Consider the following 44,755-nt stretch of genomic DNA (forward strand, 5'->3'; position numbering starts at 1 on the left):
GATGATAACTCTCCTGATGGAACAGCAGGAATTGTAAAAGATATTATGAAAACAAATTCTAAAGTCCACCTTTTAGAGAGAGAAAAGAAGATGGGCTTAGGCAGTGCATATATTGCTGGATTCAAGTATGCCATACAGAATAAATATGATTATATTTTTGAAATGGATGCAGACTTTTCACATAATCCTGACAAATTACCCGAACTTCTTAATGCTATAAAGACCAATGACTTGGTAATCGGCTCAAGATATATAACTGGAGTAAATGTAATAAATTGGTCTCCACGTCGTTTAGTATTAAGTCTTATGGCATCAAAATATGTACGGATAATAACCAGAATGCCAATAAAAGACCCCACTGCAGGATTCAAATGCTTTCGCAGAGAAGTTTTAGAAGCAATAGATCTGGATAATGTTCTTTCTGATGGCTATTCATTTCAGATAGAAGTAAATTACAAAGTCTGGAAGAAGGGCTTTCGTATTAAAGAAGTCCCAATTATATTTGTTGAACGGCAAAGCGGAAAATCTAAAATGTCAAAAAAGATTGTAAAAGAAGCAATCTTTATTGTTTGGAAGTTAAGGATATTTCCAAAATATTGGGCAAAAAGACGAAGAAAACATTTAAAGAAAAGAAACGCTTAATGATAAAGTTTTTTTTCACAAATAGATATTTATAATATGAAAACAAAGATTAAGACAATAATTGATTACCTTTTTATCACTGCTGGAGCAATGATAATGAGCTTGTCATTAGTATCATTTCTTTCACCAAACAAGATAGCGGCTGGTGGAGTAAGTGGTTTGGCAATTGTATTTCATCATATTTTTAAAATACCTATTGGAATTACGATGTTAATTTTTAATATACCTCTTTTTCTAATTGGTATTAAGTATTTAGGAAAACGATTTGGAATTCGTACATTATTTGGGATGATAATTTTTTCATTATTTACAGATTTTTTTGATAAGATATTACACTTTCAGGCTATTACTGATGAACCATTACTTGCTTCACTTTATGGAGGGCTTCTAATAGGTGTTGGATTGGGGATTATCTTTAAAGTGCGAGGTTCAACAGGTGGTTCAGATATTGTGGCACAGATATTCAGCCATAAAGGGATAATGAGCGCAGGTAATACTTTCCTTTTAATTGATTTTATTGTTATCAGTTTTGCAGGTATATCATTTCAGGGAATTGAATATGCTCTCTGGGGTTTTATTGGACTCTATGTTTCAAGCAGAGTTATTGATGTGATTATTTCTGGTTTAGGTTATGCTAAAGCCTGTTATATAATTTCAAAGAAGTCTGAGGTAATTAAAGATGAAATTTTTGATAAAATGAATCGCGGAGTAACTTTTTTTAAAGGCAAAGGTGCATATCTACAAGAGGATAGGAATATTATCTTTTGCATTGTTACAAGAAGAGAGGTTGCGAAATTAAGAAATATAGTAAAAATAACTGATCCCGATGCTTTTGTGATAATTCAAAATGTCCATCAAGTGTTGGGAAGAGGATTTAAACCAAGAGAAAATATAGTTTGATTATTAGCGCAAGGATATTAAGATAGAAAGGTTGAACATTGAATGATGAATTAAGAATGTAATTAAAAAATTTTGTTTAAAAATGGAGGATTTATGCAACGATCTAAAATAATAGATGAATTAAAAAAATTACCTGAATCTGAGATATTAATGATTCTTGAAAAGACCTTGCATTTCATAAGAGAAGAATATAGACAGACAGAAAAGAAAAGATTTAAAATTAATAAACAACATCTAACAATAGCAGCTAAAGCTTTGTATAAAGATTATACCGCTGATGATGAACTTACAATATTCACAGATATTGATAGTGAGGATTTTCATGAATAGAGGAGAAATTTGGCTAATTAACTTAGAACCAACACTGGGAAAAGAAATTAAAAAAACAAGACCTACGGTGATTGTAAATGATGACGCTATCGGGATTCTTCCTTTAAGAGTAATTGTTCCTATTACTGAATGGAAAGAGCGGTATTCAATTGCTCCTTGGATGGTTAAACTTACTCCAGATTCTAAAAATAATCTTGAGAAAATTTCATCTGCGGATTGTTTTCAAGTGCGGTCAGTATCAAAGGAAAGATTTGTGAAAAAAATTGGAGCTTTATCTGCTGATATAATGAAGAAAATTACTAATGCATTAGCTTTGGTATTGGCTATTGAACAGTGAGCTAATATATATTATTAATGATAATATCTACATTTACAACCATACATAAACCAAAGAAATAATTCGGGCATTATCCTGATTTATTGGGGCCCACAAAGCAGGATTTTTCCGTGTTTATAGTTCTTTGTAGTTAAAAATATAGGAGCAAAAATGATAAAATTAGGCGTAAATATTGACCACATCGCAACGATTCGTCAGGCAAGAAAGACTACCGAGCCTGACCCTGTGGAAGCAGCGTTTATTGCAGAAAAGAATGGTGCCGACCAGATAACAATACATTTGCGTGAAGACAGACGGCACATTCAGGATAGAGACTTACGAATATTGAGAGAAACAATTCAAACGCGATTAAATTTGGAAATGGCACCGACAGATGAAATGGTTAGTATCGCTAAAGCTATTCATCCTGATTCCGTTACATTAGTTCCTGAAAAAAGAGAAGAAGTAACAACTGAAGGTGGTCTTAATGTTGATATTAAAGGACTTGAGAAAAAAATAGTTGAACTTAAATCTGCTAAAATAAAAGTAAACCTGTTTATTGACCCGGATGTTGAACTAATTAAAAAATCAAAAAAATTAGGTGCAGATACTGTTGAACTTCATACAGGATATTTTGCTAATTCTAAAACGAAGAAAGATATAAAAAATGAAGTTGAAAGAATTAAGGATGCAGCACATACTGCTAAAAAATTAGATTTATATGTTGCTGCTGGTCACGGAATAACTTATTTTAATATTCATCATTTGAAAGGTATCACTGAAATTGAAGAGTATAATATTGGACATACAATTATTTCAAGAGCAGTTTTTGTTGGACTCGGTCAAGCTATTAGAGAAATGAAAGCATTAATAGGCTAAAAGGTTTTAAAGTTTAAAGGTTTGAATACAAAGTAATGCTCATCCGTCAGTGGATTGGCCACTAATTATGCTTTTCTACAATTTTATTATCACACTATTATTTATACTTTTGGGACCATATTTTCTCATCCGATTAATTACAAAAAACAAAGATTGGAAATGGCGACTTGGTTTTGGAAAATATCCACAAACTAATAAGAAAAAAATCTGGATTCATGCTTCATCTGTTGGAGAGATAAACGGTTTAACTTCTTTGATAAATAAAATTTCCACCGAACAAAAGGACTGTTTTGTTTATCTATCTACAATGACATTAACAGGCCAGGAACGAGCAAAAAAGATAGCTTTGAAACATCATCAAAATATATTTCCATTTCTTTTTCCACTGGATATTCCCTGGATTATGATAATAATTTTGACTAAAATAAAACCAAAGTTACTTATTCTAACAGAAACAGAAATTTGGCCTGTTCTTATTTGTTATGCTAAAAAGATGGGATGTAAAGTCTTGTTGATAAATGCTCGTTTGTCTGAGAGGTCTGTGAAAAACTACAAAAAATTCCAGGTGCTTTTTGATGAGGTAATCAGTAAAATAGACCTTATCTCTGCTCAATCAAAAACGGATAAAGATAGATTTAGGAAGTTTGGAAATAGGAATGTTAAAATAAATGGCAATTTGAAATTTGCACTTTCTTTACCTGAATTTGACTTTGATAAAATTAAAGACAACTGGAAAATAAAATCTAATTTTGTAATTACTTTCGGAAGCAGCCGACCAAAAGAAGAGGAATTAGTTGTGGATTTGCATAAATTTCTAATCGCACAGGAAGTCAAACATCAAATTATTCTTGCTCCGCGTCATTTGAACAGATTACCTGAGGTTGAAAAACTATTAAAAGCCAATGATTTAAACTATGAAAAATTGTCTGAGATTAAAAGTAGATATGATATTCTTTTGATTGACAGAATGGGGGAGTTGACAAAAGCATATTCAATTTCAAATTTGGCAGTAATTGGTGGAAGTTTTTATGATTTTGGTGGTCATAATCCACTTGAAGCAGCTTATTTCAGCAAGCCGATTTTGATGGGAAAATTTCATCAGAGTTGTAGAAAAACAGTTGAAATATTATTGAGATATAACGCTATTGAGATTGTTGATAAAGATGATTTAAATCAAAAAATTATGTATTTATGTAAACATCCTGAAATAAGAAAGAAAATGGGAAACGCTGCTAAAATGGTAATGGAAAGAAACAAAGATTCATTAGAAAAAACATTAAAAGCAATTGAAAGATATTTATAAATAAAGAAGGTATAGATGAAAAAAGCATTATATTACAAAAAGTTAGATGATAACAAAGTCCAATGTGAGTTATGTCCACAAATGTGTGTAATTCCCGAAGGAAAAACAGGTATTTGCTTTGGAAGAAGAAATATTGGTGGTGAATTATTTGCAGAAAACTATGGACAAACTATTTCAATTTCTATGGACCCTATTGAGAAAAAGCCATTATATCATTTTTATCCTGGAAGAGACATTTTGTCAATCGGACCAAATGGATGCAATCTTCGTTGTATATTCTGCCAAAATTATCATATATCACAGCAGATTAGTCCAACAAAAAAAATCACACCAAAGGAGCTTCTAAAATATTGTAAACAAACAAATTCAATAGGAGTTGCATACACATACACTGAACCGATTATCTGGTATGAATTTATTTATGATTCTGCAAAATTATTACACGAAAATGGGAAAGTAGCTGTTTTAGTAACAAATGGCACAATAAATGAAAAGCCTTTGAAAGAAATACTTCCACTTATTGATGCGATGAACATTGACCTGAAAGCCTTTACTGATGAGTTCTACAAAAAATATTGTTCAGGATTTCTTGAAACGGTTAAGAATACAATTAGAATTTCATCTCAATGTATCGGGACTCATATTGAAATTACTGACCTTATAATTCCTGATTTGAATGATAGCAAAGAAGAGATTCAAAATTTAGTTGATTTCATTGCTGATATTGATAATGAAATTCCTTTACATTTTTCCAGATATTTTCCTGCATATAAGTTAAATAAACCTCTGACTCCTGCAAGCACTCTGCAATCTGCTTATGAGATTGCAAAAAAGAAGTTGAAATATGTATATGTGGGAAACATCAATCTAACAAATACCAGCGATACATTTTGTCCAAATTGCGGAGAACTTTTGATTAAAAGAGGTGGTTTTTATTCTGAGACTGTAAATGTGAATGATGAAAATCGTTGTAAAAATTGCAATTATTTAATAAAAGGAGTCCATCTTTTTGATTAATCAATCTCTAATTAAATCGTTTAATAAAGCTGATATTATATTAATAGTTATTCTTATTGTTTTGATATGTTTATCTTTTTTTGCTATTACGAAAAAAAATCAACAAACATCTTATGCACTTTGTGAAATTGATGGAAAAGTAGTAAAAAGGATATTATTAAGTAAAAGCCAGAGAGTAGATTTAAAAAATGGAATGGAATTGGAAATTAAAAACGGAAGAATACGGGTATCTAAATCGGATTGTCCCCAGCAAATCTGTGTTAAACACGGTTGGCTAAAATATAGCAGTGATATTATTGTGTGTGTGCCAAATAGATGCATAATTTATACTGAGAACAAGGAGGAGTTTGATTATATTTCTCAATAAAGAAGCAGTGGCAGTGGCAGTAGCAGGGGCAGTATTAGGTGCAGTAGCAGGAGCATTGACCGAGAAATAATTGGAGGAGAAAATGTCAGAAGGTTTTAGCAATTTAAAAGTTTATAAAATGTCTTATGATATGGCAATGGAAATCTTTAATATTACAAAATCATTTCCAAAAGAAGAAATTTATGCTTTAACCGACCAAATTCGACGATCTTCTCGCTCAGTATGTTCAAATATTGCTGAAGCATATCGAAAGCGAAGATATCCGAAACATTTTACTTCTAAAGTTTCCGATGCAGATGGTGAAGCCAGTGAGACAATGGTCTGGGTAAATTTCGCAAAAGACTGTAATTATATAAATAAAAATATTTATAACAATCTAATTAAAAAATATAAAGAAATCGGAAAAATGTTAGGTAGTATGGCAAACCATCCAGAACGCTTCATACCTAAAGAATAATGTCCATAAACTGCCCCTGCTCCTGCCGCTGCTCCTGCTTCTGCCGCTGCCTCCTGCTACCCAAAATTTAATTTATTAATTATGAAACATAATAAACCATTAATCTTGTCTGCATTCTCAATAATGGCAGTCCTATTTTTTGTTTTAGAGAATTTTCTGCCGAAACCTGTTCCATTTCTTAGAATTGGTTTAGCAAATGTGTTTGTATTACTTATTTTGATTAAAATGGATTTTTTTTCAGCTTTGATTGTATCATTATCAAAAGTAATTATTGGCAATCTTTTTTCAGGTTTAATTTTTACTCCAGTAATATTATTTTCATTATCAAGTAGTTTATTTGCACTTATAGTAATGTATTTATCAATAAAAAGCAGGATCGGTTTTAGTCTTATAGGAATCAGTATTATCGGTGCATTATTTCATAACTTGACTCAACTCGGGGTTGCTTATGGTTTGTTAATTAGAAACACAAGAATATTCACACTTTTTCCTATAATGGTTATGCTTAGTTTGATTACAGGAATTATAACCGGTTTTATTGCAATTTTACTAAACAATAAATTACAGTTTGACTCAATTTTACAAACTAATCACACATAAATAGAGTTAAATGAAAAAAGTAAAATTTTCAAGGGTATTTTTTGTAATCTGTTGCGTTATTGTGTTTTCCCTGGGTATAGGTTCAGCTATATTGTATTATTATAGCAAGGAGCTTCCACCGATTTCAAAGCTTGAAGAATATGAGCTGATGAGCGGGACCAAGGTTTACGATAAAACTGGAAGATTAGTAAAAATATTCGCAAGTGAGAATCGTAGAAGTATCAGACTTTCGGATGTTTCTGATACTTTGATAAATACAATTTTAGCCATTGAGGATAATAGTTTTTATAAGCATAATGGGATAGATATAATTGCAATACTTCGTGCTTTTTGGACAAATCTCACCACCGGCTCAATTCGCCAGGGAGCAAGCACAATCACTCAGCAATTAGCGCGGGATATGTTCCTAACCAGAGAACGGACCCTGATAAGAAAATTAAAAGAAATGATGCTTGCATTTAAGATAGAAAGAACATTTTCAAAAGATCAAATTTTGGAGATGTATCTAAACAAGACATATTTTGGTGCAGGAAATTATGGCATTGAGTCTGCTGCTCAGAATTTTTTAGGGAAATCAGCTATAGATTTGAATCTTGCAGAATCTGCTCTTATTGCTCGTTTACCACAAGCACCAAGCTATCTTAATCCTCTTAAAAACTATGACATTGCTGTATTAAGAAGTAAGCGGGTTCTTGATAGAATGTATGAATTAAATAAGATTACTCATAAACAGTATAAATTAGCATATAATGATACAATAATAATTCAGAAAAGAAAAAAGCAGAAAGAGCCTACAGATTATTTTCTTGAATATGTTCGCAAGTATGTTGAAAATAAATATGGTTCATCTTGCTTATATAATGGTGGATTAAGTGTGTATACAACAATGGATTGGGACCTGACAAATTATGCTGACTCTATACTAAATAGACATCTTCGTAAGTTTGAGGAGAAACAAGATTATGACATTAAATATGATGATTTTTCTCCTGACACTACAGATTTTGACACGAAATATATCCAGGGTGGGGTTTACGCAATTGAGCAAAATACAGGATATGTGAATATTATGATAGGAGGGAGAAATTTTAACCATAGCAAATTCAATAGAATGCTGCAAGCTAAACGCCAGCCCGGTTCCGCATTTAAGCCAATTTTATATACAGCTGCTTTAGCCAATGGATACTCTGCTGCCACAATGATAAATGACCTGCCTCTTGTATTTATGCAAAATGATACAGTTTTTTGGAAACCAACTAATTATTCAGAGAAATTCTATGGCTTAACCCGTCTGCGAACCGCCTTAAAGTATTCACGGAATATCCCTGCAGTAAGGATTATTTGTGATATTACTCCTCAAGAAGTTGTTAAATATGCAAAAAGGTTAGGAATTGAAAGTCCAGCATATCCTTATTTCTCTTTAGCACTTGGTTCTGCAGAGATCTATCCAGCAGAACTAATTTCAGTGTATTGTGTATTTGCAAATGGTGGTAAGCGTATTACACCAATTTATATTAAGAGAATTGAAGATGAATCTGGAAAGATACTTGAAGAGCATACTCCACATTCATCAAAAGTTATAAGCAAACAGTTAGCCTATATTATGACAAGTATTATGCAATCTGTTGTGGATGGTGGAACCGCTGCAGGAATTCGTTGGCGAGGCTTTTATCTTCCTGCGGCTGGTAAAACAGGAACAACTGATAATTTTCAGGATGCATGGTGTATTGCATATACAACAAGGTTGGTTCTGGGTATATGGGTAGGTTTTGATGATAATATTACTCTTGGGAAAGGACAGGCTGGTGCTTATGTTGCTGTTCCTCCCTGGCCCTATATTATGAATAAAGCTGTCTATAATAATTCTCCAAAAGACTCAACTGGAAAAGCGATTATTAATGAAGAGTTATATCAATTTTCAAAACCTGATGGTATTACAGCTGTACCTATTTGTGATACAACAGGTTTGCTTGCTCAACCGTTCTGCCAAAATGTCTATAAGGAGGTTTTTATTTCAGGAACAGAACCAACGATTATTTCTGATAGCTTAGGATATAACTTTGAACCAATAGGATATCAAGATTTAACTTTGGATACTCTTTTTATTAATCTGGATAATTATAAAAAAAATAAAAAGTAGCCCGAACCTCAGGTTCGGAAAATTGTTATTACGAAGCAGAGCTTCGTGCTTTTATATTATTATGAAAATTATAAATATTCTTTTTGTCTTAGTTTTTATTTATTATTGTTATTATTTAAGAATATTTTTCAAAGGGCTAGAACGAAAATACCTTAAGGCTGTTAATGAGCAACCATTTGTGTCTGTAATAGTTGCAGCTCGCAACGAAGAGCGAAATATCCCAAACCTTTTAACAACTTTATTAAATCAAGATTATCCACAAGAATCGTATGAAATAATCATTGCAAACGATCAATCAATTGACAGAACCGCTGAAATAGTTAAGGATTTCCAGAAAAAATTTGAGAATCTAAAACTAATTGATGTGAAAATTTCAGATAAGGTAATTTCTCGCAAAAAAAATGCATTATCACAGGGGATTGCAAAAAGTAAGGGAGAGATTATTCTTACTACAGATGCGGATTGCATTGTAAAGACAACATGGATTTCTGGCATGGTTCGTTACTTTGATAAAAATATTGGTATGGTTGCTGGTCTTTCCACACCAAATATATTGAATTGGAGACTGGCAAATTTTGTAGAAAAATATGAATATTTAGATACTATTGCGCTTTTTTCTGCGGGTGCAGGTTGTATTGGAAAAGACAAGCCTTTTTCTTGCAGTGGGCAAAATCTGGCTTATACACGAGAGGCGTATTCCTCTGTAGGTGGATTTGAAAAGATAAAGAAACATATATCCGGTGATGATATATTACTTATGCAACTCATAAGAAAAGCTGGATACAAAATCAGATTTGCATTTGGGGAAGAAACTTACACTCTAACTAAATCGGAGAAAAGTCTTGGGGGGTTCTTAAATCAAAGAATTCGTTGGGCTTCAAATGAAAAGGCACAAACCGCGATGAATCAAGAATTCTTCCTCTTTCTTGTTGATGTCTTTTTGCTGAATTTGATTATTATTATTACAATATTTTTTTCTCCTTTGATTTTTATTATTATGTTAATCATTAAAAGTCTTGTTGATTTTATTGTCACTAATAAAGGTATAAATAGGTTCAAATTAGATAAAAGGATTTCTAAATTTTTTCCCTTCTGGGCTTTAATTCAACCTTTTTACATTGTAGTTGCTGGTATTGGGAGCAGATTGGGTTTGTTTAGATGGAAAAAATAAAGCCCCATTCACTTAAAGGAATGAGGCTTTGGATGAAGTTAATACCAGATTTTATCTTAACAATAACAATTTCTTTGTAATAACTTTATTTTCGGCTTCTAATTTGTAAAAGTAGATTCCATTAGAAACCTTTTGATTATCATAATCAGTTCCATCCCAGATTATTGAAGATTTATCCTTAATGAGAGAAAGAGTTTTAACGAGTTGTCCTTTAAGATTGTAAACTTTGATTGTAGCATCTCGTGTATTCTTAGAGATTGAGAAAGAGATTATAGTTGAACTTCGCATTGGGTTCGGATAATTTTGTGAAAGTGATAACACTGTAATTGATTCATTAATATCATCAACACTCACTCCTGAGGTATATCTTGCAACGATTCCACCATTTCCCATAGCAACACCAAGATCGCTATTAGCAAAATCAACTCCCCATAAAGCAATGTGACAAGGAATTGTAACTTCTGTCCAACTAGTACCACCATCAGTTGTATGATATGCTCCATCGCCTACAGCCCATGCTTCATTCTGATCAATAGCTGATATTCTGGTAAAGTCATCGGTAGTGGTGCCTGTGTTTGTTAATGTCCAATTGGCTCCGGCATTTGTTGTGTATAAAATAATACCATTATACCCGGCTGCCCAGCCACAGAGTGTATCAACAAAGGAAACATCATAAATATTTTCAGTAGTATTAGAAGTCTGTTGTGTCCATGTTGTTCCACCATCATTTGTATAGATAATAATTCCATCTTTACCAACAGCCCACCCAATATCTTCAGATTGAAATTCAATACTTTTGAAATCTGCAGTAACACCACTGGTTTGTGGATTCCATGTAGTTCCCCCATCTATTGTATGAAGAATAATTCCATCTTTAGCAGCAGCAAAAACTTCTGTAGTACTAACTGCTGAAATTCCTACTACATCAACAGTGATACCTGTAGTCTGTTGTATCCATGTTTCTCCACCATCTACAGTAGCAAGAATAGGTCCGTCATCACCAGCTGCCCAGCCATGAAGGTTATCTGAAGCGAAAGTAATATCCCAGATCCAGTCATCAAAGCCAGAGTCTTTGCTTTCCCAAGTTAGTCCTGCATCACCAGAATGTATTATAAATCCCTTATATCCACAACCCCAGAAATTCTGATCATCAAGACACACAGTTCGTCTTAATCCGGAAGATGTTCCTGTTTGTTGAGTAATCCAGCTCGAACCTCCATCCGTTGTTTTGTAGACTGCGCCACCAGAACCTACAATCCAGCCAGTAGAGCTATCAGTGAAGTATGCATCCCAGAACCAATCAAGAGAGAAACTCTGTTCAGTCCATGTTGTACCACCATCGGTTGTAGTTAATATTTCACCATCTATACCTACTACACAGAGGTGATTGTTATCCCCCATTCCAATTCCATAGAGATTTTCATCAGCAGGATTTGCTTGTTCAACCCATGTTGCACCACCATTAACAGTATGAATTATTTTCTTGGATCCCGTAGCCCAGCCTTCATTAACATCAGAGAAAATAACTTCTTTCATTGATTTTGTAGTAGGATTAGTCTGGGCAACCCAGGTTGCCCCTCCATCAGTCGTGTGAATAATCCTATCACTAGAAGCAACTGCCCAGCCGTTGAGCAAATCCACAAAGTAGATGGAGTAGATTTTGCTTGTGAATCCTGTTGTCTGTAGATTCCATGTTGCACCACCATCGGTAGTATGAATAATTTTCCCGGAACTTCCGGCTGCCCATCCATTAAGAGCATCAACAAAGTAAATTGATTGAAGACCTGATGTAATAGTACTGGTTTGTGCTGTCCAGGTTGCTCCACCATCTGTGGTATGGAATATTAGACCCCCATTTCCAGCTACCCAACCTGTTAGATTATCAACAAAGCTAACTCCATAAATTCTTTCTGTTGTTCCGGTTTCCTGGTATTCCCATGTTACTCCACCATCAGATGTATGCAATACACGACCTTCACTTAATGAAGCCCATCCATCATTTCCAATAAACTGAACATTTGATATGTATCCACCAGCTACATATTCCCAATCTGCATGTAAGAGACATACTCCAACCATAAAGATACTAATTAAGGAAATGCACACAATTACTTTTAATTTTTTCATTTTTTACTCCTTTGATTATCTTGTTTTTTAAATTTTTAAACGGTTTGCATAATAATTTTACTATGTGATTTTACTTAATCACATTTACCTATTAAATGACATCAATATAATATCGTCAGCACCGATGATAAGAAGCTGACTATGAGTATCTCTATTAAAAGGGTCAGAATACTCTCCTATTTTATAAATTAACACTTTATATGAATCCATTTCGTACAATTATAAAATTGAATATAATCAATTTATCGCTCTCAGCTATCATTTTGTTACTTTCTAATAAGAATTTGTTTATTATTTTACTAAATTAAGTATCAATTAAAATATGCTGTCAAGAAAAAAATTATTTTTTAATTAAGCCAGATAATTAGTAAAAACCAATTTTAATTTCATAATATTTTATTTTAGGAAAATTAAACATAACCTTTTACTCTGTTAGATAATGAACTTAATGAAATATTCGCTGTCTAATGATATAATCCACTTTAGATAAAGTATTATATTAAAAGTGCCAACTTTATTAGATATATTTCATTTATTTAACTGAGTAAATATCTAACAGGGTTGACAAAGAAAATTAATGTGAGAAATAAATACACTCTAAAGTATTAAATAGAATAGTGAGGATTTAAGATATGAGATTCAAAGCACCTAAACGTAAACATGAGATTAAAGAAGACAAATTTATTACTGCCGCATTCGTTATTTCAGAATTTTTTAAAAACCATTGGAAAAAATTGCTTGCTGTACTAGCTGGAATATTAGTAGTTATAATAATTGTTTTATCAATAAGTACTCATCAGAAAAGTGTAAAAAAACAGGTATTGCGCCAGTTTGATGTTGCTATGTCATATTATTCAAATAATGATTTTGAACAGGCAGAGAAAGAATTCAATACTTTGATAGAAAATTATTCATCAATAAAAGAGCACAAATTAGCATATTTGTATTTAGCAAAGATATGTTTAGAAAAAGATTCGGTTAATTATACGCAAGCTAAAAAATATTTTGAGAAAGCAGCCTATAAAATTAAGAATGACATTTTAAGACAAGCTGCAATGATAGGTATTGCGAAATGTTATCTTGGACAAAATAATGAAGAAAAATATTGTTCATATTTAGAAAAGGCAGCAAAAGAGTTTCCACATTCCTTCCAGACACCACAACTTCTTTTTGAAATAGCTGAATATTATTTTGAAAAAAATAATATGGAAAGTGCCAAAGGCTTTTATAATCAGATAGTTGAAAAGTATGAGACTTCTTCTGTTTTTAATAAGGCAAAAAGACGATTAGATGAGATTTAGGGGGTGGAATAATATAAAATGTACAATGACAGCTCTAATTTTGTTTAATAACAATTAATTATGTTTTCACTTTTCTCAGTGTATCATAATTCTACTCTATTCCCTAACCTGGACAAGCCCGTTATCCGTAGTACTACGAAGGATGAACCAGAACCAAAAAGTAAAATATTAATTTGTGATAAACTTTAGAATCTATAAATCCTAATTTCTAATGTCAAATAAAATTTCAAAGCCCAAATGTCCAATCATATCATCCCCTCGTCCGCGTGGGCAGATTCTTCATCAATCATTCTTTTTATATTTGTTATTTGATATTTAGAATTTTATTTGAAATTAGAAATTTGTAATTAGTCATTTAAATATCATTTATAAAAGGGTTTCCAGACATAATAAAAATTTCTTGCCAAAAATTACACGAATATTATTGATAAGATACTAAAGTGGAATAATATAAATCTATGCAGAATAAATTTGCAAGGTGCGAAACTTCAAAATTAACAAGAACATACCGATGTGTCAGCATTCTATTACACCTCTAAATAAGAAGATCATAGGATGGGTTAGTTATGATTTTGCGAATTCATCATTCACTACCGTAATCGTTACTGTTATTTATAGCGTGTATTTTAAGAATGTTGTTGTAGGGAAAGAGGGTTTAGGCAGTTCCTTATGGGGATTAGCTGTTAGCATTTCTATGCTTTTGGTTGCATTATCTTCTCCGATACTTGGTGCTATTTCTGATTTCACAAGGTCAAAAAAAAAGTTTCTGTTTGTGTTCTGTTATACTTCTGTTGTATTTACTGCTTTACTTTTTTTTGTGAGACAAGGTACAATCTTTTTGGGGGTGCTACTTTTCATTATTGCAAATATTGGGTTTGAGGGAAGTCTTGTATTTTATAATGCCTTTTTACCAGAAATAACAGAGAAAAAAAATATTGGAAAGGTTTCCGGTTTAGGCTGGGGTATTGGTTATTTGGGTGGGCTTGCAGCATTAGGGCTTGCATATCTACTTGTTCATAAAAGCGTAACTCTGATTTTCCCTGTTACAGCTTTATTTTTTGGTTGTTTTGCTATTCCAATATTCTTGTTTGTTCCAGAAAAAGCGAGTTTACAAAAAGAGAGAAATCATAGTTATATTAAAATTGGATATAAAAGGTTGACACAAACTTTTAAAAATATCAAAAAATTTAAAGAATTAACCAAATTTCTTTTGTCCTTTTTTCTGTATAATGATGGAATCAAGACAGTAATAGTATTTGCTGCAATTTATGGTGCTTATAGATTTGGTATGAATGAGGGGCAACTCATAACTTATTTTGTTTTCGCTAATATTGCATCTTTTATTGGAAGCATTATTTTTGGTTTTATTGTGGATAAAATTGGAGCAAAGAAGACAATATCAATATCTTTGATAATTTGGCTTGGTGTTGTAATATGGGCTTTCTTTTGTCCTGATATTATGCAATTTTATGGGGTTGGCATCTTAGCTGGTTTGGCCATTGGGTCCAGCCAGTCTGCAAGCAGAAGTATGTTATCATTATTTACGCCAGAAGATAAACATGCTGAGTTTTTCGGTTTTTATGCTGTGAGCGGAAAGGCTGCTGCAATTCTGGGACCTTTAATTTATGGCTTTCTTGTACTTCTTTTCAAAAGTCAGAGATATGCAATTCTTAGTATAGCTTTCTTCTTTGTTATAGGTCTAATAATATTACAAAATGTAGATGAGCTATCAGGAATGAAAGCAGCCAATTCAATCTATAGAAAGGAATAAATATGTGTGGAATTGTTGGATATATTGGCAAAAAGCAAGCATTGCCAATTATAATTGAAGGTATTAAAAGATTAGAATATCGTGGATATGATTCATCAGGAATTGCAGTCATAAATAACGACACTGAATTGATAATACATAAGAAAGAAGGGAAAATAATTGACCTTGAACGGTCAATTCCAAATGATAAAAACTTTGTTTCGCATCTCGGAATTGCTCACACTCGGTGGGCAACTCATGGGCTACCTACAACAACAAATGCGCACCCACATTCTGATTGCTACGGCAAAATCGCAGTGGTTCATAATGGTATTATTGAAAATTATCAACTTTTACGAAAAAGTTTAGAAAAAAGAAATCATAGTTTTAAAAGTGATACTGATACAGAGGTTCTGGCTCATCTCATTGAACATTTTTATCAAAAGACTAAAAATCTCCATACCTCAGTAAGATATTCACTCCGAATGGTTAAGGGCACATTCGGAATCGCAGTAATAAGCAAAGACGAACCAGATAAACTTATTGCAGCAAGAAGAGGAAGTCCACTTATTGTTGGAATTGGAGAAGAAGAGAATTTTGTTGCCTCAGATGCAACCGCTTTAGTTGTGCATACCAAAAATGTTATATATCTAAAAGACGATGAAACTGTAGAACTTACCCCGGATGACTTTACTATAAAGACTTTAGCAGATAATGAGGTAGAGAGAGAAATAAGCGAGATTGATTGGGATATTTCAATGGTTGATAAAGGAGAATTTGATTATTTTATGTTAAAGGAGATTTTTGAACAACCCACATCAATTGCAAATGCATTTCGCGGAAGAATAATGGAAAGATTCAATACCTCAAGATTGGGTGGAATTAATCCATACATTGATAAACTGAATGATATAAAACAGATTTATATTATAGCTTGTGGAACATCCTGGCATGCAGCTCTTGTTGGTGAATATCTTCTGGAAGATATTGCTAAAATCCCTGTTGAGGTAGAGTATGCATCTGAATTCCGTTATCGTAATCCAATTATAAATCCAGATACTTTAGTAATTGTAATCAGCCAATCAGGGGAAACTGCTGATACACTCGCTGCACTCAGGGAAGCAAAAGCAAGAGGCACAATGGTTATGGGCATTACAAATGTGATAGGCAGTACTATCGCCCGAGAAACAGATTTTGGTTCATATATTCATGCAGGAGCTGAAATCGGAGTGGCATCTACTAAAGCATTTACTTCTCAGATAACAGTTTTGTTTTTACTTTCATTATTGTTAGGGAGGAGGCGTCATCTTTCACCATCTAACGGTGCAAAATACATTCAAGAATTAGAAACAATTCCTGAAAAGGTCAAACAAATATTAGAGAATGATGATAAAATAAAAAAAATTGCTAAACAATATAAAGATGTAGGCAATGCTCTTTATTTAGGTAGGGGTTATAACTTTCCTGTTGCATTAGAAGGAGCATTAAAGCTTAAAGAGATTTCATACATTCATGCTGAAGGTTATCCTGCAGCAGAGATGAAACACGGACCAATTGCCTTGATTGATGAAAATATGCCTGTCCTATTTATTGCTCCTGAAGATTTTGTATATGATAAGATTTTAAGTAATATTGAAGAGGTTAAAGCACGAAAAGGAAAAATTATTGCAATTGCTAATAAAAATTCAAATAGTATAGAAAGATTAGCTGATCATATTATATATATTCCCAGAACATTACCTGCTTTGACACCTTTATTAACTGTAATTCCTTTACAACTTTTAGCGTATCATATTGCAGTTTTGCGTGGTTGTAATGTAGATCAACCAAGAAATCTGGCTAAAAGTGTTACTGTTGAATAGTTATAAATTTCAAATATCAAATTTACCCCGTTAGATAATTTTACCGGGTGAGATAGTAAAAATCTAACATGATAAATATCTAACGGGGTGAACAAATAATAAATTAAAATGATTCTGCTATCAAATAATTTATTGCTCTTTTTTATAACTACATTTTTATCTAATTCTTGTTTTTTTAGAAATTTATTATAGTTTTTGTGCTTTTTCGTGCCTGCCCCGTTTAACCATTTTATATTTAACTGGGGTGATTTCGTGGCTAAATTAAATCAATAAAATGTCTCATACAATTGAAAAATGCAATGCTTTTGCATTACGAATAACAAGTTATAGTAATACAAGCCAGATAATACATTTCTTTTCTGATAAATTTGGACATATCAATGTTATTGCCAAAGGAAGTAGAAGTCCGAAAAGTAAATATCAAGGATTGTTGCAACCTTTGAATAATTATGAAATCGTTATTTATAAAAAGGAATCTACTCTCTCTATATTAAAAGAAATAAGTATAATTCAAGACAATATGGATTTATTTAATAATCTTGAGAAAGCTGCTGTTGCTCAAGGAGCAGCTGAACTATATCTCCAATTAATATTTGAAGAAAATGATTATGCTAAATTTTATAAGCTGTTAGACCAATACCTCTCTTATTTACAGAAAACAGATAAAAATTTCATCATTATTTTCTGGAGATTTTTACTCAGAGTTACAACTCTGTTAGGCTTTTCTTTAAAATTTGATAAATGTGTTTTTTGCCAGACTACAGCCCCAGAAAAAATTTATGGTATTTTGTTTAAACAAAACGGCCTGATTTGTATTGATTGTGTTAGAAAGAAGAAAATAACCGAAAGTTTTAAATGCAGCAGAGAGACAATAAAAATCTTACTTTCGTTAAGAAACATTTCTGATAAAATTAATGATATTAAGATGTCACAATTTGTGGTAAAAGAGATCAATACTATTTTTAAGACCTATCTCAGTTATAATCTTCATAAGAAGATTCATCTGAAGAGTTTGGAGATCTTATAATTTAAAAAATTACTCATTTGTTTTACTTGACAAAATAATTTTTAATTTTATTAAATCGTTTTTTTAACTATAAGGAAACAATGATAATGAAAAAGGGTAGATTCAGATTGTGTAACAGTATTTTAATATCCCAATACACCACCCTTATGCCTAACTTTTCATTTTACATTTTTGGTTTTACCCCCCCCACAACTTACGACAAGTAAGCAAGTTACACAAATATAAATTTAATATATTCCTTTCCAATAGCAAATATATTTTTGTTATTGGAAAGAATAAATTCATTCGGAGATTTGCCTCTCTCTTTTGGTTCTTCCTCGTGTAGAGGGGCATTTCTAGTTGGTTTTACTGCGGAGAATGAGGGGAATACCTCTCACAAAATCCTTTGGGAGGAAAAAGTGGAAAAGGGTGAATAAAATATTTTGGAGGATTAAAATGGCTAAGAAAATATTATTACTAACAGCATTCATATTATTGCTTATTTGCAGTAATCTGTTAGGTGAAGAAATTTTAGTGGAGATATGGAATCCTGGTGGTGAAGTTCATGACGGCTGTATATGGATAGAGACAACTATGGTATTAGAAGGTGCAGTGTGGGAGAGTGGAATTACTCCTTACTATTTTCCCGTAGAAAATCCCCCTGTTTGTGTATGGGCTTATGGAAATAGAAACGGATTTTATCCGGGACAGGAATTCTATGTTAGCGCTTATGATTGTACTCAATGGAATCCAGAGACCGAGGAATGGTTTGTAACATTAGAATTAACTGGTTCTGGCCCTGTTTATGAGTTCAGAACTACCACCCTATCAGCTCCCGGTTGGAACTGGGTTTCCTTCCCTGTGATGGATACAAACTATGCCGATCCTGTGCTTCATGTTCTTGAACCAATCCTGGACGATTTAGTAGAAGTAAGATATAAAGATGATAAGGTTGTTTATCATGATCTATATGGCTGGCATAATGATTTAGGAGATTTCCGCAGTATAGATGGCTACAAGATAAAAATGAATAATGATGCAGATTTGACAGTTGCTGGCTACTGGGCAGGTCATCCAGATAACCCAGATATTGTAATACCACTCTATGAAGGAGAAGAGAATTGGATTGGCTATTTTCTTCCTGAAACACAGGATTGTGAGGATGCTTTTGGCGATGACTGGGACAAAGTAATCTCTATAAAAGCAGAAGATTGGTACTATCATATCCCTTACCAGAATCCAACAAAATATGTTCCAGGAGAAGTATGCCCTCGCCCAGGCCCGCCTAGACCCCTTGAATGTGGCGAAGGCTACATTGTAAAAGTTGATGAAGATATTCTTGATTTTACATGGAGGAATTCAGGAAATACCAAAGAACCTTATGGAAAAGCAGAATCTGACTATTTCACTTTTGAAAAAGCAGCAGATTATATGCCGATATTTGTAGATAGTTCAGAGGTTACTGAGGATGTAAACGAGGTTGGCGTATTTATAGATGATGAATGTATAGGAGCCAGTAAAGTAGAAGAATATCCTGTTCTAATCCTTGCCTATGTAGAAGATGATAATCTCAGAGATGGAAGTGAACTTTCATTTCAATTATATAATGGAACTAAAAATGTAGCAACTCAAGTTAATGACGTTGCAGTTTATGACCCTGTAACCTTTGCTTATGTAGATAAGCCAGTTTATCTTAATAAAGATGATTTTGTAATAGTAAGATTGAATACAGAAGAAGCACCAGAAATTCCCAGAGAATTTACGCTTTCTCAGAACTATCCAAATCCTGTGAAAAGTTCTACAATAATTTCTTTTTCAACTGCAGAGGGCGCAGAGAACGCAGAGATAGAAATCTATAATGTAAAAGGTCAATTGGTAAAAACTATCGTTCCAGTGACCAATGACAAATGTCCAATGACTAAAGTAGTATGGAATGGTAAAGACCAAAATGGAAAATTCCTGGCAAGTGGAATATATTTCTATAAATTGACTTCTGGTGATAAATCTGCAGTGAAGAAAATGGTTCTACTACGCTAAAGCTTCGTAGAATAAATGTTGATACGGTAAAAATCAATACCCTTGCGAAGGTTTTAAAACCTTCGTAAGGGTTACTAACAGGAAATAAATTATGCAAAAAAATACATTTTTAACAGTCATCTTTATTATATCATTTTTTTCATTTTCTTTTCTTTTTTCAAATACAATCATTGTAGATATAAATGGTGGTGGAGATTATACAACTATTCAGGAAGGAATAAATGAAGCAACAGATGGTGATACCGTATTAGTATATACCGGAATCTATATTGAAAATATTAACTATAATGGTAAAAATATCACTGTTGCCAGTCTTTACTTAACCACACAAAATGACTCTTATATTGATTCGACAATAATTGACGGTAATCAGAATGGAAGCGTTGTAACTTTTAACGGTGGTGAGGATAGCACTGCAATTTTATGCGGTTTTACTATTCAGAATGGGAGCGGTTCTTTATATTATAATACCTACATTGCTGGCGGGGGAATATATATTATGAATTCTAATCCGACAATTCAAAATTGTATCGTTACACATAATAAAGCTGACTGGGGAGCAGGTTTATTCTGTGTTAATGGAGATATTACTCTAAAAATTGTAACAATTTGTAGAAACCATGCCTTTTCAGCCGGTGGAGGAATTCATCTTAGAGATAATTCCACTTTAAATTTAAGCAGTATTAACCGCTGTAATATGTACGAAAATTATGCTGGTGATGGTAGTGAAATATTTTGTTTTGATTCTCCTGAAATTCACTTAATAGTTGATACATTCACAGTTATAGAGCCAACGTCTGATTTTATTTTAGTGTATCCACAATATTTTTTCACTTATGATATACTTAATGCTAAAATTGAGCCAGTAAATCATGATTTATATGTTAGTCCAGATGGAGATAATACAAACAGTGGGTTAAGTGAAAATGAGCCATTAAAAAATATATCATTTGCTCTAATGGAAATTGCTTCTGATAGCACATATCCCAATACTATCTTTCTATCTAATGGTATCTATTCTTCTAGTTTGACAGATGAAAAGTTTTCTTTCAATTGTCGAAGTTATATTTCAATTATTGGAGAAGATGAAGAAAATACAATATTGGATGCTGAAAATTTAAGTAATGTCTTTTATGTATGTAATGATAATAATTTTTTTATTGAGAATTTAACTATTCAAAATGGAAATATTTATCTTGGAGGAGGGATATATTTTTATACAGATTCAAATCCTACTATAAAAAATGTTACACTTAAGAATAATACAGGTGGCGCTATTTATTGTAGAAATAATTGTAATCCTATATTTGAAAATGTAAAGATTAAAAGCTCTCCCATTCCAGTTGAAGATGTGGCAATTTCTTTATATTTAAACTGTAATCCTGCTTTTATAAATTCCATCATAGAAGATAATTACAATGTGAATGGCGGAACAGGAGCTATCTACTGTAATGGAAACTCCAATCCAATATTGATTAATACAAAGATTATCAACAATAAAGGTCTTGGTGCTAGTGGAATAACAGTTTATAATGGCTCAGAAGATGAAGGACCTATTTTAATAAATTGTACAATATGTAATAACCTACATTGCGATGATGGGACAATAAGGCAGTTATTTAATACAAATCTTACACTTATAAATTGTATTTTAAGGAATTATGCACAAGATGAAATTTATTTCAATGCTCAGGGTGGACCAGACACAGTTACCATATCCTACACCAACATTGATGGTGGAATCGGTGCAATAAATACCAATAACAATGGCACAATCAACTGGCTGGAAGGCAATATAGATGCAGACCCGATGTTTGTAGATACTCTCAATAATAACTATCAACTTTTGCAAGGTTCTCCTTGCATAGACGCTGGCACTCCAGATACAACTGGTCTAAACTTACCAGAAACAGATTTAGCTGGCAATCCAAGAATATACAACGGCAGAATAGATATAGGAGCTTATGAATGGCAAGGACAGGGAATAGAACAACCAGATACTTCATTTATCAACAAATTATATCTTTTCCAGAATAAACCTAATCCATTCAGTTCATCTACAACAATAACATTTATTTCAGCAAATTATGAAAGATTGAAAGATTACAAATTATCCATTTACAATGCAAAAGGACAACTTGTAAGAACATATAATGGGGAAAAACACAATTTCTGGGTAAAGACAGATATAGTCTGGGATGGTACTGGTGAGGATGGGCATAAAGTCCCGAGCGGAGTATATTTCTACAAACTTATTTATGGAAATAACTCTGTGACAAGGAAGATGATTTTTATGAGGTAGTTCTGCACAATAATTATTTTTATGTTTTTTTCTTATATCTCAATTAATTATGAATTAAACTTCTATACTCATATTTATCAAAAACTTTCTCAAAACAATCCTATACGATGGAAGGTAGGCTTTTCTATAAATTTCAGAGTGAGGGATATGGGGAAAACTATTTTTTTGTAGAAATTCTGTAAATTCTTTCCAGGTGGAATAACTTAAGAAATGGGGTTCACCACCAGAAAAGATTTGTCCCACCTGAACCCAAACTTTTCGCAATTTTGATTTATCAGGCTTTATTATCTTTGCAGTTTCCTTTATTGCAGAAAAAAGTTTCTGGGCATCACCTATTTTTTCTTGGAAGGCATTCAGATTCACCCGCACTAAATCATTATCCAATCCAATATCAATAAAAAGATTTTTCGCTTTTCCAGAACTTTTCTCCATCTCATTTTTCAAAGATCGAAATGCAACTGCCTCATCTTCCAGAAGATGTCCAGGTCCCATAACAGATTGGTAAATAAGTTTGTATAAATCCTCAATTTGCATTTTGGGATATAGTTGAAAATGGCAATTTATAAGACTTTTTAGTTTTGATTTCACAAATCAAAAAAAAGTTTTTGAATTAAATTTGACAAGAAAAAGATAGTTCTTTTATGTTTCATAAAAATTAAACTTGGAGTCCTTGACTCTGTCAAAGTAATGCTGATAGGCTCACCTACTCCATAAAAACATTTTAGGAGATGAAATGCAGTTTAGAATAGAATTGAATAAATTATTACAAAATCATCCAGGTGTATTGAATAATCTGCCGAGAAAAAACCTAATCAGACAATCAGTTGAAAATAAAGAAGCGATTGTTTCAGCGAATGGTGCACTCGCAACCTGGACTCCTCCAGAATCTACTGGCAGAAGTCCCAAAGATACCCTCATTGTGAAAAGAACTGAAAGTGAAGCCAATATTGATTGGGATTCTCCGAATAATATTCCACTTGAGCCAGAAACTTTTGATATGGTTATAGAAGATGCATTGAATACTATAAAACAAAAAAAGCATATATATATAACTGACCGCGTTCTGGGAGCGGATGTCTCTTATGCGTTGCCTACCAAAACTATTACAGATAAAGCGCTTACTGCTCTGTTTACAGAAAATATGTTCAGACCCGTTCCAGCAGATATACGAGAAAGTGTATTTGCAAAAAGAGAATTTACTTTAATTGTTTTCCCGTATGACAAACTGAATTCTAAAAAGTATAAAGGCAGATTAAGAGTTTTGCCAGATGGCAGCACATCTAATATGATTATTGCTATGGATTATGACAGAAGAATAGGTATAATTTTTGGCTCGGCTTATGGTGGCAGTGTGAAAAAACTTATGTTTACAGTAATGAATTATTATTTGCCTGGAGAAGGCATTTTACCATTGCACTGTTCCGCTAATGAAGGTAAAAGTGGTGATTCTGCTCTTCTTTTAGGACTTTCTGGAACTGGCAAGACATCTCTATCTGCTGACCCGAGAAGAGCTCTTCTGGGAGATGATGAACATGGATGGAGCGATAACGGAATTGCGAATTTTGAAAATGGCTGCTATGCAAAATTGATAAACCTTAATCCAAAAAAAGAAACTGAAATTTTTAATGCAGTATTTCACGATGCTGTCTATCTTGAGCATGGAGCAATTATTGAGAATTGTATGATGTATCCTGATGGAACTTTTGATGTTGATGATGAACGGTTAACTCCAAATTCACGCGGTTCTTATCCATTAACTTTTCTAAGTAATATAAAACAATTATCTAAATCTGGACATCCCAAAACAATACTTTTTCTAACTGCTGATGCAAATGGAGTTTTGCCCCCTGTTTCAAAATTAAATCCAGAACAGGCAATGCTCTGGTTCTTAATGGGATATACAAGTAAACTCGCTGGAACTGAAACAGGGATTGTAGAACCAGTGACAACCTTTTCCAGATTTTTTGGTGAACCATTTATGCCAAGAAATCCTGATGTGTATGCATCTATGTTAGGTGATAAAATGAAGAAATACAGAACACAGGTATATTTGGTAAATACAGGCTGGAGCGGTGGACCGTATGGAGAGGGTTCAAGGATGGATATTAATCTTACAAGAAGTTTGGTTAATGCAGCTTTAACAGGTTTATTGAAAAATGTTGAATATGGGGAAGATAAGGTATTCCACTTGCTCGTTCCTAAATCGTGTTCTGGAGTCCCCCCAGAAATATTAAATCCAAAAAGTACCTGGTCTGATAAAGATGCATATAATGAACGAGCAAAAAAATTAGCCGCTGAATTTTCTGCTCATTTTGATAAAGCATACGGAAATAAGAGTATAAATCAGAAAGTAATTAAACAATGTCCTGGAAAATAGAAAAAATTTAGTTTAGTGTAAAACCCCAGAATTTAAATTCTGGGGTTTTTTAGGATTTTATTTGAAAATGCTGCAGCTAATCATTTATTGATTCTTCTGTTTTCTCTATCTTTTTTGGCTCAATTGGATTTTCTGCCCTCAACCAAGTTTGAGTGCGTCCTATAAATGAAAATCCAATAAATCCACGGACAAGTAGTTTCTCACCATTTTCAATAACTCTGATTTTGCATTTATAGGTTTTTCCTTTTTTAGGATCAAGGATATGTCCACCAGTCCACCATTTCCCTTTGTCTTTTAAACCCCACATAATTCTTGCTCCAAGAATTGGCTTGCCTTCTAACTCGCCAGAACCTTTCGCACAAGTTGGATTTTGTTCCTCATCTGGCTTGCGGAATAATTTAACCACTTTTCCGTATAGTTTGTCATTTTCCATCCATATTTTTACAATGGATTTTACTTCACCTGTTTCATCATCAATAGTTTTCCAGTAACCGATTGGTGATAAATTTTCTGCGAATAAACTCACAGTTGCAAAACATAAAATAACTGTAAGTATTATAATTGATTTGATACCTGACATTTTTACACTCCTTCCTTATTTTTTTATTTTGCAGAAACTTAATTTTTTATCTTGGAAATACCGTGTCAATATTCCCGAAAAAATAAAAAGCATCACTTTCTTAAAGATGCTTTGGAAAATATTGCTTTCGGTATTTCCACATCAAACTCAATGGAATCTATGATAAATTCTGTTCCTTTGCCTTTTTTTAGAACATCTTTAAATATCATTCTTTTAGGATACCAGCGTTTCCCTATCTTGAAGACTTCTTTTATCTCCGTGGTTTTAAGCAGTTTCCCGCTTTTCCCAAAACGCTCCTCTCGCAGTGGAAGATAACGTTCTTTATCTATCCACACCTTTTTGGTTTGATATGCTGCATCTTCCACCTTTGCGCTTAATAGAACGGCCCAGCACTCTCTTTCATTAATAATTTCTTCACCTGTAATTTCCGCATTATATATTTTAGTCAGTTCATTTTCTTCCATCATATCTTCATAGGAAAGATCGGAACCCATCACAGATTGACGCAGCATGTGACCGGATATTTGAATAATTCTATCTGAAGACGGATTGTATATCCACAGTTTATCTTTTAGTTTCAACATTTTTGTTCCTGCATCTCTGGGTGGAGAAAGATATTCGGAGAAAGACCTGTTTTCGCCTTCTGCCCAGGATTTTATCTCCATTGTTCTGCTTCCTCTTCTTCCGTGCACTATCATGCGTGAAGTTGATACTGCATTTCTGGAATACATATTATCATCTACTTTTCGGATAAGTTCATTCCCATCAGGAAATTCAGCATAAAGAAAATTTGTCATTAAAATAAAAAATAATAAAACCAACCATTGAAAAAGTTTAGCAGGAAGAAATATCTTATAAACCTTTTCAAGATAAATGTTCTTTTTCATGTTTCCAACTCCTTGAATAATTGTGCTGTATTTCGTTTATAAATTCCAATACCGGGTATCATTGCTCCAATTACAGAGGAAAGCACTCCGGGCAGGAAACCGATGTAATAACTCACCGGAGTTACTTGTGCCTTCATAGTTGTGCTCATTATCATCTTTGTATCCTTCATTAATGAGCTTATATCAATTCCGATATATTGCAGGATATAGGAAAATATCAGTCCTGTCGCCGTGCCTATCACAGTTCCCGCTATTCCCACAAATAGAGATTCTAATATCATTGAGCGATAAATATGACCTTTGCTTTCTCCGATAGCCAATCGCACTCCAATCTCTCCGTAGCGGCGAATACCGTTCATCAGACCGGAATTCCAGAGCACAAGCGACATCAAGAATACAAATATGAAAATGAACATACCCGATCTTTCATTGATCATAGAAAGCATGATCTCAAGATTATTCTGAGAAATTAAAGGCAGCATTACAGGTGAGAATTCATCTTTTTCATCCATAAATTTCTTATTGAAATTATCAGCTATGATCATCGTTTGTTCTTGGTTGTATAGGGGCAGGAATCCCAAAATCTCACTGGCAGCATTTTCCATATCCAGTAGTAATTGTGCATCTGAAATATCGGTTATCACAGCTCCGCGGTCCATTCCCATTATTCCAAAAATAACAGTTCCGCTCACCGTGAAATTCTGCATTGCCATAGAACCGTACATGGTAGAACTGATTATTGTAACTTTGTCGTTGAGCTTAATTCCGAGTTTTTCTGTCAGTTCATAGCTGATGAGGATCTCCCCGCTTTTTTGAGGAAGTTTCCCAGTATAGATTGCTTTATCCAGGTTTAGAAGTTCAAGTTCTTTTGAATTTGAGAACAGGTCAACTGCCATTCCCATTACTTCGCCCTGCTCTTTGGTCTCGCCTTTTTCATCGGGCAGGTCCAGCAGACCTCCAAAATAGATGCGTGGCAGCCAGGTCATTTCCGGGTATTCTTTCTGTAGTTCAGCTTCCATTTCTTTGATGCCGATAATACCCAGGTCAAAAGGTTTCTGGTCTATCATTTCATGATAAGCTCTTGTAATTATTTTAACATGACCCGTATCAAAACGGGCATTTTCCTGAATCGTCATCGTGAGATAACCCATAAGCCAGCTGTAAACTACTACCGTTAACATCACTCCGGCAGAGATGATCAGAATAGGGAAAAAGCTCCTGGTGCGATCTCTTAGAAGTCCTTTTGTTAAAAATTTAAACATTGTTTTATCCTTTTTTACCATGTTGGTTCAACCATCCTGGTTGAACCATTAGTTTCTCTTCAACACCGTCTCGGTGTTGTATATCGTACCTGTAACATTTTCTTTTTCCCGACCGATACGGTCGGCTTTAACATTTCATTCAACCGGGACGGTTGAACGAGCGAACTCCCTCTCCTTGCAGGAGAGGGTTGGGGTGAGGTTTCATTTTGTCATCTTTCCACGCAGGGCGTCGGTCGGTTTCAGTTTCGCTATCTTTCTGGTAGGAAGAAAACTAACTATGGTTGTTGTTATCAGTACCAGAATTATCGTTCCAACCACCAGCTTCCAGCCATAAACCGGATATAAAGCATTCTCTAATCCGCTCAAGCCGAATTCTGCAGCATCAACCCCGATATTCATTCCTACTTTTTGGAAGTGTTTCAAAAGGGGAATTCCATAAATGGCACCGAGAAGAATTGCCAGAATTGCATGTAAAGAGCCTTCTAAAGTAAATAGTCTGATTATTTTAGAGCGACTCATTCCAAGAGCCATCATAGTTCCCATTTCTTTTCTGCGTCGGAAAATTGCCAGTATCTGTGTATCAAAAATCGCTATCATTGCCAGAAAAAGAAGCAACAGATACATAATTGAAGAACCGATGGTTTTTGCTTGTATCATAGAATTCAGGTCTTGCAAAAGGAAGTTAATATCTTTGCGTTCCCAGTCAGCAAGTTCTGGAGCGAAATCTTCACTCTTTACCACAATTATGGAAGCTTCCCCTGGTAATCCCAGCATATTCTGCAGAGTGTTCAATGGAATCCATATCTGGTTGTTTTCCACTGTAAGCACGGTTGTTTCAAAAATATGAACTATCCTCACATCCACAGCATCAAAAGCACCGTGTTTATCTCGCCAGCGCACAGTAACAAAATCTCCTTGCTGTAGTTTCAAATTATCTGCCATCCGTTTTCCGATAATGCATTCTAATTGATTATCATTTTCACTTATGTATTTTGTTGGAATCTTAAGCAACTTCTGAGCAGGATTGATACCTTTCAAAATAATGCTGCGCATTCTACCATCAGGATAGATGGTTGCAGGTGCAAGAAGAATTGGAATAGCTTCCTCTCGTTCAATTTCATTGACTAATTCTTTCGGAATAGGAGCATGGCTGTCTTCATAAGAAAATGGATCGTAAGGATCATAATTCTGCTGCCAGTATTGTCCGCCGCCGATATCCCATTCTTGGATTTCCCTGGAAGCATCGTCTTTCCAACCAATGAAAAATCCCTGCAGAGAGATAATTCCAAAATAAGCAAGTGAAAGTATGAATATGTTCAACCATGTACGGAAACCTGCACCGATAATATTTTTATAAGCGAGTTTGATTATCATAATCATCCTCCATTCACTATTTCGTCTTTATCCACTTTTCCATCCAGAAGTGAAATTTTTCTTCTTAGATATTTAATCACTTTGGCATCATGTGTTGCAAAAATGAAAGTGGTTCCTAACTCTTTATTGATTTTTTTCATAGTCTTTAATATATGATGAGAATTCTCTGCATCCAGATTGGCGGTTGGCTCATCTGCCAGAACAAGGTCCGGTTTTTTTACTATAGCCCTGGCTATTGCCACTCGCTGGCATTCTCCACCAGAAAGCTGTGCAGGTTTTGATTTTACTTTATCTGATAATCCAAGCCATTCAAGTGCATTATCAACGGCTTTCTTGCGTTTGGGTGCAGCCATTCCTAGTAGCAATAATGGGAATTCAACATTTTCAAAAACCGTATAAACCGGAAGGAGATTATAGGTTTGAAAAATAAAACCGATATGTTCGCTCCTTAACTTTGCAGCTTTTTTAGCTGAAAGTTTATCAACAGAATTTCCCATAACACAGACATTTCCTTCACTTTGCGTATCCAGTGAACCGATGATATTTAAGAGTGTTGTTTTCCCTGAACCACTTGGTCCAACTATTCCTGTGAATTCACTTTTTGAAAATTCCAGATTGATATTTTTCAATGCGGTAAATTTTCCTCCACCCATCGGGTAATGCTTTGTCATATTTTGGATTTTGATAAGTCCGTTTTTCATATTCACCTCATTTTTTTAGCCACCTGCCTTTTTTTCTAGAGTCGTTGTCTCTTCGTTCCTTACGACTCGAAATTAGAATCCTAAAAATTATAAACCACCATCACTTGAACTGATTTACCATCCATTGATGTTTGATTTGCACTTAAATTGCTGATTTCAGGATTCCAGAATAAATTCAAATAAATACTCCAATAATCAAAATTAAGCTGGTAGGAAAGATATCTATAAAAATTTCTATTCTTCCAGTCATAAATTAGAATAGTAGAAATATTATCTAATAAACCAATTGGGTAATTCAACGAGATTGCAGTAGAATTTGTTTCATAATTACTTTTAAGTACTTTTGAAGAATTTGAGTAAATAAAATGTTCACAAAGTATGCATAATCCATTTCCAAAAGGGATTGAATAATCCGCTCCGATTGTCAGGAATTTTTCCCAGTTTGGAGTAAATTCATTTTTGCTGTATTTAGATGCAACTGCTTCAATCCATAATCCTATCTCAAAATCCCAACGGGCATCAAACCCGAATCTGTTTTCAAAAGTATTATCAACTTCCAGTTCTCGGTGATGATAGGAAAGAGCTGCTTCACAGAATTCAAAAGGATATTGGATTCTGCCACCGAACTCTAAACTGTTTTCTTTTGATGTAAGTTTTTCCAACCCTTTTAGCTCATCTTTCGCATAGATTCCCCAGAACCAGACATTTGCATTGTTAAGGAAATAATACCTGAATAAAGCTGCTCGCACTGCTTCCGTTTCTTCCTGGGGGTTTCGGGGATCAATAGTGTCAAACCATTTGAGAGAGCGAAGAAGCTGAGCAGGACCAAAATTGATCTTCTGTAAACCAATCCGTGCTTCCAGCTGATTAGTTGAATATCTCATCCATCCACGATAAATTTCAGCATCCTTATCCTCAAAGGATATTGAATCATTCTTTCTATATTCAAAAGAAAAATTAGCAATAGTTTCAAAGTCAATCCCGAATTTTTCTTTTTGTATCATATTCAATGAAATCGTCGGTTTATATTGAACTCCAAGATGATACTTTTGAGAGCTGGATTCATCAAATATTGTTGCCCAACTCCAGAAGTCGTTCTTAAATTTGAAAACCTCTGCCTGGATTTGAGAGCAAAGTAAAATCAACAGAAAGAATATTTTAACTTTCATCTGGAAATCACCTTTAAGTTATATGGAGTAGCCGAGTCCCTCGGCTATATTCGGCAAGAGACTTGCCGACTCCAAATAGTCTTCAAATTTTCATGATCCTTTCAGGCTCGGCGCCCAGACGGATGCGTCCCGACCTGTTTTCGGGACATATATGTTTCATTATATTTTTCCATAATTGCATCAATAATTTGTTCATCAAATATCTTTATAGAACCTTCCGGAGCGCCCAATATTCTTTGGACAGACATCTGATATAAATTCAAATGCCTTTGAAACTCATTGATGTTATCAGGATTTTCATCCAGGCTCATCATTAATTTTGCATTATATTCTCCCATGGAGGTTCCAAAAAGCAGGATGATACGGGCGGTTTCTACAGGATATTCTATATCAAATGAACCTTCGTTTTTCCCCTGTTCGAATATCTTACTCAACAAAGGAAGTGTTGTTTCCACAGCCCTTTTGTTCATCTTGTAACGCAGAAGTAAATTCTTATCATTGTAGAGGGTATTTATAAGTGTTTTTATCAAACTTATGTTTTCAGCTTTATACATACCTGCCTGACGATAGAATTCATTTAATTTTGTAATCGCATCCAATGAATTATTATTTACTACTGGTTCTAATTTGCTAATAATTTCTTTTGTGAATTCTTCAACAATACTATCTAAAAGGTCTTCTTTGGATTTGAAATAATAATAGAAAGTGCCTTTGGAAATCCCAATCGTTTCAATGATGAAATTGACTGAGGTTTTTTCATATCCTTTTTGATAGAAAAGTGATTGAGCTGTATCCACTATTTCTTTTTTTCTTTCTTCATATTTTTTAATTATTCTAACCATATTTTCTCCTTAAAGCCTTATAAATAAACTAAACCCTCGGTCTACACCAACCGTCAGTCTAAATACTTTTAATATAATTTTTATTGTCAAGTTTTTAGCGATTTTTAAAAATGTCTCAAAAATAAAAAATAAGAAAATAAATATTGTATGAAGTAAAAAAATAAAAACTAAAGCATAATGGAATATTCAAAATTAGGAAAATCATGAAAGAAAAAATTGAGATTTACAGAAACTTTATGAAATCCAATCATAAACAATTTAAAGGAACAACTGACCAACAAAGAAATTTGCCACCTCCTCCTTTACAAAAACCTTATGATAAAAATGGAAGAATTATCAACTTACCCGAAGTTGATAAAAATATTTTAAAAAAGAATGACCTTTATAAATGCTTAAAAGAAAGAAGAAGCATTAGACAATATTCAGATAAACCCTTATCTTTAGAAGAATTATCCTTTTTATTATGGGCAACTCAAGGTGTTGAGAAAATCATCAGAGATGGTTATGCAACCCTCCGACCAGTTCCATCTGCAGGCGCCAGGCATCCTTTTGAAACATACCTTGCTGTAAATAGAGTAAGTGAACTTGATAAAGGCGTTTATCGCTATCTTCCTTTAACTCACCAATTGTTATTCCTTTTTGATAAAGATAATATGCCAAAGGAACTCAATAAAGCAGTATTCAGCCAGAACTTTGTTGGCGAAAGTGCAGTAGTATTTATATGGAGTTGCATTCCATACAGAGGAGAATGGAGATATAGTATCCTTGCTCATAAAGCAATGCTCCTTGATGCTGGACATATCTGTCAAAACCTCTATCTTGCCTGTGAAGCGATTAGATGTGGAACTTGTGCTATTGCTGCTTATGATCAAGATGCAATAGATAATTTCTTAAAATTGGATGGAAATGATGAATATGTTGTTTATCTTGCACCTGTAGGAAGGAAAATATAACTTTAATAAATTAACAAAAAACTATTAAAAAAGGAATCATAATATGATTTATCCAAATTACAAAAATGGAAGTATAGTAAATTTGATGAGTAGTATAACTTCTGCTTGTGGTGACAAACCAATGTATGAACCACTTGATTCAATAGATTCAACCGAGCTATCAAAATCAAAAAATATTCTTTTAGTTGTTATTGACGGTTTGGGCTATGAATATTTAATGGCTAATGGTGAAGGGTCAATTTTTTCTGAATACTTACATGATAAGTTAACCGCTGTATATCCTTCAACAACTGCAGCGAGCATTACTTCATTTCTAACTGGTGTTGCTCCACAGCAGCACGCTATTACCGGCTGGTTTGTATACTTAAAAGAATTAGGCACAATTTCAGCAATATTACCATTCATACCAAGATACGGAGGAAATCCATTTAACTCTAATGAAATAAATACAGCAATGATATTTTATCAAAGTAATCTATTTAAAAATATAAATAGAAAATCTTATGTTGTAACAAAGAAAGAATTAATTAATTCAGCTTATAATAAAACATACAACAAAGAACCTAAAATGTGTTTATACAAAAATAGCATTAAAGATTTTATCAAAAAAGTCAAGAAAGCACTAAAATATAATAATGAGAAAAAATTTATATACGCATACTGGCCGGAATTTGATTACCTTTCTCATCAGTTTGGGGCAAACAGCAATGAAGTTAAGGAACATTTCAAAGAATTAGATGTTAAGTTTTCAAATTTATTGAAATCAATACATAATACTGATACAAGCATTCTAATCACTGCTGACCATGGTTTCATTGATACAAATGAATCAAAAACGATATATTTAAAGGACCACCCAGAACTTGCAAAAACGCTCACACTACCATTATCAGGTGATGCACGAAATGCATATTGTTATGTAAGACCATCAAAAACAGAAGAATTTGAAAATTACATTTTAAATAATTTGAATTATGCTTGCCAATTATATAAAAGTGAAGATCTGATTAAGAAGAACTTCTTTGGACTTTATGAACCAAATAAAAAATTATTTGATAGGATTGGTGATTATACATTAATAATGAAGGAAAATTATATTATTAAAGATTTTGTCCTGGGTGAAGAAGAAAAATCCCTTATCGGATATCACGGTGGAATGAGTAAGGAAGAGATGTTTGTGCCGTTGATTGTTATCAAAACCTGAATACTCAATATTATGAATATTGAATATCGAACAATGAATGATGAATGACGAATTAAGACAAAAAATTCTAAAATTGACAAAATAATTCGTAACTTTCAATTATTAACCCATAATTAAAAAAATTGGAGGATGGTGTGAAAATGAATTTTATATTTAGTAGTTTCTTCTGGGGCTTTATTATTGTTCTGCTTGGTTTAAGTATTTTAATTAAAGCAATATTTCATATTAGAATTCCCTTTTTCTCAATTGTCTTTGCTTTTATTTTTATTTACATTGGATTAAGAATCCTGTTTGGAACTTTTGGAATTAGAACAAGCCATAATACTATTATCTTCAGTGATTCTACTGTTAAGGCAAGAAATTATGACAATCATTATAATGTTGTTTTTGGAAAAGGGATTATAGACCTATCTGACATATCTCTAACAGACCAAAATATTCAAGTGGAAGTAAACACTGTTTTTGGTGAAGGAATAATAGAAATCAATCCCGAAATTCCAACAATAATTAAAATAAATTCAGTTTTTGCGGGTGCAAGATTGCCAGAAGGTAGTGTGGCTGCTTTAGGTTCATCAGAATATAAAACAAAAAGTTTTGATGAAAGTAAAAGCTATCTTAAAATTAAAGCAGATGTTGTTTTTGGCGAATTGAAAATTATTGAACATTCGCAGTAAACTTTGCAAACTCTTATACATAACTTACCAAAATATATGGGGGGGTGTCTCGGCACCTTGGGAGCGACTCTGTCATCTTCTTAATCCAGGGACTCGGATACTCCAAATAACTTAAAAAAAGGAGTTTGAATGTTATCTTTTAAAAATTGCAATGAAGTTCTTGATTTCATCAAAAATAATAATATTGATTTCATATCTTTTTATATTACTGATATTGAAGGCAGATTAAGAAATGTAACTATTCCGAGTAATAATTTTTCAGAACAAATAATGAAATATGGAATAGGTTTTGATGCGTCAAATTTTGGATATGCAAAAGTTGAACAATCTGATATGATATTCGAACCAGACCTTAATTTTGCATTTGAAGATCCGGTAAATGAAGAATCTAAAATTCTTTACTTTTTTTGTAATATATACGATACAAAAACAGGTAAAAGATTAGAACATGATTTACGACATATTGTAAGGAAAGCTTTAAATATATTAAAGAATGATGGAATTGCTGATGAAATGAAAGTTCTTATGGAAATGGAATTCAATGTACTTGATGATCTATACAGCACATTAAATAATAGAGAAGTATCTTATCGTTTGGAAAGCAGTGAAATGGCAAGCCCACCTCAAGGAGAAGAATTCTATAGATTAGCAAAAAATCGTGGATATTTCCGCTCAGAACCAAATGACCATATATTTAAAATAAGAAATGAAATTGTTAATACTTTGCAAAAAATAGGATTAAATGTAAAATATCATCATCACGAAGTAGGCTGTGCTCAAGGCGAGATTGAATTCAAATTTATGCCAATACAATTAGCCACTGATGCGAATGTCTTGATAAAAAATATATGTCATAGAATCGCTAATAAGCACAATAAGATAATCACATTCTTGCCAAAAATTATTCCAGGTGAAGCTGGTAATGGTATGCATTTACATATGTTCTTATTAAAAGATGGAAAGAACATTTTCAATGATGATAATGGACTCTATAAATTAAGCAAAACTGCATTATATTTCATTGGAGGAATTCTTAAACATGCACCTTCGTTATCAGCATTAACAAATCCCACAACAAACTCATACAGAAGGCTAATTGCTGGATTGGAAGCTCCATCAAAAGCAGTTTTTGCAGAAGGAAACCGTTCTGCCGCTATCCGTATCCCGGCTTATGTAAAAAATCCAGAAGAAAGACGATTTGAATACAGACCTACAGATGCAACCTGTAATCCATACCTTGCATTCTCAGCTATCATAATGGCTGGTATAGATGGTGTAAGAAATAAAATAGACCCTGTAAAAGAAGGTTTTGGCCCGCTTGAGACAAATCTATACAATCTTTCAAAAGAGCAATTGAATAAAATACCCTCCTTCCCAGAATCACTTGAAACAGCATTACAAAATCTTGAGCTTGATAATAATTACCTTACTTATGGAAGTGTATTTACAGATTTATTACTTCAGAAATGGATTGAATCAAGAAGGAAGGATATTAATGATATGCGAAAAGTGCCCCATCCATGGGAAATTGCACGATATTATGACCTTTAGAGAAAATTCAAAATAAATTGAAATAGTAAATATACATTCCCATTTTGTTCAAATGTTATTTGTATTAACACTGATGGAATAATTGAGATAGATTGTTTTTATTAATACCCTGATTTATCTAAGGTAAAAGGAATCAAGAGGCGACAATCATTTTAATTTTATTTGTAAACCGTTGAAATGGTTAGGTTTTATGACTCATTTTATTTACACCCAATTGAAATTGGGTGCTATTCCTAATTCCATAAATTTTTGGAATAAGAATAGAATTAGCACCACAATTTATTGTGGTGGATAAGAGTTAAACACACATATCCTACAACCATTTTAATGGTTTCCATAAACAGTTGAAACGATGTAGAAAGAAAACATTTCCCTTAACCCTAATGAATTCTGGAGTTAACGAGAAGTTAAGTTCAGATAAGTTGTGATTAGTTTTCAGCCTACTTATCAGAATTTATCTATTTTGCAGATTCTATTAATACATATTAAAAATTACTTAAGGAGTAAATTATGCACGAATGGGCATTAGCGGATGCTGTTATTACAACCACCTTAAAGGTTGCAGAAAATGAAGGATTAAAAGAAATATCTGAAATTATTGTCAAAATCGGAGAATTGCAAACCATTGATACTGAAATTTTTAACTTCGCTTTAAAAGAAGTGATGCAGCCTCAAAAAAAACTATTGGAAAATGCAAAAATAAAAATAAAATCCGAAAAAGCTATTCTTAAATGCAAAGTATGTAAACATGAATGGTTATTTAAAAATGCAGTAAAAAATTTATCGGAAGATGAAACAGAATCACTTCATTTCATTCCAGAAACTGCCCATGTTTATCTCAGATGTCCAAAATGTAATAGTCCTGATTTTGAAATTATACAAGGACGAGGAATCTGGATTGATTCAATATCAGGTGAGAGGTGAAAGAAATGGACCCAAGAATAGAAGTTATTGATAAAAGATTAAAAGATGTTAAACGAATAATCGCTGTAGCAGGTGGAAAAGGCGGAATCGGGAAAAGCTCTGTTGCATCAACTCTGGCACTAATTTTATCAAAGATGGGGCATAAGGTAGGTTTGTTTGATCTGGATTTTTCCGGACCTTCATCACATATAATTTTAGGCATAAAAGATTATGAATTCCCAAAAGAAGACAAAGGAATTGTGCCATCAGAATATTATGGAATCAAATTTTTATCCATCATTAGCTTTTCTGAAGAAAATCCTTCGCCATTAAGAGGGATTGATATCTCAAATGCGGTTATTGAATTACTCGCAATTACCCAGTGGGGTTCTCTTGATTACTTAATTATAGATATGCCACCCGGAATCGGTGATGCAACTCTTGATATAATCAGAATAATAAAAAGAGCAGAATTTATCGTTATTACTACCCCTTCAAAACTATCAATTCAAACAGTAAAAAAATCCTTGCAACTCCTTTTGGAATTGAAAGTCCCAATAATTGGTGTCATAGAAAATATGTTAGACCGAAGTGTATATCCCAATTCACCCTTCGTAGTACTACGGAGAACGGGTAAATCGAGAAAGTTTACAAAAAGCTTATCTATAAAAGAACAGGTGAAAGCTTTTAATATTCCTTTTTTAGGTGAAATATATTTTGATAAAGATTTTGAAGATTCAATTGGAAATGTTAATAAACTTTATAATACAAGCTTTGCACAAAGTTTGAAAAGAATTGTATTAAAAATACTCCAGAATTACCCAACAAAATGAAGGTTAATGGCAAAGATAAAGAGATAAAGAAGTTGATCCCACTTCGCTAAGATTTACACTCCATAGTCTTTATGAAGGAATGCTTCGTAGGATAAATCCTACTTCGCTAATCCCGATGTATCGTATATAACCCGAGTCGGGTTTCGTTATAAAAATTTTGACATTGAAAAATAGATATTCCCCTGAGCCGTCATGGACCATTCCATGACGGTCGTATAATTGAAAAATAGATATTGATAAAAATTTTATTAACTTTAAATAACATCTTCAATATGAAAGGAGACAACTATGAAGAAAAGAAGTTATTTAATACTATTCTTACTTTTCATTCCAGCTTTTCTCTTTGCTGAATGGAGCAATAATCCTGCAGAAAATTTCGCTGTATGTGACCTCACCGGTTCACAAGCTCTCCCAAAAATCGCAACGAGTTCAACTGGAGATACTTATATTTCCTGGTTTTCCAATGAAACTGGAAATTATGATGCTCGCTTACAACGATTTGATGTTCGTGGAGATGAACTCTGGGCTCATAATGGAATACTTATTAGCAATCATCCCTCAATGAGTTGGCTTACCGACTGGGATATGACAGTTGACAATGCCAATCATGCAATCCTAACATTTCAGGATATTAGAAATGGTGGAAACAATAATATTTATGCTTATCGTATCTCACCAGAAGGTGATTTCGTATGGGGTGCTGATGGCTTAGAACTTTCCAACAGCACCGCTTTTGATGTCTCCCCAAAAGTGACAGTTACTAATTCAGGAAATACAGTTATTGCATGGCAGTCTGACGATGTTATTATTATGCAAAAGATTTCTCCAGAAGGAACTCTACTTTGGGGTCCAAGTGGAATTACTTTAAGTTGTGAAAATACATATTCCTGGCCTCAACTTATGCCAGTTGGAAGAGATAATGTTATAATGAAATTTTTTGAAGATACAGGCGTATATCCAATGATGACCCGTCATGTTTTAGCACAAAAATTCAATGCTAATGGCACACAATATGCTCGTGCTGAGTTTACTCTAACTGATACATTCTATACAGCTAATATGCTTTTCTATAAAATTTCAAAAGCAAGTCTTATTTCTCAGGATATTATTGAAACTCCGAGACGCGATATTGCTGAATATGTAATGGTAATTGAAGGTAACCCAATTAGATTTTATAGCTGCCATCTAAAATCATCGCAAGGTTCACAAAATGAGCAGAAAAGACTGGTAGAGATCACATGCTTAAGAAACCATCTTAACAATTTAGAACAAGGAACAGAATTCATAATTGTCGGAGATATGAATTTCTATACAAGTTCTGAACCAGCATATCAAAAGATAATTGCTGCTGATAGTTGCAACCTTGGAAGAGGTCAGGACTTATCTGACCAGGTTGGAAACTGGCATAATAATTATACTTTTCGAGAAGTCCACTCACAATCTTCAAGGGTAAACTTTTTTGGAGGTGGAGTTGGCGGTGGATTAGATGACAGGTTTGGTTTTATCTTTACTTCTTATGAAATTAATAATGACAATGGAATTGAATATATAGATAGCACCCTCACATATTTTGGTAATGATGGTAATCATTTTAATCAATCTATTAATGACAGCACTAATGCAGCAGTTCCCGATAGTGTTGCGGATGCACTTTATTATGCTTCTGACCATCTCCCAGTGTTAGCTGATTTTGTTAGTTTGGATACACTATACACAATTGATGAAAGGTGCAATCCAAACTCTGGACTTTCTTTAGAAGCCTTCCCAAATCCTTTTCGTAATGATATCAGAATTGAACTTTACTATAATAATTATAATTTGACAAAAATTTCAAAAGTCAATATTTATAACGTTAAAGGGCAACTCATTAAGCAATTCAAAATGCAAAAGAGAAAATTCAAAATGAACATAGTTGAATGGAATGGAAAAGACGATTTGAGGTACAAAGCAAAAAGTGGTATTTATTTCATAAAAATTATTGACGAAAAAAAATCAATAGGAATTAAACAAATTCTAAAATTAGAATAAAGAAATAATGTGGGGAAGTAGCTCAGTTGGGAGAGCGCAGCGTTCGCAATGCTGAGGCCGAGGGTTCAAACCCCTTCTTCTCCACCAAATTATTAAATATGGAGTGCTGAAATCCCGATATACCCGTTCTCCGTAGCATCCATTCTCCGTAGTACTACGAAGGATGAACTGCGAAGGGTGAATCAGGAAATATATCGTGAGAAAGAACTTTCAGCAATGAGGAAAAATTTAAAAGGAGAATAATATGTTAAACTATAATTCAAGATATAAAAAGCTATTAGCTTTTATGCTTTGCATAATTATCGCATTAACATTTGTAAATTGCAAGGAAAAAAAGTTAGATAGAGGAGAAACTATCTCTCCAATCAAAAAAGAAGAAGGAGACACGAAGATGGCAATAAAAATAACAAGTACTGCATTTGCAGAGGGTGAGATGATTCCAAAGAAATATAGTTGCGATGGAGAAGGAGTCTCACCAGTCTTAAAATGGGAAAATATTCCAGAAGATGCAAAGAGTCTGGTGCTTATAAGTGATGACCCGGATGCCCCTGCTGGAACCTGGGTACACTGGGTTGTTTATGATATGTCCCCAAACATCAACGAATTACCTGAAGACATACCACCCGTAGAGTTATTAGAAGATATTGAAGGACTCAATCTTGCTGGTAAACAAGGCATTAATAGTGCACACAAAATAGGCTACTACCCACCCTGTCCCCCTTCCGGAACACATCGCTACTTTTTCAAAGTTTATGCATTGGATACAATGTTGAATCTGAAATCTGGAGCATCAAAAAAAGAGATTGTAAGAGCAATGGAAGGTCATATTACAGCTCAAGGACAATTGATGGGAAAATATAAAAGATAAAACCGTAAAATCCTAACACATGAAATATTATCCCCGATTTACTCGGGGATAATTGGGGAGGGTTCACCCCAAATCAAAATACCCCTAAAAGATTTTTATAAGAAAAATGCTGAAAAAATTCAACTTATTTATTCAAAATAACCTCTAAATATTTATATGAAGATAAATAAAAGAAAGAAAATTTCTACTGAAAATCAGAGTTTGATTAATAAGTTTAAGTTTTACATAAAAGTAGAAAAAGGCTTAACAGAGAATAGTGTCAGCGCATATATTAGCGACATTGTGAATTTTGCATCGTTTATAAATGATGAGGATTTGAAAAAAGTCAATGCTCAAAAGGTTATAGAATTTCTTAATTATCTTTATAAGAACAAAGCTGAAGATACAACTGTTGCAAGGAAGCGAAGTTCACTCGCAAATTTTTATAAATTTCTTTTGGGAGAGGAATTAATTAATGAGCCAATATTTGAGAAATTTCCTGCTCCCAAAATTTCATTGAAACTTCCTGATGTTCTGTCTATTGAAGAGGTGAATACTCTTATTAATTCTGTCAAAACCAATGATAAATATGGCTTGCGTAACCGTGCTATGCTTGAGTTTCTATACTCAACAGGTGCAAGAATATCTGAAATGATACATTTAAGGATTAGTGATATTTTATGGAATGGAGGTTTGGTCAGGCTTTTTGGTAAAGGCAGAAAAGAGCGATATGTGCCAATATCAAACATCGCTCTGGAATATTGCCAGAAATATCTTAATGAAGCAAGAAATAAATTACTTAAGGAAAAACAAAGTAATATAATGTTTCTGAATAGATTTGGCAATAAATTAAGTAGAATGGGATGCTGGAAGATATTTGAGAAGTATGTAATGGAAGCTGGTATAAAGGCAAAGGTTTCTCCTCATACTTTGCGTCATTCCTTTGCAACTCATCTTTTAGAGGGTGGTGCTAATCTCCGAGTGGTACAGGCTCTTTTGGGTCATAGCAGTATAAGTACCACACAAATTTATACAAATATTGACAGAAAATATTTGAAAGAAATTCATTCGCTCTATCATCCAAGAGCATAAAAATAAAGAAGTCCCGAAAAGAATCGGGCCCCCGATTTATCGGGAAAAGGAGTATAAAACAATGAAACCCAAAAAGATTGCAATAATAATAGTGATTTTGCTTATGTCAGTCAGCTTTATTAACGCAAAAGAATTAACAGATAGAGAGATTCAGCAGATTGAATATGATGCCGGAACTGCTTACAATGAAGGTGTTGAATTATATAATTCCAAAGACTATCATGGAGCAATTGACAAATTCCTTATTTCATTAGAAAAGTACCAACAAATAGACACTGAAGAAAATCCAAAAACTGTCAGAATTAGTGAGTTATACAAAAATCTTTCTGTGCTATATAATATGACCAAACAATATGATAAGGCTATTGAATACTATAGCCTGAGATTACAGAGAGAACCTGAAAATCATAGAATTAATATATCATTAAGTACTCTTTATGAAAAGATTGGCAAGAAAGATAAAGCCTTACAGATTTTGATTGATTTCAATAAAAATTACAACCAATACAAAATAAAGTCTAAAATAGCACAAATTTATGAAGAGAGAAATGACATTCCCAATGCTATAAAATACTATTCAGAAGCATTTAATTTGAATAAAAAGAAGGTTGATATTCTTGGAAAAGTTGCATTATTCTACCATAAAATCGGGCAGGATACAAGTGCTATAAAGATTTACAATGACTATATTGCCACCAAACCAGAAGATTATATTTTAAAAAAAGTCTACAAAAATTTAGGTATTTTTTATCAAAATATGGGCAATATAGATGACGCAATCCTTGCTTTTGAAGAATCAGATAGCATAAAATTTGATAAAGAAGTTTGTCTGATTTTAGGTCAATTGTATTATGAAAGAGGAAATTATACTACGGCAAAACTCAATCTTGCAAAAGTGAAAGAAAAGGAACCAAATAATCCCCAGGCTCATTATTATTTAGGTTTAATATATCGTAAAGAAGGAAAAAATGCTGAAGCATTAGCTGAATTTGAAAAGATAAAGAATCACCACACATTAGGACCTGCAGCCAAACAACAGATAGAATTTATTAAGAAAAGCGAATAACTTTTTAGTGCGGAATGCGGAATGTGAGGTGCTGAATGCCAGCTCAAACGGGATTTGTTCCCCTCCCCGCGTCTGCGGGGATTGCGGGGACTGTTTTGAACATTATTTAATGTTGAGAGTTACTATTTTTTTATTTTGTTATTGTCAGAGCGTTGTAGTTCCCAATTCAGTTGTTGATTAGTTATTAAATTTTTTTATGAGATTTGCAAAATATGATAATCTTTATTTTTTTTGAGATATTAAAAATAAGTTTTGATTTACCTCATCCTCTAACTCCTTCTCCTAAAAGTAGAAGGAGAATTCTGGCTTCCTTTCCTTTTAGGAGAGGATTGAGGTGAGGTTAAAAAAAACATATATTTTGCAGAAAGCATATTTTTTTATTTAAGGAGAAATAAATGAGAAAGACAATCATTTCTGGCAACTGGAAGATGAATAAAACAGTTGAAGAAGCTAATGATTTTTTTCAAGGAATTTCAGATTGGGAAAAGAATTTTAAGCATAATAACCAGATTTTGATTTTTCCGCCAAATCTTTATATTCAAAACGCACTAAAGATCCTGAGTAAAAATAGTATAGATATTGGTGTGCAAAACATCTATTACAAAGACTTTGGCGCATATACCGGCGAGATTTCTCCAAAAATGATTTTATCAATCGGATGTAAATATTCATTAGTTGGACATTCTGAAAGAAGAAAGATTTTTCATGAAACAGATGAAGATATAAATCGCAAAGTAACATCACTTATCTCAAACGGGCTGAATGTTGTAATGTGTATTGGAGAAACAGAGGAACAGAGATTGGCAGAGAAAACAGAAAAAGTTTTGGAAAAGCAATTGAGTCTTGGCTTGAAGGATATTTCAGATAAAGATATGGAAAATATAGTTATTGCTTATGAGCCTGTGTGGGCAATTGGAACAGGTAAAACAGCCACTCCAGAAATTGCAGAGCAAGCTCATAAGTTCATAAGAGATTGGCTTTCGCAAAAGTTTGGAAAGAAGATTGCTGATGAAACATCAATTTTGTATGGTGGAAGTATCAAGGTTTCTAATATTGGAGAGTTGATAGCACAAGAGGATATTGATGGCGGATTGATTGGTGGTGCAAGTTTGAATCTGAATGATTTTAAGAAAATAATTGAAATTTCCGAAGATGGTCATAACGCTTCGCTGTCATAATGGCTAAAGCCGTCATTTGCTTCGCTGTCAAAAAGTTCGCTTTGCTCGCTGTCATTAAGTCATTCGCTCACTTCGTTCGCTGTCATAATGACTACTATTGACTATAAATGACGATTCGCCAGTTGGCGAATTATATGACATCCCGATTTACCTGTCCTGTGAAGTCTCCGTTTTCTATTTCACTGGGATCGGGGCAAATGACTATAAGGCAAAATATGTTAGACATTAAATTTATTAGAAAGAATCCGGAATTAGTGAAAAAGTGCATTATTGCAAAAGGAGAGAAAACTGATTTAGACGAAATTATGTATTTGGATTCTAAAAAGAGAACATTACAATTTGAGTATGATCAATATAAAGCTGATCAAAATAGATATTCAAAAGAAATTCCAAAGTTTAAAAAAAATGGAAAAGATGTATCAGACTTGATTCCTGAGTTGCAAGATACTGCTAAAAAAGTTAAAGAAACATCCAGAAAACTTACTAAAATTTCAGCAAAATTAGAATCAGAATTACTTAAAGTTCCGAATATCTTTGATGATAGCGTTCCAATCGGTAAAAGTGATGAGGATAATGTAGTAATAAAAGAGTATGGCAAAAAATCACAATTTGACTTTGAATCTCTTAATCATATTGAACTATCAGAGAAACTTCAATTGATTGATTTTAGGCACGCAGCAAAGATTGCTGGCAGTGGATTTGTATGTTATATAAATAAGGGAGCAAA

General features: G+C 33.3%; 41 protein-coding genes and 1 tRNA gene. 32 read left to right on the forward strand and 10 right to left on the reverse strand.

Features of this window, described 5'->3' with window-relative positions; genetic code table 11:
- The 12 genes from U9R23_01900 to U9R23_01955 all read left to right on the forward strand — a co-directional run.
- On the forward strand, positions 1-642 hold a 642-nt coding region (locus tag U9R23_01900; GenBank protein MEA3475189.1), incomplete at its 5' end, for a polyprenol monophosphomannose synthase.
- A 36-nt stretch (positions 643-678) separates the two neighbouring features.
- Positions 679-1,542 (forward strand): YitT family protein, encoded by an 864-nt coding sequence (locus U9R23_01905; GenBank protein ID MEA3475190.1) that lies wholly within the window; start codon positions 679-681, stop codon positions 1,540-1,542.
- Positions 1,543-1,635: 93 nt separating this feature from the next.
- On the forward strand, positions 1,636-1,872 hold the full coding sequence (locus U9R23_01910; GenBank protein ID MEA3475191.1) for a hypothetical protein: 237 nt from the start codon (positions 1,636-1,638) through the stop codon (positions 1,870-1,872).
- Positions 1,865-2,209, forward strand: a complete 345-nt coding sequence (locus U9R23_01915; GenBank protein ID MEA3475192.1) for a type II toxin-antitoxin system PemK/MazF family toxin — start codon at positions 1,865-1,867, stop codon at positions 2,207-2,209. Before U9R23_01910 ends, U9R23_01915 begins: the two co-directional genes overlap by 8 nt.
- 150 nt (positions 2,210-2,359) lie before the next feature.
- The gene (locus tag U9R23_01920; GenBank protein ID MEA3475193.1) at positions 2,360-3,067 is read left to right on the forward strand and encodes a pyridoxine 5'-phosphate synthase; all 708 of its coding nucleotides are present in this window, start codon (positions 2,360-2,362) and stop codon (positions 3,065-3,067) included.
- A 49-nt stretch (positions 3,068-3,116) separates the two neighbouring features.
- Positions 3,117-4,370: a 3-deoxy-D-manno-octulosonic acid transferase gene (locus U9R23_01925; protein MEA3475194.1), complete on the forward strand. Its 1,254-nt coding sequence runs from the start codon at positions 3,117-3,119 to the stop codon at positions 4,368-4,370.
- Positions 4,371-4,385: 15 nt separating this feature from the next.
- Positions 4,386-5,387 (forward strand): AmmeMemoRadiSam system radical SAM enzyme, encoded by a 1,002-nt coding sequence (amrS, locus tag U9R23_01930; GenBank protein ID MEA3475195.1) that lies wholly within the window; start codon positions 4,386-4,388, stop codon positions 5,385-5,387.
- A complete protein-coding gene (locus tag U9R23_01935) occupies positions 5,380-5,754 on the forward strand; it encodes a NusG domain II-containing protein (protein ID MEA3475196.1) in 375 nt (124 codons plus the stop codon). Before amrS ends, U9R23_01935 begins: the two co-directional genes overlap by 8 nt.
- An 82-nt stretch (positions 5,755-5,836) precedes the next feature.
- Positions 5,837-6,211: a four helix bundle protein gene (locus U9R23_01940; protein ID MEA3475197.1), complete on the forward strand. Its 375-nt coding sequence runs from the start codon at positions 5,837-5,839 to the stop codon at positions 6,209-6,211.
- Positions 6,212-6,292: 81 nt separating this feature from the next.
- Complete coding sequence (locus tag U9R23_01945) at positions 6,293-6,811, forward strand: Gx transporter family protein (protein MEA3475198.1); 519 nt, start codon at positions 6,293-6,295, stop codon at positions 6,809-6,811.
- Positions 6,812-6,821: 10 nt separating this feature from the next.
- On the forward strand, positions 6,822-8,951 hold the full coding sequence (locus U9R23_01950) for a PBP1A family penicillin-binding protein (protein ID MEA3475199.1): 2,130 nt from the start codon (positions 6,822-6,824) through the stop codon (positions 8,949-8,951).
- 61 nt (positions 8,952-9,012) lie between these two features.
- Positions 9,013-10,122, forward strand: a complete 1,110-nt coding sequence (locus tag U9R23_01955) for a glycosyltransferase (GenBank protein MEA3475200.1) — start codon at positions 9,013-9,015, stop codon at positions 10,120-10,122.
- Between the two features lie 51 nt (positions 10,123-10,173).
- Here the strand turns inward: U9R23_01955 and U9R23_01960 are convergent, their stop codons facing one another.
- Positions 10,174-12,249: a YCF48-related protein gene (locus U9R23_01960; GenBank protein ID MEA3475201.1), complete on the reverse strand. Its 2,076-nt coding sequence runs from the start codon at positions 12,247-12,249 to the stop codon at positions 10,174-10,176.
- A gap of 84 nt (positions 12,250-12,333) precedes the next feature.
- The gene (locus tag U9R23_01965) at positions 12,334-12,459 is read right to left on the reverse strand and encodes a hypothetical protein (GenBank protein ID MEA3475202.1); all 126 of its coding nucleotides are present in this window, start codon (positions 12,457-12,459) and stop codon (positions 12,334-12,336) included.
- 422 nt (positions 12,460-12,881) lie between these two features.
- Between U9R23_01965 and U9R23_01970 the strand changes: the two genes are divergently transcribed.
- From U9R23_01970 to U9R23_01995, 6 genes are all read left to right on the forward strand, one after another.
- Positions 12,882-13,550 carry a tetratricopeptide repeat protein gene (locus U9R23_01970; GenBank protein MEA3475203.1) on the forward strand — a complete coding sequence of 223 codons (669 nt, stop codon included), beginning with the start codon at positions 12,882-12,884 and terminating at the stop codon, positions 13,548-13,550.
- A gap of 478 nt (positions 13,551-14,028) precedes the next feature.
- On the forward strand, positions 14,029-15,321 hold the full coding sequence (locus tag U9R23_01975) for an MFS transporter (protein ID MEA3475204.1): 1,293 nt from the start codon (positions 14,029-14,031) through the stop codon (positions 15,319-15,321).
- Between the two features lie 2 nt (positions 15,322-15,323).
- Entirely contained in the window at positions 15,324-17,162 is a 1,839-nt protein-coding gene (gene glmS, locus U9R23_01980) for a glutamine--fructose-6-phosphate transaminase (isomerizing) (GenBank protein ID MEA3475205.1), read from the forward strand.
- A 274-nt stretch (positions 17,163-17,436) separates the two neighbouring features.
- The gene (gene recO, locus U9R23_01985) at positions 17,437-18,189 is read left to right on the forward strand and encodes a DNA repair protein RecO (GenBank protein ID MEA3475206.1); all 753 of its coding nucleotides are present in this window, start codon (positions 17,437-17,439) and stop codon (positions 18,187-18,189) included.
- A gap of 435 nt (positions 18,190-18,624) precedes the next feature.
- Positions 18,625-20,205 (forward strand): T9SS type A sorting domain-containing protein, encoded by a 1,581-nt coding sequence (locus U9R23_01990; protein MEA3475207.1) that lies wholly within the window; start codon positions 18,625-18,627, stop codon positions 20,203-20,205.
- A gap of 91 nt (positions 20,206-20,296) precedes the next feature.
- Positions 20,297-22,507 (forward strand): choice-of-anchor Q domain-containing protein, encoded by a 2,211-nt coding sequence (locus U9R23_01995; protein ID MEA3475208.1) that lies wholly within the window; start codon positions 20,297-20,299, stop codon positions 22,505-22,507.
- 54 nt (positions 22,508-22,561) lie between these two features.
- On the opposite strand, the gene U9R23_02000 is transcribed toward U9R23_01995, so the two are convergent.
- Positions 22,562-23,095, reverse strand: coding sequence for a hypothetical protein (locus U9R23_02000; GenBank protein MEA3475209.1), 534 nt, complete (start codon positions 23,093-23,095; stop codon positions 22,562-22,564).
- 145 nt (positions 23,096-23,240) lie between these two features.
- On the opposite strand from U9R23_02000, the gene U9R23_02005 reads away from it, so the two are divergent.
- Positions 23,241-24,884, forward strand: coding sequence for a phosphoenolpyruvate carboxykinase (ATP) (locus U9R23_02005; GenBank protein MEA3475210.1), 1,644 nt, complete (start codon positions 23,241-23,243; stop codon positions 24,882-24,884).
- Between the two features lie 76 nt (positions 24,885-24,960).
- On the opposite strand, the gene U9R23_02010 is transcribed toward U9R23_02005, so the two are convergent.
- From U9R23_02010 to U9R23_02040, 7 genes are all read right to left on the reverse strand, one after another.
- On the reverse strand, positions 24,961-25,464 hold the full coding sequence (locus U9R23_02010; protein MEA3475211.1) for a DUF2147 domain-containing protein: 504 nt from the start codon (positions 25,462-25,464) through the stop codon (positions 24,961-24,963).
- Between the two features lie 92 nt (positions 25,465-25,556).
- Positions 25,557-26,351 carry an outer membrane lipoprotein-sorting protein gene (locus U9R23_02015; GenBank protein MEA3475212.1) on the reverse strand — a complete coding sequence of 265 codons (795 nt, stop codon included), beginning with the start codon at positions 26,349-26,351 and terminating at the stop codon, positions 25,557-25,559.
- Positions 26,348-27,613, reverse strand: a complete 1,266-nt coding sequence (locus tag U9R23_02020; GenBank protein MEA3475213.1) for an FtsX-like permease family protein — start codon at positions 27,611-27,613, stop codon at positions 26,348-26,350. The genes U9R23_02015 and U9R23_02020 overlap by 4 nt, the downstream gene beginning before the upstream one ends.
- 201 nt (positions 27,614-27,814) lie before the next feature.
- Complete coding sequence (locus tag U9R23_02025) at positions 27,815-28,987, reverse strand: FtsX-like permease family protein (GenBank protein ID MEA3475214.1); 1,173 nt, start codon at positions 28,985-28,987, stop codon at positions 27,815-27,817.
- A 2-nt stretch (positions 28,988-28,989) separates the two neighbouring features.
- Positions 28,990-29,688 (reverse strand): ABC transporter ATP-binding protein, encoded by a 699-nt coding sequence (locus U9R23_02030; protein MEA3475215.1) that lies wholly within the window; start codon positions 29,686-29,688, stop codon positions 28,990-28,992.
- Positions 29,689-29,768: 80 nt separating this feature from the next.
- Positions 29,769-30,857, reverse strand: coding sequence for a hypothetical protein (locus U9R23_02035; protein MEA3475216.1), 1,089 nt, complete (start codon positions 30,855-30,857; stop codon positions 29,769-29,771).
- A 101-nt stretch (positions 30,858-30,958) separates the two neighbouring features.
- Positions 30,959-31,699 carry a TetR/AcrR family transcriptional regulator gene (locus U9R23_02040; protein ID MEA3475217.1) on the reverse strand — a complete coding sequence of 247 codons (741 nt, stop codon included), beginning with the start codon at positions 31,697-31,699 and terminating at the stop codon, positions 30,959-30,961.
- A gap of 203 nt (positions 31,700-31,902) precedes the next feature.
- Here U9R23_02040 and U9R23_02045 point away from each other — a divergent pair, with 203 nt between their 5' ends.
- The 13 genes from U9R23_02045 to U9R23_02105 all read left to right on the forward strand — a co-directional run.
- The gene (locus U9R23_02045; GenBank protein MEA3475218.1) at positions 31,903-32,652 is read left to right on the forward strand and encodes a SagB/ThcOx family dehydrogenase; all 750 of its coding nucleotides are present in this window, start codon (positions 31,903-31,905) and stop codon (positions 32,650-32,652) included.
- A gap of 43 nt (positions 32,653-32,695) precedes the next feature.
- On the forward strand, positions 32,696-33,856 hold the full coding sequence (locus U9R23_02050; GenBank protein ID MEA3475219.1) for an alkaline phosphatase family protein: 1,161 nt from the start codon (positions 32,696-32,698) through the stop codon (positions 33,854-33,856).
- Between the two features lie 140 nt (positions 33,857-33,996).
- On the forward strand, positions 33,997-34,530 hold the full coding sequence (locus U9R23_02055) for a LiaF-related protein (protein MEA3475220.1): 534 nt from the start codon (positions 33,997-33,999) through the stop codon (positions 34,528-34,530).
- A gap of 129 nt (positions 34,531-34,659) precedes the next feature.
- Complete coding sequence (gene glnA / locus U9R23_02060) at positions 34,660-36,081, forward strand: type I glutamate--ammonia ligase (GenBank protein MEA3475221.1); 1,422 nt, start codon at positions 34,660-34,662, stop codon at positions 36,079-36,081.
- Between the two features lie 510 nt (positions 36,082-36,591).
- The gene (hypA, locus tag U9R23_02065) at positions 36,592-37,005 is read left to right on the forward strand and encodes a hydrogenase nickel incorporation protein HypA (GenBank protein MEA3475222.1); all 414 of its coding nucleotides are present in this window, start codon (positions 36,592-36,594) and stop codon (positions 37,003-37,005) included.
- Positions 37,006-37,010: 5 nt separating this feature from the next.
- Positions 37,011-37,817 (forward strand): P-loop NTPase, encoded by an 807-nt coding sequence (locus tag U9R23_02070; GenBank protein MEA3475223.1) that lies wholly within the window; start codon positions 37,011-37,013, stop codon positions 37,815-37,817.
- A gap of 288 nt (positions 37,818-38,105) precedes the next feature.
- Complete coding sequence (locus tag U9R23_02075; GenBank protein MEA3475224.1) at positions 38,106-39,845, forward strand: T9SS type A sorting domain-containing protein; 1,740 nt, start codon at positions 38,106-38,108, stop codon at positions 39,843-39,845.
- A gap of 11 nt (positions 39,846-39,856) precedes the next feature.
- A tRNA-Ala gene (locus tag U9R23_02080) sits at positions 39,857-39,932 on the forward strand.
- Positions 39,933-40,089: 157 nt separating this feature from the next.
- Positions 40,090-40,713, forward strand: a complete 624-nt coding sequence (locus tag U9R23_02085) for a YbhB/YbcL family Raf kinase inhibitor-like protein (GenBank protein ID MEA3475225.1) — start codon at positions 40,090-40,092, stop codon at positions 40,711-40,713.
- A 156-nt stretch (positions 40,714-40,869) separates the two neighbouring features.
- Complete coding sequence (gene xerD, locus U9R23_02090) at positions 40,870-41,784, forward strand: site-specific tyrosine recombinase XerD (GenBank protein ID MEA3475226.1); 915 nt, start codon at positions 40,870-40,872, stop codon at positions 41,782-41,784.
- A gap of 61 nt (positions 41,785-41,845) precedes the next feature.
- Positions 41,846-42,850, forward strand: a complete 1,005-nt coding sequence (locus U9R23_02095; protein ID MEA3475227.1) for a tetratricopeptide repeat protein — start codon at positions 41,846-41,848, stop codon at positions 42,848-42,850.
- Positions 42,851-43,245: 395 nt separating this feature from the next.
- Positions 43,246-44,028 (forward strand): triose-phosphate isomerase, encoded by a 783-nt coding sequence (tpiA, locus tag U9R23_02100; protein ID MEA3475228.1) that lies wholly within the window; start codon positions 43,246-43,248, stop codon positions 44,026-44,028.
- A gap of 215 nt (positions 44,029-44,243) precedes the next feature.
- The coding region (locus U9R23_02105) for a serine--tRNA ligase (protein MEA3475229.1) at positions 44,244-44,755 on the forward strand (512 nt) is incomplete at its 3' end.

The organism is Candidatus Cloacimonadota bacterium (genome assembly GCA_034722995.1).
Taxonomy (GTDB): Bacteria; Cloacimonadota; Cloacimonadia; order JGIOTU-2; family JGIOTU-2; genus JAGMCF01.

Bases quoted from the DNA above. Each gene is read 5' to 3' on its own strand.
- U9R23_02025 (MEA3475214.1), bottom strand. From the start codon at position 28,987: ATGATAATCAAACTCGCTTATAAAAATATTATCGGTGCAGGTTTCCGT.
- U9R23_02095 (MEA3475227.1), top strand. From the start codon at position 41,846: ATGAAACCCAAAAAGATTGCAATAATAATAGTGATTTTGCTTATGTCA.
- U9R23_02055 (MEA3475220.1), top strand. From the start codon at position 33,997: ATGAATTTTATATTTAGTAGTTTCTTCTGGGGCTTTATTATTGTTCTG.
- U9R23_01965 (MEA3475202.1), bottom strand. From the start codon at position 12,459: ATGGATTCATATAAAGTGTTAATTTATAAAATAGGAGAGTATTCTGAC.
- U9R23_01955 (MEA3475200.1), top strand. From the start codon at position 9,013: ATGAAAATTATAAATATTCTTTTTGTCTTAGTTTTTATTTATTATTGT.
- U9R23_02075 (MEA3475224.1), top strand. From the start codon at position 38,106: ATGAAGAAAAGAAGTTATTTAATACTATTCTTACTTTTCATTCCAGCT.
- U9R23_01905 (MEA3475190.1), top strand. From the start codon at position 679: ATGAAAACAAAGATTAAGACAATAATTGATTACCTTTTTATCACTGCT.
- U9R23_02010 (MEA3475211.1), bottom strand. From the start codon at position 25,464: ATGTCAGGTATCAAATCAATTATAATACTTACAGTTATTTTATGTTTT.
- U9R23_02070 (MEA3475223.1), top strand. From the start codon at position 37,011: ATGGACCCAAGAATAGAAGTTATTGATAAAAGATTAAAAGATGTTAAA.
- U9R23_01945 (MEA3475198.1), top strand. From the start codon at position 6,293: ATGAAACATAATAAACCATTAATCTTGTCTGCATTCTCAATAATGGCA.
- U9R23_01995 (MEA3475208.1), top strand. From the start codon at position 20,297: ATGCAAAAAAATACATTTTTAACAGTCATCTTTATTATATCATTTTTT.
- U9R23_01915 (MEA3475192.1), top strand. From the start codon at position 1,865: ATGAATAGAGGAGAAATTTGGCTAATTAACTTAGAACCAACACTGGGA.
- U9R23_02050 (MEA3475219.1), top strand. From the start codon at position 32,696: ATGATTTATCCAAATTACAAAAATGGAAGTATAGTAAATTTGATGAGT.
- hypA (MEA3475222.1), top strand. From the start codon at position 36,592: ATGCACGAATGGGCATTAGCGGATGCTGTTATTACAACCACCTTAAAG.
- xerD (MEA3475226.1), top strand. From the start codon at position 40,870: ATGAAGATAAATAAAAGAAAGAAAATTTCTACTGAAAATCAGAGTTTG.
- U9R23_02015 (MEA3475212.1), bottom strand. From the start codon at position 26,351: ATGAAAAAGAACATTTATCTTGAAAAGGTTTATAAGATATTTCTTCCT.
- U9R23_01910 (MEA3475191.1), top strand. From the start codon at position 1,636: ATGCAACGATCTAAAATAATAGATGAATTAAAAAAATTACCTGAATCT.
- tpiA (MEA3475228.1), top strand. From the start codon at position 43,246: ATGAGAAAGACAATCATTTCTGGCAACTGGAAGATGAATAAAACAGTT.
- U9R23_02045 (MEA3475218.1), top strand. From the start codon at position 31,903: ATGAAAGAAAAAATTGAGATTTACAGAAACTTTATGAAATCCAATCAT.
- U9R23_02085 (MEA3475225.1), top strand. From the start codon at position 40,090: ATGTTAAACTATAATTCAAGATATAAAAAGCTATTAGCTTTTATGCTT.
- U9R23_01960 (MEA3475201.1), bottom strand. From the start codon at position 12,249: ATGAAAAAATTAAAAGTAATTGTGTGCATTTCCTTAATTAGTATCTTT.
- U9R23_02035 (MEA3475216.1), bottom strand. From the start codon at position 30,857: ATGAAAGTTAAAATATTCTTTCTGTTGATTTTACTTTGCTCTCAAATC.
- U9R23_02005 (MEA3475210.1), top strand. From the start codon at position 23,241: ATGCAGTTTAGAATAGAATTGAATAAATTATTACAAAATCATCCAGGT.
- U9R23_01990 (MEA3475207.1), top strand. From the start codon at position 18,625: ATGGCTAAGAAAATATTATTACTAACAGCATTCATATTATTGCTTATT.
- U9R23_01920 (MEA3475193.1), top strand. From the start codon at position 2,360: ATGATAAAATTAGGCGTAAATATTGACCACATCGCAACGATTCGTCAG.
- amrS (MEA3475195.1), top strand. From the start codon at position 4,386: ATGAAAAAAGCATTATATTACAAAAAGTTAGATGATAACAAAGTCCAA.
- U9R23_01970 (MEA3475203.1), top strand. From the start codon at position 12,882: ATGAGATTCAAAGCACCTAAACGTAAACATGAGATTAAAGAAGACAAA.
- glmS (MEA3475205.1), top strand. From the start codon at position 15,324: ATGTGTGGAATTGTTGGATATATTGGCAAAAAGCAAGCATTGCCAATT.
- U9R23_01950 (MEA3475199.1), top strand. From the start codon at position 6,822: ATGAAAAAAGTAAAATTTTCAAGGGTATTTTTTGTAATCTGTTGCGTT.
- U9R23_02040 (MEA3475217.1), bottom strand. From the start codon at position 31,699: ATGGTTAGAATAATTAAAAAATATGAAGAAAGAAAAAAAGAAATAGTG.
- U9R23_02020 (MEA3475213.1), bottom strand. From the start codon at position 27,613: ATGTTTAAATTTTTAACAAAAGGACTTCTAAGAGATCGCACCAGGAGC.
- glnA (MEA3475221.1), top strand. From the start codon at position 34,660: ATGTTATCTTTTAAAAATTGCAATGAAGTTCTTGATTTCATCAAAAAT.
- recO (MEA3475206.1), top strand. From the start codon at position 17,437: ATGTCTCATACAATTGAAAAATGCAATGCTTTTGCATTACGAATAACA.
- U9R23_02030 (MEA3475215.1), bottom strand. From the start codon at position 29,688: ATGAAAAACGGACTTATCAAAATCCAAAATATGACAAAGCATTACCCG.
- U9R23_01940 (MEA3475197.1), top strand. From the start codon at position 5,837: ATGTCAGAAGGTTTTAGCAATTTAAAAGTTTATAAAATGTCTTATGAT.